This is a genomic window from Paenibacillus sp. FSL H7-0703, from assembly GCF_038003485.1.
Classification (GTDB): domain Bacteria; phylum Bacillota; class Bacilli; order Paenibacillales; family Paenibacillaceae; genus Paenibacillus; species Paenibacillus polymyxa_B.
Genome location: NZ_JBBOPF010000001.1, coordinates 230687 through 288357, shown reverse-complemented (window position 1 = coordinate 288357; position 57671 = coordinate 230687). Strand labels below are relative to the sequence as shown.

Below are 57671 nucleotides of genomic sequence, written 5' to 3'. Positions count from 1 at the left end.
CAAAAGTGAGATCGTATATATCTTCTTTCTCGTGAATAACACCAGCTTGTACGAGTTGTTCGGCTTCTTTTAGTAAAGCCTGCTTATAAACGAAGTAGCGATTAACCATGCCGTATTTGGGATATTCACGATAACCGATGAAATTCCTGATCAGATCGATCATTCGTTTTGTTTCTTTGGCTTTTTGTTCACCATCCGGTAATTGCTTCAATCGATCTAATAACTCTTGTTCTTTTTTCAAAGCCTCCTGTCGCCCCTGCTCAAATTTCCAATTGCCAGCATTAGGCTCAAAGTTTTTGATATTACTGAGAATCATGGGGACAAGTATAATTGGTTTTTCACTCCAACGAGTTCTCGAAATATCGATTTCACCGGCACATCGCATTCCGTATTTGTTGAGATAAGCATAGATAGCGTCTTGAGTTTCCTGTCCACCATCCAACTTAACCAGTTCATCCAAAAAATTATCATCTTTTACATGTTTTAAATAATCAATTACCTCCGGATAAGGACGAATCGCATCTGCGACATCCAATAGCGCCAGACCCATTTCCGAAGTAATGTTGTTTGGTACAGATTGAGAAAGCGTATCTGCTGCGTTTTTTTCACCTAACCACTCGTACATTTTTTCATTGATCCATGACGAAGCATTCATAGCAGTCATAAAAACCTTTGAACTTTGTGGGTCAAATAAGATCTTCTTTAATTCTTGGAGATCTTCCAGTATAAAATCAAATAAATCTGCTCCTGATTTCGTTTGGATGTTTTGTTTTAATTTTTCTATCGATGTTTGACTGTTCTTAATCAAATCAGAAACGATTGCCGGATCGTTTTCGATTTGTGATTGAAAACCTGCAGACGACCTACCTTTACTGCTATTACCGGGACTCCGTTCTGTTCTATCATCTGGTAACGATTTTATAAAATCTCGCTCTATTAGGGTCATAAATGCGTCTTTTATGAGCGGATCAGATTGTCCCAGGGTATTTAAGAAAGTTTCTCTGCTGACAGGTGAAGCCAGCATTTGTGTAACATCAACAAACAACCTTCCACCGGCTATACGCATGGGTGCAGGAGTTATTAACAGGTAAAAAGACAATCCCAATGGTTTTATCGGGTCAGTCATCATTTGTTGATGACCGACAGATACATAAACGTGATTTTCCTGATCATTTGCTTCAGGGATCGGGTATAAAGTCGTGATTGGACGACTCTGGACAATATAAAAAGTATCATTGGCCAAACACCATTCGATATCTTGTGGGCAACCAAAATGAGCCTCGATATGTCTTCCGATACGTGCCAGTTGCAAAATTTGTTGTTCAGTAAGGGTTTGAGTCTTTTGCTGATCAGGCTCGATCTGCTTTGTCTCTGTTCCGCCTTCTTTTCGTCCATAGATAGCCAATTTTTTGGTTCCTATCATCTTATCGACGATTGCCTCTTCCTGTACTTTATAACAATCGGCAGAGACCAAGCCAGAGACCAATGCTTCTCCAAGTCCAAAACTAGCATCGATTGATAGCAGCTTCCGGTTGGATGTAATCGGATCAGCGGTAAATAAAATTCCTGAAGCCTGCGGGAAAACCATCCTTTGAACGATAACGGATAAATAAACTTGACTGTGGTCAAATCCATTTTGCATACGATAGATAACCGCGCGATCCGTAAATAGGGAAGCCCAACATTTGCTGATATGCTGCAAGATTGCTTCTTTGCCGATGATATTTAAATAGGTCTCTTGTTGACCAGCAAAAGAGGCATGTGGCAAATCTTCAGCAGTCGCACTGGAACGCACTGCGTAAGCATGTTCTTCTCCAAACCGGGAGAGATAGTGAGTAACTGCTTCCACAACATCGGCAGGAACTTCTACTTCCATAATGATTTGTCGAATCTGCCTGCTGATTTCACCAATTTGAGCACGATCTTCTGCTTTTAGCCTTGTTAGTCGATCCAACAATGCATAATACGTTTCTTTTTGTTCGATGGCTTTTTGATACCCCACTGTTGTAACACAAAATCCTTCTGGTACATGTATTCCTTCAATTTTTGATAATTCCCCTAAATTCAACCCTTTTCCGCCAACGAGCAAAAACTGCGTTTTTTCCATTTCCTGAAAACCGAGAACCAAAGGACTCATTCAATATCTCTCCTAACTATTAAATTGAGAAAAAAACATTTGACAAGAGTTTAGCGGCATGGTAAAGTTAAATTGTAAGATGTGTTATTTATGACCACTCGAATTAAGAAATCACAATCTAATTATATCATCGTGTCTGTTTTATAGGCAATAAAAAAGAACCTGATAAAACTATCCAGGTTCTTTTTTGATTTTCCACTATCATTAGTCAAATCAAAAACCGTGGCTCGGGCTGAACTCAGTTACTGCATAGTTCCATATCGGTTCTATGCAGCCTAAAGAAATCCTGAAGTGGCGTCAGGTTCTTATTGAGCTAACCTGCCCGTTAGTTCAGCGAACGAAGCACGTATAGTGAACCTCTTATATTTTTTCCGTTACTTCTCAACTTCATCACGTTACCCCTTTGTTGAGTCAAAAGAAAAGAGTATTTTTTAAATTTGTTCGAACTATTTGCCCGTTAATTGAAAAAACGGCAGCCGATCGTTGTGTGCGGCTACCGTAATTTTAAACCAAATCAAGCGACCAAACTGATCAAATTGCCATCAGGGTCTTTTATGATCGCATAACGCTCGCCCCAAGGTGTATCGTTCGGTTCAAAATGCCCCTCATATCCCTGTACTGTCAATCGGCTATACGATTCATCCAGCGCTTCCTTACTGTCAAACTGGAAAGCGATCTCCATCCGATAACCGGCAGGCTTCTGCTGATCGCCTAGAATCATCTGTGCCGATTCCCAAGTATCAAAAGAAAGAATAACATCGTTGTATGCTACTTCTATATGATGTTCTTCATTTGCCCTTTCCGGTATTTCTAAGCCTAATGTCCGATAAAAATCCAAGGACCTCTTCATCTCTTTTACGAAAATCGATAATCTTTTTAACTTAACTGCCATGCTTCACAACTCCTATCCAGTGGTATGATTATTCACCTCCATTGTATCGATCATATAGACTGTTAAATAGGAAAAATCGGACTCTTTCGTCTCTTACTTATCAAGCTTTTAAGAGACAATCCATAATATTGCTTAAATGTATTGGTAAAATGTGACTCATCATAATAGCCGTATTTGAGCGAAAGATCCACTAAACTGGAATAACCGCCCTGAAAAAAATCTTGCAGCGTGCTTTGAAACCGGATTATTCCAAGCATCTCCTTCGGACTTAAGCCCAGCTCCTGATCAAATACCCTTCTAAGATGCCGTTCACTAAAGTGAACTTGATTGGCCAAATTCGTTACGGATAAATTCCCTTTTCGGCCATAAATAATCTGCAAGCTTTGATACACAAGTGGAGGAATTGCCATATCGCTAGTCGCCAGCATTCGGACCAAATGATGTTCAGCAACCGCAAGAATTTCGGAGATCGTAGTGGCTGATAAGATTTCTTCTACCCAATACATTTCTTCTAAACCCAATACATCATCCAAGTAGATACGCTGTCCCTTAAACGCCGAAAGAGGTGTCTTAAGAATAGAACGAGCTGATTCCGAATATATCCGAATACCAAATAGTGAACGAGGTTCAGAGAACTGCAGTAATTCTGATCGAGTTGTAGGACCCACAACGTAGGCAGCCTTTCGGCTGAATGGAGAAAGAAGATTCACGACAATATCGACACAGCCATCCGGTATAACTCGATGCCAAAGCTTGTCTGGAACAGGACGATAATCCATTGTCCAAAAGGAAGCCACATGTGATTCCAATTGAGGACTCGGTGGATACTCCCGACAGTTATACCATGGCTGTTGTAGCTCCGGTTGCACTTTGGGAGAGTGGACGGGATGGAATGAATGAGTCATCTAGATCCCTCCTTAATCGAGTTTAACTAGTAATATCAAGCATTTTCAGGTATCTGGCCTCTTTTTAAGTTACATCATAGTTGGTTCCTAGGAGAGTCTGCAGTCCTATTTACAATAAATTTGATTAAGCTGTCACATTATTCTTTGAGTGTATTCAAGGAGGATTTCACCTGACATGTATACAAGGACGAAAACTCCTGTACATGTTAATTTGAGCTAGCTGCCTTATTTCTTGATATAATCAGCGAACTTCCGAAGAAAATCGAGCGAATGGATATCCTCTCTGAGATGATGATGAACCAGATCATCCATTTTAGTTGTTTCCTTATTCAGCATGGATTCAAGCATAGCTTGGTGCTCATGCCAGATGCCCATTAGCTTCCCTGTTTCCAGCATATGCAGCTTGCGATATCTGATATAGTGAACATTCGACTGCTGAATGAGATGCCAAAGAAACCCCCGCCCCACCAATTGGAACATGGTTTGGTGGAACTGATCATCCAAACTGAGAAATTGATCCGTAGCATGATCTTCTTCAATCACAGCTCTCTGTCTGTCCAGAATATCGCTCAGCTTCTGTACATCGCTTAATGCAATTTGCGATGAAAGCTCCTTCATAATCTCCTTTTCCAATGCGCTTCTTAAGTAAATAATTTGTTCAACGGACTCCAGATCAATATAGGACACAATGTTCCCCTTCTTGGGATAAATATCAATGTAGGACTCAAGCGCAAGCCACTTCAATACATCGCGTAGCGGAGTTCTGGACAGCTGGAAGCGTTCTGACAAAGTCGTCTCGCTGAGAAGAGTACCCGGCTTTAAGGTCAGTGACAAAATATCTTTTTTCAACAGTTGCATGATTTCTTCTTTTGTAAACATATCATTCCTACCTTCACTTTATAAATCTAGTAGACTTATTATAAAGCATTTTGAGGTGACGGACTCCTCTGAGATTATCATTGACAAGAACAAACCCTATAATTTATGATCAACTCAATCTTGTATACAAGACAGATGAAATATAATCAGGGAGGTATCGTTATGAATATGACCTGGAGATGGTATGGGGAAGGCAACGACAATATTACACTGGATCATATCCGGCAAATTCCGGGAGTTATGGGCATTGTCTGGTCTTTACATGATAAGGTAGCCGGTGAAGTATGGGAAATGGAGCGAATTCAGGAGGTTGCTGATCAGATTACGAGCAAGGGCTTTAGTACGGCGGTCGTAGAAAGTGTAAATGTCCACGATGATATCAAAATCGGCCTACCATCCCGCGATCAATATATTGACATTTATATCGACACCATTCGAAAATTAGCCAAAGTGGGAGTTAAGGTGATTTGCTATAACTTTATGCCTGTCTTTGACTGGACCAGAACAGAGCTGTACAAAGAACTGCCTGACGGGTCCAATGCCCTCTTTTATGAAAAGGCTGCCATTACCGATGATCCCCGCCAAATGGTGGATCGGATTCTCAAGGGAGCTGGGAAGTTCACCATGCCTGGCTGGGAACCGGAACGGTTGGCGAGACTGGATGAACTTTTTGCTGCTTATGCGGATGTCACAGAAAACAAGTTGTTTGACAACCTGAAGTATTTTCTTGAGCGCATCATCCCGGTCTGCGAGGAGGTTGACATCAAGATGGCCATTCATCCTGATGATCCGGCATGGCCCATCTTCGGATTGCCGAGAATTGTCCGTAGTCGTGAGACCATCCAGCGCATCCTAGATGCAGTGAACAGCCCATATAATGGTCTGACCTTCTGCACAGGCTCACTGGGGAGCAATCCTGAGAATGATTTGCCAACCATGATTCGAGAGTTTCATGATCGTATTCATTTTGCGCATATTCGTAATGTCAAGGTGTTTGAGAATGGCGACTTTATTGAAGTGTCACACCGCGGGAAGGACGGAAGCGTCGATGTACCGGAAGTAGTTAGAGCTTATCACGAGAACGTCTATCAGGGATATGTACGCCCGGATCACGGCAGACATCTATGGGGGGAAGAAAAGAATTGTCGACCTGGCTACGGTTTGTATGACCGTGCACTGGGGGTTATGTACTTGCTTGGTGTCTGGGATAGTCTCTCTCAAGGCAAAGGAGTGAAATAAATGCTCCAACTTGACTGGAAAGGCCTTTCAGACAAAGCGGCCTGGCGAGCAGCAGGCATTGAACTGCCAAAATATGATCTGGAGCTTGTAGCCAATAACACCCGAGTTAGACCACAATGGGTGCATTTCGGCGCAGGCAATATTTTTCGTGGGTTGATAGCCAATGCGCAGCAACAACTGCTGAATAACTTGAAAGCGGATACAGGTATTATTGCGGCCGAAGCCTTTGACTTTGAAATGATCGACAAAGCTTATAAGCCTTACGACAATCTAACCTTACTGGTGTTGATGAGTGCAGACGGAAGATTTCACAAGAGCGTGGTCGCAAGCATTGTTGAGGGACTCGCAGCAGAGCAAAATCGTCCAGACGACTACCTCCGTCTGATTGAAATATTTGAGAATCCGTCCCTGCAGATGGCCAGCTTTACTGTCACGGAAAAAGGATACGCCCTGACCGGGCCCGACGGCAAGTATCTGGCTGTTGTCCAGAGGGATTTGACGAATGGTCCTGAACAGCCGATGCATGTGATGAGCCTGGCTACTTCGCTTGCCTATCGGCGTTATCTGAGGGGGCGGCATCCAATGACCTTTGTGAGCATGGATAATTGCTCCCATAACGGCGATCTGTTAAAGGATAGTATGATTGCCATCGCCAAGGAGTGGGCTCGCAGAGGCCTGGTAGAGGAAGGATTTGCAGACTATCTGCAGAATGAGGAGAAAATAACCTTCCCCTTGACCATGATTGACAAAATCACCCCCCGCCCTTCCTTGCAAGTACAGTCTGCTCTTCGGAAGCTGGGGTTAGCTGACATGGAGATGATCGTTACCTCCAGGCATACGTATACGGCTCCCTTTGTCAATGCTGAGGTTAGCGAGTATTTGGTCATTGAAGACAAGTTTACGAACGGGAGACCTGCACTGGAGGAAGCTGGCATCATCTTCACGAATCGGGATACGGTGGACAAAGTGGAGAAGATGAAAGTCACTACCTGTCTCAATCCACTGCATACAGCGCTGGCCCTCGCTGGGTGTCTGCTTGGGTACGAGCTCATCGCAGATGAAATGAAGGATCAGACATTACGTCGTCTGGTGGAAACCATCGGCTACAAGGAAGGCTTACCTGTTGTAATTGATCCCGGAATTATCGAACCGAAACCATTTATTGACGAGGTATTGCAGGAACGCTTCGCCAATCCCTATATTCCGGATACGCCACAGCGGATTGCAACAGATACGTCTCAAAAGATGAGCATCCGTTTTGGGGAAACCATAAAGTCTTATGCTAGCACAGCAGGGCTTGATCCTACGAACTTGACTGCTATCCCCTTGACCATTGCGATCTGGTGTCGCTATTTGCTGGGAGTGGATGATCAAGGAGAACCCTTCACACTCAGTCCGGACCCGTTACTGGATACGTTGCAGGGATATTTGCAGAATACGAAGCTGGGCGATCAGACCTCCGAGGTTCGCTGCCTCCTCGAGGATGACAAACTGTTCGGTGTCCGATTATATGAAATTGGTCTGGGCGACAAGATTGAAGCCATGTTTCATGAAATGCTGGCAGGTCCCGGAGCAGTCCGAAGCACGATAGAGAAGTATGTGAACTAGAACTTACATTAATGCAATCCCCCCTGCCAGAAACTTTAGTCAGGGGGATTGCATTAATGAGAACCAATTCTTTAAATAATCAAATTCCACATGACTAATCATCTGTTCTTCTCCCCTTTTTTGGGTTCGCAAAGTAATATCAAATCCCGGGTTGCTTCACCCGCGAATACCGTTTTTTAACTCGCTAGAATGCACGTTTTAGAAACAAATAGTAGAATAAACATTCTAGTATCATGAAAAAATGTAATATTACTTAGAAGGTCACAATCACTTTGCCTTGGGAGTGGCCCGTTGACACTTTAATCAACGCTTTGTTAATGTCATCAAACGTATAAATTGAATCTATAGAGGGCTTGATATTTTCTTTTTCAACAAGTTTAGTGATTTTTTGTAATTGACTTCCATTGGCTTGCACAAATAAAAAGCGATATTCATTTTGATTCTTGCGTGCTAAAGAATCTAAGCGAGCACCCACTAGACCGAACAATGCTTTTTTCCACATTGGAAAATGATTGTCAACCGCAAAGCGATAATTAGGTCCGGCTTTCAATGATACCAATTTCCCTTGTGGTTTTAAAATACCCAGTTCAGCTTTGATCTCTTTGGTACCCAAGGTGTCGATCACATAATCGATATCGGACAGTATGTTAGCATAATTCTCTGCCTTATAATTTATGAATTGATCAGCCCCGATCGACAGTATACGTGATCTGCCTCTTTCACTTCCACTTGTAATAACAAATAGTCCCAGTGATTTGGCAATGGGGATTGCCATAGCGCCAAATCCTCCGGTTCCTCCAGGAATGAATAGCTTTTTATTCGGCTGGACATGGAGTACATCGTGCAATGCTTGATAAGCAGTCAAGGCAGTAAGGGGTACAGCAGCAGCTTCAATAAAAGATAGATTTTCAGGCATGATGGATAAAGCATCTTCATTTACGGCCGCATACTCAGCAAAAGCACCGATTTTATTAAGCGGCAACCTCGTATAAACAGGGTCACCAACCTTAAAATTCAAAACATCATCACCAACAGCTTCAATAACCCCAGATAGTTCATTCCCTAAAGTTAATGGCAACTTATAGTCGGCAATCATCCGAACACTGCCATTCAGATTAAGAATGTCCAGTGGATTTACACCTGCAGCTTTTACTTTGACAAGTACCTCATGGCTATTGATCTGTGGTATGTTTACATCATTTAATTCCACATGGATTATTTTTGAATATTTCTGTACTTGTGCTGCTCTCATATTCATCCTCTTCCTTTGTTAATTTGGAGATAGCATAGCCATGAACGCAATCGAGTTTTTAGGTTGACCCGCTCGCTATACCATTTTTTACTAAATGCGTTTTTTTGAAAACATCAAACATCTTAGACTAAAAACGTGGCGCACAATTTTCAGTTGTACGCCATGTTTCAGCCTTTATGTTATTGTAGACCCTCTTGCGATTCTAATTCTTCCATCGTAGGATAATCCGTGTAACCTTTACTTCCCAAACCAAAGAATGTTGACGGATCTGCTTCATTTAGTTGCGCACCTTTTTGAAGCCGTTCCACTAAATCTGGATTGGCTAATGACCATACACCAACAGGCACCAAATCAGCAAGGCCACTTTCTATATCCAAGCTAAGATCTTCCAGAGCTCGTCCAGCACGATTGACTAACAATGGATTCGTCCAGATTGAGCGAATGTCTTGGAGCAGCTTTTCATTTCCAAGATGCATAACATGAAGGTAAGCTAAATCCAATTGAGCTAATTCCGTTACAAGGTAGCGATAAAGTTCAGGGCCTTGTTCACCATCCTGAATCCCACCAAGAGGTGTCCCTGGCGAAATACGGAAGCCTGTTCTATCAGCTCCAATTTCTTCGACGATGGCTTTGGTTACTTCAATCGCGAAGCGAGCACGATTTTCTATAGATCCCCCATATTCGTCTGTCCGTATATTCGAGTTTTCTCCGATAAATTGATTAATCAGATAACCATTGGCTCCATGAATTTCAACGCCATCCGCGCCTGCTTTGATAGCCGCTGCTGCTGCTTTGCGGAAATCCGCAATGGTAGTTTGTATGTCCTTTTTACTTAACTCACGAGGAACGGGGATGTCCTGCATACCTTTAGCAGTAAACATTTCTACACCGGGCGCGATTGCAGATGGCGCAACAGGTTGGCGATGATGTGGTGTATTATCAGGGTGCGACATGCGACCAGCATGCATTAACTGAATATACATATATCCACCTGCTTCGTGCACTGCATCGGTCACCTTTTTCCATCCCTCAATATGTTTATCCGTATAAATCCCAGGTGTCCATAAGTACCCTTGGCCATCATCAGAAGGTTGTGTACCCTCCGTAATAATGAGTCCCATTGATGCACGCTGAGCATAATAAAGGGAAGTTAGCTCTCCCGGTGTACCATCTTCTTGCGATCTACTACGTGTCATTGGTGCCATGGCTAAACGATGAGGTAATTCCATTGTTCCAATGTTTGTTTTACTCCACAACTTTTTCATTCGGATACTCTCCTCTTCTAATGTATTCAAGGATATATGAATTGAATTTAAAATTCTGAAATGATTGGATAGATTTGGCCTCTCAGGTTGAAATCATAGTTCTGGTCTACAATACCTACCACTTCGTTGTTATCATAAAGATTCACCATGAAGCCCGCCATTTGTTTGGCAGTGTGGTACTTAGGCATGTTTGCTTTGTAATCAAATTCTTCAGTATCTAATGATGTCTTCACGAATTCCGTTTCCGTTATAGCTGGTGCTAAAACCTTTGCTTTTAGTTTTGCACCTTTCATTTCTAGTTCTTTTGCAAGGCCTTCTGTGAAGGCACTAACGTAATATTTAGATGCAGAATAAGCAACACTCCCAACAGCAATGGCATATCCGAGTGCGGATGAGACGTTAATTAACTGAGTTCCTTCTACATCAGCATAATCTCGTACATATAGTGTAGAAAGGATCGTCAAGGTTTCAATGTTAACACGTAGCATAGTTTCAACTTTATCTAAATTCTGTTCTGCTACAAAAGAAGCTTCACCGAGCCCCGCATTGTTAATCCAGGTCTCAATTTGGTATTCCTTTAAATTGTTATATAGTGTGTAGGCCTGGTCTGTAACAGATAGGTCACTTGTACGAACAATAACATTTATAGTAGGATCCATATCCAGAATTGCTGATTTGAGTTCTTCTAATTTATCCAATCTTCTAGCTACCAAGATTAAGTTTTTGCCACGTGCAGCAAACGCCAATGCCGTTTCATATCCAATCCCTGAACTTGCTCCTGTAATAACTGTATACTTCATAATATTCTCTCCTTCATAACATGCAGATTAGTGTAAATGAGTTTTAAAGACGATTTTAGAATGATCATTCTTATTAGAGTAAAAAAAACAGTTAGATCTAACTTGCTATTAGCATATCAATTTTAGAACGAACAGTAAAGAATTTTTTTATGACTAAAATTTTAATTTTGGAGCGGTATTCCTTGACTTGTTTGAGGCATAAGATACAAGTTCTTTCTTTCATTAGAGGGACAAGAAAAAACTTGTATCACGGAAACAAACAGTCCTCCATTTAGGTGACTCCTTTTGCCTGTCATGCTGTAATTCCACTTTTAATCTAAAGCGGTCAGTGTCATATCAATAATATTCTTTAATTTTTGCTGATCCGTTGTTGTCTTAACCAACGTACGTAGCCCTAACCACGCATTCATTAAATAATGAGAAATAACTACAGGATCCAAGTCAGCCTTGAACTCACCCGATTGTTGACCCTTCAGAACAAGGTTAGTCAAGAGTTCCTCAGTTCGCGAATAACTCTCATCAACTAAGGATGCAACTTCAGGATCCAACACGCCGAGTTCCACGCCTGAATTCACGAGAAAACACCCTAGAGGTTCTCCTTCATTTCTTACTGTCGCCTCAAACAACTCCCGAATTAATTCTTTGATCGGTTTTTGTTTTTCAATCAGAAACCTCATTTTGCTGGTCTGCTTCGTTTCATATCTTTCGAGAGCTTTCATAAATAAGGCATGCTTATCTCCAAAGGTATCATAGATACTTCTTCGGTGAATGCCCATAAACTCAACTAAATCTTGCATTGAAGTTTTCTCATATCCTTGTGCCCAAAACAGGTGTATTGCTTTATCTAATACTTCATTAACTTCAAATTCTTTTGATCTTGCCATCGTCATCACCTCGAATAATCATTATACAATGTAGTGAAGGATCGGCAAACTAGATTTAAAAAAAGTGAATACATTACAGGTATGAGGTCTATCTATATATTTAACCCAGGATTCTTCGTTTGTCTGCTTGTAACCAATCAGGCGTCCATCCTTTTTCCAGAGCATCCAGGGTTACTCCTGGCGGAACGATAGCATCTATCGCATCCAGGATATCAGTGCTTAATCGGATGTCGCTGCCTTTTAACGTTTCACGAAGTTGCTCAATTGTTCTTGCCCCCACTATAGCAGAAGTAACTGACGAATGAGCTTGTGTAAATGCCATGGCAAGATGTGGCAAAGTTAATCCTGCTTCATTTGCAAGGGTTTGGAGCTTAGCAACGGCTTCGAACTTGATGCGATTTTCTTCTCGATTCGGATCTACAACAGTTGAAAGTTTCCCTAGAGAACTTGCTGCTCTTGAATCTGGGGCAACAGCTTCTCCCGAGCGGTATTTTCCCGTTAGTAGACCACCCGAAAGTGGGCTCCAAACCATTACGCCCATTCCGTATTTTGCGGTTGCAGCAAGCAAATCGAATTCGATGCTTCGATTCAATATGGAATACGGGGCTTGCTCGGATACAAATCGTGCGGTATTTTTGCGTTCGCTAGTCCATTGTGCTTCGGTCACTTGCCATGCCTGAAAATTGGATGTACCAATATAGCGAATCTTCCCTTCACGAACCAGGTCCGTAAGTGCATCAAGACTCTCTTCAATGTCAGTATGGAGATCTGGCTGATGTAGTTGATACAAATCGATATAGTCCGTTTGCAACCTTCTCAAGCTTCCCTCTACTGCACGCTTAATCCAATATTTTGAGTTACCGGATTGATTAAGCCCACTGCCCATGGGCATTCCGCCTTTCGTGGCCAGAATAACATCCTGTCTGCGTCCTTTTAGGATGTGACCCAGAATTTCTTCGGATTGACCACTTGAATAGACATCCGCTGTATCGATCAGATTAATGCCTCCAGCCAAAGCCTCATCTAACATGACTGCAGCTTCTTTCTCCGTATTGTTGCCCCAAAAACCAAAAGTACCCGTACCTAATACAAAACTGCTTATTTTAAGGCCTGTATTTCCTAATACACGATATTCCATGTTCAATCCATCCCTTCTCCATCTGCTATAATTAGAATGATCGTTCTAATATTCGTAGAAGAGTCCACGGCAAGATCTCACACCACTCCTCATAACTCTTGGCTTCTTATCCGTGTATTCCTCCTACGCTAACAATATAACATATTTAGAATGATCGGTAAAGAATGATTTTATGTCTGAAATTAAGATTCTTCCTGAAAATGAACTAAGAAGACTCCAAAGCCGCGGTCAAAACGGAGCTGAAGTCTTCTTTTCAGTAGTAATGAACGTTCAAAGCGGGATGTAAAATTTACATTAGTTTACGCATCTAACGTATACAAGGGCAGGTTTTCCGGTAAAGCCGCCGGGCGCAGACATGTGCTCTGCATTGGATAGAAGGTTTGCTGATCGGAGGAATCGTGGAACGCCCACATCGCCTCCAGCACATGATAAGCCAATTCACCACTGGCGCGGTGAGGCCGTCCGCTGCGGATAGCGTAGGCCATATCGGCAACACCGATGCCCCGTGTGTTTTCCTGGTAGCCCGACAACAGCGGTACCTCTGTCCATTCTTGCTCGCCCAGCAGTCTGTAGCGAACTGGCCCTCCGAACGTGTTCGGGTCAGGCACTTGTAGCGTGCCCTGAGTGCCGTATACCTCGATCGGTGGCAGAGTGCTTCCACCAAAGATGTCAAAGCTAGTAATTAGGGTGCCGACAGCCCCCTGCTTGAAGCGCAGCAATCCGGCCACATGGGTCGGTATATCGACCGGGATGGTCTGACCTCTCTTTTTCTCGCTCGTAATCGTTCGCTGATCTATCGCCTTGCCTGTCATGCCCGAAATGACAGCAACTGGACCCAGCAATTGCACCAGAGCCGTCAAATAATAAGGGCCCATATCAAACATTGGACCGCCGCCGACTGCATAATAAAATTCAGGATCAGGATGCCAATGTTCATGTCCACGGCTCATCATGAAAGCCGTAGCGGCTACCGGACTCCCGATGACTCCGTCTTCAATCAGCTTCAATGATGTCTGTATACCGGAACCGAAGAAGGTCTCTGGTGCGCAGCCGACAAGCAGTCCCGTTTGATGAGCAAGATCCAAGACAGCCTGCCCCTGCTCGCGGGTGACGGCAAGTGGCTTCTCCACATAGACATGCTTGCCTGCCTCAAGAGCTCTGAGACATACGTCGGCGTGAACGCCCGGAATGGTCAAATTAATGATGAGTTCGATCTCCGGATCAGCCAAAATCTCATCTACCGAATATACATGCGGAACGTTGAACGCTACCGCCTGCTCCTCTGCCCGACCTTGGTCCAGATCCGCTACTGCGTACAGCTCCAGAATGTCGAAACGATGGCAATTTTCCATGTAAATTCCGCTAATTTTACCACACCCGATAATGCCTACTTTCATTTTGTTCATGCCTAGACTCCCTTCTTCTTCAGAAAAAATGGATAATGGCATTCTTTTGTTACATTGGATACCATCCTGTCGCTGAACGGGGCTTATAAACAATCCCATTTGTTCTGATTGTTATATATTTGTAAAATTACAAATCATCAATGTATCAATCAAATGGAGACTGGAAATACGTATTCAATCGGGACATCATTGCATAAGAATACACGCTAATGATGTTGGTTGTCTGTCATGCCTGTATAAGCCTCTGCCAGAGAGCTGCCCCGGCTGGCCACCGCCTGTTTGCCTGCTGCTGCCCACAGAAACCCGCTGCGCATCATCTCGGTCACTTGAGGCATATCTATGATATCTGCGTGATGGCCCAGCGAATTGTAGAAGACGCGGCCGTTCCCCCAGCGCTTCGTCCATACAACGGGCATATCCACTGGCCCATTGGCTGAATGAGGGCCTGGTACGATCGGAAAGCGTGTGGTTGCCAGCACTTCAACTGCCGGGTCTACGTGGAGGTAATACTGCTCGCTTTTGACCTGAAAATCCTCAATATGGTCTAGAAGTGGGCTGGAGCCGCGCTTCATGTTCACCATGTACTCTACGCCGTCATTGCCGGGATGCGCAACCCATTGCCCGCCTGTCATAAACTGCCAGTCCACATTGTTCCGGAAGGCATCACACATGCCGCCATGGCAGCCTGTGAGACCTACGCCGCTTTGAACCGCAGCTGAGACATTATTGACCAGTTCCTGCTCAATCTGTCCCATGGTCCACATTGGAACGATCAGGTCCAGGTCAAGCAGTTTCTCAGCATCCTGGTAGGCTTCCAGGGTATTAGACACTTCCACCTCGAACTGCTCTTCCTTCAAAATGCGTTCAAAAATGGCCGCCACCTGCTCCGGCTCATGTCCGTTCCATCCACCCCATACAATCAGTGCCTTGCGCATCTGTAATCCACTCACCTTTCGGAATGTATTGTTATACTACATTTCTTCAATGGATACCCAGCGGCGTTCCTCTATGGATCGTTCTACCGCTTCAAGCACAGCCTGACAAGCAACACCGTCGTGGAAGTTCGGCGACGGTTGCCGTCCTTCAGAGATGGCACTCAACATCTCAAGCATCTCATGGGTGAAGGTATGTTCGAATCCAATCGTATGTCCTGGAGGCCACCAGGCTTCGGAGTACTTGTGTGCCGGATCGGTGGCGAGTACGCGGCGAAAGCCCTGAACGTCCTCCTCATCCTGTGTGAAATACACTTCCAGTTCGTTCATTCGTTCAAAGTCAAACCGCACACTGCCTAGGCTACCGTTGATCTCGAATGAATTTGTGCTCCGATGTCCGGCAGCAAAACGTGTGGCCTCGAAGCTGCCCAGCGCACCTCCGGCGAAGCGTGCCAGGAACAACGTGGCATCATCGACTGTCACTTCTCCCATCGGAGCATTTGCTTCAGTACTCCTTTTGGAGCTCAACCCGCTCATCTCCAAAGCCAACGGGCGCTGTTTGATGAATGTCTCGCTCATGCCGATCACTTCATGGAACTCGCCGACCAAGAAGCGAGCGAGATCAATCAGATGGGCGCCAAGATCACCATGAGAGCCAGAACCGGCCACTTCTTTTTGCAGCCGCCATACCAGGGGGAAGGACGGGTCCATGATCCAGTCTTGAAGGAAGAAGGCACGGAAATGATAAATTTTGCCTAGGCGTTCGCTCTCGACTAGCTGCTTAGCCAGCTGGACAGCCGGAGAAAAACGATAGTTGAAGCCTACCATATGTCTGACCCCTGCTTCCTCTGCTACCTGCAGCATGTCACGTGAATCCGCCAGCGAGAGCGCAAGTGGCTTCTCACAGAATAGATGCTTGCCATGAAGGGCTGCCTCAACGACAATTTCCTTATGGGCATTACTCGGGGCGTTAATGTCAATGAGGTCAATATCGTTACGTTTCACTAGATCACGCCAATCCGTAACACTTTCGGTCCAGCCGTACTGGCGGGCAGCTGCCTGAACCCCCTGCTCGTTGCGTCCACAGATAACGGACATCTCTGGCTGCAGCGGGGCATCTGGGAAGAACATGGGTAGACTACGGTAAGCGTTGCTGTGAGCCTTGCCCATAAATTTGTAGCCAACCATTCCGATACGAAGACGATTAGACATGTCGTGATCCTCCTTATGGGTCTGAGTTTCAACGAATTTTTGACGAATGATGTTATGGACGAATGGATGACGCCCTGATAATCAGCTCTGTGGACAGGAGTTCTCTTATCGAGTCGCGCCCGGTTAGTTCCAGGGCTGGAATAAGATTCAGAGAATCGGGTATAAGCTTCGAGGCTGCAAGCTCCCCCATCTCATAAAAAGGTACGCGGACACTGCTAAGCGGCGGAACAGCCATCTCAGCCGCATCCGAATCGTCATAGCCTACAAACGCCGGAAACCGGTCTGCTGCCAGTCCGCGCTCACGGAGACCCTGCATTACCCCGAGGGCCATCCGGTCGTTCGCCGCAAATACAGCATCAATATCATTCAATTTGTCTGCGATTGTAGCTGAGGCTTCGAGCCCGCTTCGACGGCTGTAATTACCTTCCAGAAGTAGATCGTGGTCATATTCAATACCGGCCTCCTGAAGCGCGTTACGGTAACCCTTCAATCGCTCAGTACTGTTGGAATAGATGTCCGGGCCGTTGAGAAAGGCAATCCGCTTGTATCCCTGCTCGATGAGGTGACTTACAGCCGCCCGGCTGCCTTCTACATGGTCTGCATCCACTTCACAGAATGATTGCCCTTCAAAATGGTGATTCATGACGCAGAACGGACGTCCTTCTTCCTGAAGTCTCTTTAGAGCTTCCTCCTCATCGTGGTCATCCCTGGCTCCAAGGATGATACAGGTATCGATTCTTTGCTGGCGGAAAAGACTACTGTAATCAATCCGTTCCCCCGGCTTTCGGAACAATAGAAGCAGATCGAGCCCGCTGTCTCTGGCCTTGTTTCCGATACCGCTCAGCATCTCAGAGAAAAAATAGGCTGAGAACAGGTGCGCCTTCGGGACATAAGGCATAACTACACCAAGATGGCCACTCTTACTTCGGGCAAAGTTACGAGCCAGCGCACTGGGTACATATCCAAGCTGATTAGCTGCGTCCAGAACCCTTCTCCGCGTATCCTCTTTGATAGGACCTACTGCATTCAAGACCCGAGATACCGTCGCTTCAGACACGCCGGAAAGTTCTGCTACTTCCTTGCGCGAAACGATATTACCCACCTCCAAATCATTTTGTGTACGCGCGTACATTTTCTCATGCAGCCATATCTCTGTCAATCCCCAAAAAGCGTACCCCGTGGATGGATAAGCTCTTTTCGTTACTCAAAGGAAAGGGTCTCGATTCCTTAAGGCTTGAGCAAGCTAATCATTCCTACTCCAATCATAAGTACTGTAATTCCCGCAAGTATGCCTATCCATTCCTTTGGACTCTTCTTTTCCTTAAATATTAAAATGCTGCCAACACAAGCAATGGCAATGCTCGCTTGAGAGATCGGAAAACTAGCCGCCATGCCGATCAGCCCGTTGGAAATAAATAATGCTAGATTCGCGATGCTCCAAACCAATCCTGTAGGTAAATTGTGAACCACCAGAGAGAATCGTAGCCGCTTTTTCCCCTTCAGGTTCATGACCATGGCTGAGCATAGCATACCGAGCGATTGCGGCAGAATGACGGATAGTCCCGATATATGAAAGAACTGATTAATAACGACATAACTACTTAACGCTAACCCCGAGCAAACCAACATTATGATAATGGGTACCGGCAAAGGCTTGGACAACCCAGCAGACTTGCCCTGATAGCTGGTTAACAGAACCCCTGCCAATATACACAGAAGAGAACCAACGCCTATCCCATATTGGTACCCTGTTATCCATTCACCCAAAATAAGTGCGGCAAATAGCGTCGTCCCTATCAACTGCAGACCACAAATCACAGGAATGGCGATCGATACGCTTACTTTTTGAAAAGCTTGAAACTGAAGCAATTGTCCAGCAGCCCAGAAAATACCAGATATAAAACTTACCACAAAATGAATCGGTGCTAATGAGGTAGGGTGAATGATATACAAGCACAGGGCAAACAGCACAGCACCAATCACGGTACCTGTCAGCTGTTCTCGGGGACTGGCTTTTGTTATATGTGCCAATATCGGCATAACTCCCCAGCCAACGGCTGGAATAAAAGCAATAATGAAATCCACGTGCGGAATTCTCCTCCCGTAAAAAGTACTCTTCCTACAATTGTTAAATATGCCATGCAGGAAAAAATCTACAGTTTTACGATAGCAAAAAAAACCGCTTCTAAATACAAATATTTTTATAGATTAATATAGCAAAATCAAAGAAATTGTTTTCTATACGCACTGGGAGATATACTCATTACATTTCTAAAAGCTCGCGAAAAGGTCAATTGATCGGTATAGCCGACCGAATTGGATATGACCTGAATCGAATAGTCTGTATGTTGCAGCAGTTCGCACGCTTTTTTAATCCTGAGGTCTATCAGATATTGTTTAGGCGTTTCACCAGTCTCAAGTTTGAAAACGGAGGTCAGATAATTCTGATGTAGACCGAGGTACTCCGCTACTTCACTAATCTGGATGCCGCTGATGTAGTTTTTCTCAATAAAGTTTATCGCTTGAACCGAATAAGGAAGCTGCTCCTTTACCGACATCGTTTCTCCCAAGTCGTGCACAAGTTTGGCGAGAATATGGAATAAATACCCCTGTATAGCCAACGATGAAGAAAGTGTGTTATCTCCGATCCGCAACATCTCAAGAATCGTGGAATGAAAGAACGTAATATCTTCAATATCGATTACATAAGGGTTCTGGCTTGGAAGTGATATGTTCTGCAGGTAGATGTCGGATTTAATGCCCATAAAGCCGACCCAACAGTACTCCCAAGGCTCGGCTTCATCCGCCTGGTAATAAGCTACCCTATTGGCCGGAATTAAAAAAGCCTGTCCTTCTCCTATATCGTAATTTTTGTTGTCAATCACCAACTTACCTCGTCCTTTTAGCACAAAATGAACCAGATTAAAATCGCGGGCGATGGGTCCAAAATCCTGATTGGATAAGCAGAGCTCTGTGCCACAGTTATATAAAATCAAATCTGATATATTTTTATGCTCTGAACTGGTATACGTATCAACATATTGAATCATATTCTCGCCCATTGGCATCCTCCCCACTTTCCCAAATAAAGAACCTATGCTTGTTAATTTATCAGTATAGCATAAGTTAAGGATGACAAATATCCAGAAAAGGTTTAGCTCTAAACTATAGTTTTTTGTAAGGTTCTTTGTTTTTCCTATATTCGACTTAAAAAAAGTCATGTATTTTCTATCACTACCTTTGTTATGCTGATTCAATAATAACGCTTTCAAGTGGTTCGACATATTTTGAAAGGGGCTATGTACATGGCTAGTCTACAAGTTAACCAAAAGGAACGGACATTTCACTTAACGAACAAATACTGCAGTTATCTTTTCCGTGTCATGGAGAACGGGCAATTGGAGCATTTATATTACGGCAAAAAAATAGAGTACCTGGGTCAATATAACCGTTTTATCGAGCGAAGTTACCGTCCCGTGTCTGTCGGTGAGTTTGATAGTGACTTGGTGACATCGTTGGAAAGTATTAAGCAGGAATTTCCTTCTGCGGGAAGTGGAGACTTTCGAGAGCCAGCAATTGAGATCATACAGGAGGATGGATCTCATATAATGGAGTTCACTTATGACCGTTACGAGGTAATCACTGAGAAGCCTAAAATCCCCCATCTTCCAGCTACGTTTTGTAAGGAAGCACATGAAGCAGAGACACTCCTCATAACGCTGACCGATTCTCTTACAGGAGCGGTGGCCGTGCTTGCTTACACCATCTTCAGCGAACTGCCCGTGATCACGAGATCCGTATCCATAATGAATTCCGGGAATAATCCCCTAAGAGTCAACCGTCTAATGAGCCTGAGTCTTGATCTCCCTGACTCCGAATATGAAATTATTCATTTATCAGGGGCTTGGGGTAGGGAACGTCATGTGGAGCGTACACCATTGAGACCTGGGCTACAGTCGATTGGGAGCACTCGAGGAATTAGTAGTCATGTTCACAACCCATTTCTGGCGCTTGCCAAACCCGGATCACAGGAACACCAAGGAGAAGTGTATGCGGTTAATCTCGTTTACAGCGGGAACTTTCTTGCTCAGGCGGAAGTGGACAGCTATTCAACTACCCGATTGATGATTGGCATTCATCCTGACAAATTCTGCTGGACCCTGAAGCCAGGAGAATGTTTTTATTCGCCTGAAGCAGTTCTGGTCTATTCTGAAAGCGGTTTAAATGGCATGAGCCAAGCATACCATAGCCTGTACAATAAACACTTAATTCGCAGCAGGTGGACCGAGCGGGAACGACCTGTATTGATCAATAACTGGGAGGGGACCTATTTTGATTTTAGTGAGCAGAAAATAGTTGATATGGCAAAAAAAGCAGGTGAACTGGGGATTGAACTCTTTGTCTTGGATGACGGATGGTTCGGTCGAAGAAACAATGATACCTCTTCCCTCGGCGACTGGTTTGAAAATCCTGAAAAGCTACCGGACGGGATCTCGAATTTGGCAAAGAAGATCAATGCGCTCGGGATGAAATTTGGTCTTTGGTTCGAGCCGGAAATGGTTAACTCCGACTCTCATATTATGAGGGAGCATCCAGACTGGGTTGTGGGAACACCCGGCCGTCAACGCAAGCATGGACGCCATCAATATGTTCTTGATTATTCCCAACCGTCTGTTGTGGATTACCTGTTTAAGTTAATGGATGACGTGCTCTCTTCTGCTCAGATCGAATACGTAAAATGGGATATGAATCGCTGTATTTCAGAAGCCTATTCGTTATCTCTGGGCAAGGAAAGACAGGGCGAATTTTTTCACCGCTATGTCTTGGGTGTATATGCTTTATATGAGAAACTGATTACCGAACACCCTGAGATTTTGTTTGAGTCCTGTGCTTCCGGTGGAGGACGGTTTGATCCAGGGATGCTTTATTATGCTCCGCAAACATGGACAAGCGACGATAGTGAGGCTATAGAACGTCTGAAGATTCAGTATGGCACTTCCATGGCCTATCCGCTTAGCAGCATGGGTGCTCATGTGTCAACCATCCCGAACCACCAGGTAGGCAGAACCGCACCGCTGCAAACCAGATCCAATGTCGCCTACTTTGGTATATTCGGTTATGAACTTGACCCATTGGCTTTGTCCGAAGAAGAATGCGATGTAATTAAAAAACAAATACAAGTGTATAAACGTCACCGACGATTAATTACACAGGGAACCTTTTATCGTCTGCTAAGTCCCTTTGAAAAAAATGAGACTGCCTGGATGGTCATTGATGCAGAATGTGAGCATGCTCTCGTCGGTTGGTACCAGGTGCTCTCGCGTCCGAATCAAGCTTATTTACGACTAAAGCTAGTCGGGCTGGACGAAATGGCAGTATATTTTGTGGAAGAGCTGGGCCAACGTTTTACCGGCAGCGAGTTAATGAACATTGGACTTATACTCACTCCGCCTCATAAGGCGGGACAGGATTTTAATATTGCGGAGAAATACGATTTCTCATCTCAATTATTTACTTTAACAAAAGAGATTTCCTCATGATTGGATTATGACTTGAAGAATTAGATCAAAGACCCGTTCTTTTCTCCAGTGCAGGGACCTTATGGCGTCGAATTGGCTCAGATTGCAGTCGAAGGAAGCAGCACCTATCGAATCCGAGATGCTATTGACTATATCGTCCGGAATTGGGACCAGTCTTTTCGGATCGAAGATCTTGCAGACACCGCCAGCATGAGTGTTTCTTCGTTCCATCGGCATTTTAAAGAGGTAACCGCCATGAGCCCAATTCAGTTCCAAAAACAGCTGAGACTCCAGGAAGCCCGCCGTCTCTTATTAGCTGAATCGGCGGACGCCGCAGACGTCGCTTTCAGGGTCGGATACGAGAGTTCCTCCCAATTCAGCCGCGAATACTCCCGAATGTTTGGGGCTCCTCCAAGAGCGGACATTAAGCGATTGAAAGAAAAATACGACCAGGTCATGAATGACTGAGTATCTGGACCGATCGGTGAAGAAGAAAAAAGGACGGCCTTGGGCCGTCCCTTTTTCGGTATGCTTCGTTTAACTTCGCAGCGAGTTTCCTATTAAACCTGGAACGCCGACGAATTCCCCAACATTATTTAGGCGGTCTTCGGTCTTCAAGCCCAATTCGGCAGCAGCGTCTCACCCCGGTCTGTAGCAGGCGCGGGAGAGGGCTGTACGAAATGGCCCCGATCTACTCGGAAGCAGCAAAAGGCAGGATTTCTACCTCACACCTGACGTTTGACCAGGTTGTGCATCAGCTGGATCAATTCAAAGCGTACCCGCTCCTCCTTGGCAGAGATGGCTGATACAGAATGCTTGCCATTGATATTGATAAATACGCTTGATTTCTTCATTAATAGACATATAAGTTAAAACATTCAATTATCATATAGAAATTTAGGGGTTGAACACAGTGAAAGTGGATCAGGGCCAAATACAAGATTGGCGGACTGCTTGGCCTCCTCGATGACCTTCATGACCTTTTCACTATGTTCAAGCATATCCGAAACTTTTTCCAAATCGTTTTCTCGGATGATACGGTCAAATTCAACGAATTCGTCATACATTCGATGCGAATGATCTTTAAAGTCCACCCGAATTGGCGTTTCCTTATTTGCAGTGTAATCAAAGTAGTCGCATATATTAGCTGAACTTGCCATGTGTATATGGCCCTTATTGCCTTGAATGTTCACGGCATTGGGGGCCGTACTATCTTTTGAACCTATGCAGACACACTTGAAATCACCGTAATCAAGCAGCAGCATACCTGAAGTATCAATTCCACGCTCCATGTTCGCCCAATACTCCACTTTCTTAGGGCTCCCGAAGAATCCAACAACAAAATGAATATTATATAAATTAATATCCATCAAGGCTCCACCAGACATTTCTGGATTAAACGCAGGCTGGATTATCCCCGCTTTGAAGGCTTCATACCGAGATGAGTATTGAGAATAGTTGCATTCAACGATTTTGATCTCACCCAGTTTAGGTAGATACTCCTTCATGGACAAATAATTTTTCAAATATTGATTTGTTATGGCTTCCACCAATATCAGTTTTCTTTGCTGAGCAATTTCTTTTAGCTCTAGGAATTCTTGCAAATTGGAAGTAAACGGCTTCTCACAAATGACATGTTTGCCACTCAATAATGCTTCTTTGGCATATGAATAATGAAGATGATTAGGCAGCCCGATATAAACTGTATCCACTTCACGATTCATCAGCATCTCGCTGTAATCCGAATAAATCTGAGAGATTCCATATCTATGTTGCCAATCCAGTAATTTTTCCTCATGACTAGGTCTAGAACAAATTGCCTTTAATAAAATAGTCGGGATATCCTGAATAAAGCTCAATAGATCCCCTACGATCATCCCTGCTCCGACAATTCCCAACTTCATTTTAGTTGCACTCCTCTATACCTTTTTCAAGTATTTCCATACAAATTATCGTCTCTTCGTCTTTAATCACTTTTTCTTTACCAAGTACGATCGACTGATAGATATCGTCATATACTCGAGCATAGTCTCCCTTTTCAGAAACGACTTTTTCTTCATGATACTCGCCTTTATCATCCAGATATGTTAAGATGCCGTAATGCTCGGGCTGGTCGATGCCGAAATCGGGGTGTCCCTTAGGCAGATAGTATAATTTCAGATGCTCCTCCTGACGATCCTTCGTTTGCTTTAAAAAAACGCCTTTTTTGCCGTATACAACAAAACCCGGCCGCTCTTTTAAGCGAAAAAAGCTGGATTTGATGGATACCTTGAGCGAGGGATAATAAAAATCCAGATCAAAGTAATCATTCATTCTCCCAGTACCCAGCAATTGACGAACATCATAATGGATTGTGTCCGGCTTCCCAAAATAGGAAAGAACCTGGTCAATGGTATGAACGCCATGTCCATATAGGTAACTGTTATATCTGGAAAAATGAGAAGTGGAGTTCGGGATCTCAGGGCGATAATAATCGTAATGCATCTCCACCTCCAGTAAATCTCCAAGCTTTCCTGATTCAATAACCTTCTGGGTAGTGAGGAAATCCGAATCGTAACGTCTATTCTGATAGCATTGTATAACCAGATTTTTCTCTTTAGCATATTGGAAGATCGACACGGCTTCTTCTTTGGTTAACATAAAAGGTTTCTCAACAAGTACATTTTTCCCGTGGTCTAGCGCCATTTTCGCATAAGAGTAGTGGGATTCTACAGGTGTACAGATAACAATCAACTGAATCTCCTTATCGTTCATTAAAGATTCTATATTATCTGTATACAGCACTTCAGGGATTTTTTTCCACTCCCTTTTATCTAGATTACGGGCATATATCGTCTTCACTTTCAATTCAGCTCTGTTCAATGAAAAAGGAAGATGATAACGGTTCGTGCTTTTCCCATTTCCAATATAACCAATGGTAAGCATATTATTTCCCCCTTAGGCTCTTTTTCATTTATTATAAAAGAAGAACGTTGATCGTAAAGGATTCGCCACCAAAATGGTACATTCAACCGATTATTTTTAAAAATGGTTGTTTATTTTTAAACAAAATGTTTATTTCATATTATTTTTCGAACGTTTTATTCAATTGAGCCGGGGTGAACCTGTTGAAAATACTAATACAATTATCAGAAATGCAAAACTTTACACCAAACGAAAAAAGCATTGCATCCTATATTTTGCTTCATAAGGAAAGTATCCTGCACTTAAATATTCAGGAGCTTGCAAAGGCAACGTATACTTCGCATTCCGCAATTAATCGATTAACACATAAACTTGGGCTATCAGGCTTCAAGGAGTTTATAATCAAACTTGCTCGGGAGTTTCAGCAGAACACCCAGAACATTTCCAATGTAGACCCCAACTATCCCTTCGGTTATGATGAATCCCCACTTCAAGTGGCGAAAGAAATTGCAGAATTAATGAAAGAAACGATTGAAAAAAACTTTACATTCATGGATGATGATTCATTGTCGCAAACAGCCCTATTGCTGGATCAAGCGAAAAGGATCTTTATATATGCGTTGGGCGATTCACAAATCCGTGCGAAAAGTTTCCAAAATAAATTAGTAAAAATAAACAAGTATGTGGTTATAGCTACGGAGCTGTCTGAATGGGCTTACCATACGGCTAATCTTACGACACAGGACTGCGCTGTGTTTTTAACTTACCACGGAAAGTCGCCGATTTTTTTAAAAGCAGCACGGCATTTCGCACATGAAAATATCCCTTTTATCACAATTACAGCAACCAATCAAAGTGAATTAGCCAAACTCAGTAATATCTGTATCCAGGTGCCTAATGACGAAGTAAAACATGCCAAGATTGGTACATTTTCGTCGCAAATTGCTTTTGACTATGTATTAAATGTGATCTATTCCTGTATCTATAAAATCGACTACTTGAAAAACATGCAAACCCTAACACAATCGTTGGAGAATTCGCATCTCAATGACATGATGAATGACGTATAAAATGAATATGCACTAAAACAAAAAGTCGCCAATATGGCGACTTTTTCAGTATATATATTGTTCTCCTCAGTCAAGAATCAACTTTCATCTATTGCTTTTCGAATATCATAATCATTGATATCGATATCTAAATTCATTCCAAGTGCCAACTTTGCCAGCTGATTTCCAATAAAGGGGCCCATGGTCAACCCGGATGCTCCAAGCCCATTTGCCGCTATAAGACCATCCCAGCCTGGAACAGCTCCGATCACCGGTAGAAAACCGGGTGTAAAAGGACGGAAACCAACTCTTACCTCCTGAAAAGTGCTGTTTGCTAAATCAGGGGCCAATTCTAAACCTTTATCCAGAATTTCCTGCATCCCCCCTGCTGTTACTCTCGTATCGTAACCTTCGATTTCATTTTCGTGAGTCGCCCCTATTACGATCTTCTGTTTATCAAAAGCCAGCAGATATTGATCAGAAGGCGGTATGACTACAGGCCAAGTGCCTGTGTCTTGCCTATTAGGAACCTGCAAATGCATAATTTGTGCTTTTTGATAACTAACCTTAAAATGAATGCCCAAAGGCAACAGTAGTTGATTTGCCCATGCACCTGCACAAACAATGACCTTGTCAGACGAGAAGCTTCGTGCACCGACCACTACTCCCGTTATATGGTCGGACTCATATTGAAGCGTAGCATTTCCTTGTATAAGGACCGCCCCGTTTTTTTGTGCTGATCGGACCAACGCATCCCGCAGCGCACGCCCATCTATTCGGGCGGCACCGCTAATATGAACAGAATGATAACCTTCTACTAACAATGGAAACCGTTCATGGGTTTCTTTTTCATTTAGCCGGGTAATTTCACCGATTTCCGGTGCATCCGCTTGTCGTAAGTGTGCCCGCTCCTCCATTTTTTTGATTTTCTCCAAATCATCATGAATACTGAGAGCCCCCACTTTAGCATAGCCAGTTTCTGTTTCTCCCTCGCTTTTGAGTTCTTCAATCAACCCAGGGTAAAAACGCGCTCCCGCTTTGGCTAGCTGGTACCAAGCCTGATTGCGTCGCTGTGATAGCCAGGGACAGATAATGCCAGCAGCGGCATCAGTAGCCTGTCCTTTATCTTTACGATCTACAATAATGACATTAGCACCCATTTTTGCTAGATGGTATGCTGTCGATGCCCCCAGAATTCCTGATCCGATTACGATGACCTTCTTCATGATTACATCCCTTTCCTACATCACTGTATCCATTATAGCGAATAGTGCATGATTGCATAAAGTTTGAAATTAATATTTTAAATCCTTATAAAGTTCTTAGAATTGATCTTTAAAGTAGTTGTCAGAACAAATGAAAAGGATGAACTGATATGGATAACATTATTTTACAGACTAAAAATCTCTGCAAAACTTTCGGACGACAACAGGCGGTGAACAACGTCACACTGTCTATTCAGGAGAATTCCGTCTATGGACTACTTGGCCCAAATGGGGCTGGAAAATCAACCACCTTGAAAATGTTAACCGGTATGCTACGCCCGACATCCGGTGAGATTTTATTTCAAGGAAAACCCTGGTCCCGAAAAGATCTTGCTCAGATCGGCGCACTGATCGAATCCCCTCCACTCTATGAGAATTTGACAGCTAGAGAGAACCTCAAAGTTCGTACAACGTTGCTGGGATTGCCTGATTCGCAGATTGATGAAGTGCTGAACATGGTTGATTTGACCCATACCGGGAAAAAGCGCTCGGGCCAGTTCTCGATGGGTATGAAACAGCGGCTGGGCATTGCCATTGCTCTCCTCAATCATCCCAAGCTATTGATCTTAGATGAGCCAACCAACGGACTAGACCCCATTGGTATTCAGGAGCAACGCGAGTTGGTTCGCTCCTTCCCGAAGCAAGGAATTACCGTAATTCTTTCCAGCCATATTTTATCCGAAGTCGAACAAATCGTTGACCATGTCGGTATCATTGCCGGCGGCGTATTAGCTTATCAAGAGGCGGTCACTCCAGGGCAAAACCTGGAATCGTTGTTCATGCAGATTGCACAGGAATACCGAAAAGGGGATGAGTAGGATGCAGCAATATATAGCCGCCGAACATCTAAAATTAAAGCGTACCTTCACAAAAAAGTTGGTCTGGCTTGCCCCCATCGCTACTCTTCTTCTGTGTACCGTACTCATGGGGGGACGTATGCTCCAAAGCGCCAGCTACAATTGGTGGTATTTCATGCTGCTGCCAGGTACTCTCACCTTAATGTGCTCAGGAGTGATCCAAAAGGATGGCAAGAAGCTGAAATACCGTGCTGTCCTCGGCATGGCTGTAGATTTGGCTCAGGTATGGTACGGTAAAATCGGGGTTTGCGTAAGACTCTTAATGGTTTCCTTTATTGTCCTATTTATAGGGATAACTCTTGGCGGATTCGTATTCTCAACTTCCGTGACACTAGCAGGAAGCGTTGCTGCAACTCTAATCCTCTTCATCACCTTTTTGTGGCAAGTTCCACTTTGCCTGTTCCTGACGGACCGAATAGGCATGTTTGCCACTCTAATTATTAACATGCTGGGCAACGTATCTTGCACCATTTTGTTCGCTACGTCCTCTGTGTGGTGGGCGGTCCCTTATGCTATTCCAGCCCGATTAATGTGCGCCGTCATTAAAGTGCTACCTAATGGGCTTACCGTTCCTTCAGGAGATCCGCTTTTGGATAAAGGCGTGATTGTGCCCGGCCTAGTGATCACAATCTGCCTGTTTATAATTCTGTCGATACTGACGGCGATGTCCTTCCGCAAGCGGGAGGCTAAATAAGATGATTTCTTTTTTCCGCTATCTGAAATCCGATGTGCTTAAACTTAGAAGGCAGCCCTTACTGCTTGTGCAGCTGTTTGTGCCGCTTTTAGGCATAGCAATCTTTCTAGCCTACTATTCCTTTACTCCATATTCACCGATTTCAAAGGTGGACGGCTATTTGCAGGTCTTGGCCGTAGTTCTTCCTACCATGATTGGTATTGTCTGCTCCATTGCTGTTGAGCAGGAGGCAGTCGCTGGCAATTTCCAGCAGCTATTGATCTCGCCAGTGAAGCTGCTACCTTTCCTGAGCAAGCTCAGCCTGCTCCTGATCTTGGGATTTGGCAGTGTGCTGCTTGCCTCCGGTGGCTTTGGGGCTGGCTATATATATCTTATGAGAGAGTCACCGTATGGCTTGAAGTTTTATGTGTTGGCTGCCTGCATTCTGTTTATGTCCAGTGTATTCCTCTATTTTCTGCATTTTTTCATTAGTTTGCGGTTCGGCAAGGGAGCTTCCATCGGTCTAGGCATTATGGAGAGTCTATTGTCCGCTTTGCTTCTTACAGGGCTGGGGGATCATAATTGGATATTCATCCCTTCTGCTTGGGCTGCCCGGTTCATCACGATCTGGGTGCAATACGGTATAAACTCAGCAGTATCTATTCCTGAAGCTATACGGCTTAATTCGGGAGTCAGATATTGCGTAGTAGGGACCGTAGTCATCATGGTATTATTAGGATTATGGATTTGTCGTTGGGAAGGACACAATTCGTCGGAATAAAGACTAGAGTAAAGAAAGCAAGGGAAGTGAATTAAGCATGGCAAACTTGTTGGCCGTTGATGATGAACCCGCCGTTTTGGCACTCCTTCAAAATATTTTGCAGAAAGATGGCCATGTTGTCACGGTGGTCTCCGACTCCCCACAGGTTCTCACCATGCAGCTTGGAGCCTTTGACCTCATCCTGCTTGACGTGATGATGCCTACCATGGACGGGTTCACACTCTGTCGGGAAATTCGCAGCAAAATAGACTGCCCGATCCTGTTCCTCACCGCAAAATCCATGGAGAACGATGTGATGTTAGGGCTTGGGGAAGGGGCGGACGATTATATTGTCAAGCCGTTTGGTGCTGGAGAGTTGCGTGCAAGAATCAACGCCCATCTCAGACGGGAGAATCGTGAACGGCGTAATGTATTCTGCATCGGGGAAGTTCATTTCAATCTGTCCGGCAAGGAAATCACCGTTCAGAATGTTGTAGTCCCGTTTACCAAAAGCGAATATGAGATATGTAAGTTTCTAGCCCTGAACTGGGGACAGGTGTTCCCTAAAGAGCAGATTTACGAAGCTGTCTTCGGCTTGGATGGGGACAGCGATTCCGCCACCATCGTGGAGCATATTAAAAATATCCGAGCTAAGCTTGGCAAAGTAGAGGTTTCGCCAGTGGAGACGGTTTGGGGGATCGGGTACCGATGGAAGTAACCAAAGTACAGCAAACATGCAAGACAACCAAACTACGAACCATTTTTCTGGGTTATTTAGTTATGTTCTGTATCGGGACGATTGCGCTCGCTCTGTTCCTGGTTCTCATCTTCTATGTCCTGATGTCTTGTGGGACCATTCTCCCCGCGAACTATGCTGAGAATCAGGTGCGGGAGGACAAGACAATCATTGAAGCTGGCAAGACCCTACAGCCGGATTCTCGGCAGAAACTGTATAAATACGCATCATTCACTTCGGAAGGCCGCCTCAATGAGGGAAACCTTTCTGAAAAGCAGGCTCAAACTGCTTGGAGTGTTACGCAGCAGAACGATACTGCTTATCAATTTCCCTATAACTATGTAAAAGTCTCACATAATGATAAAGTTACTGTGATGCGCTATTCTGTCTCGGCTCAGTTTGAACTTCCTATCCTGCGTCAATACCTGCCGAACGCGGAATTGTCCTTTTTTGCCGTGTTCTGTATCGCCTTTCTGGGGGGAGGTGCCTTGCTGGCTTCCTCCTTCGGACGAAAGCTGGCACGTAAGATGAGTGGGTTGCAGCAGGCCACCAAGCAAATTCAAGCACAGGATCTGGACTTCTCAATCGAATTCAGTGGCGTGATGGAGATCGATCAGGTGCTGCATTCCATGGATAAAATGAAAGAAACGTTAAAGACTTCGCTTCACAAACAGTGGAATCTGGAAAGATCACGTCGCGAGCAAATATCCGCCCTGGCACACGATGTCAAAACACCACTCACTATCGTTCGTGGAAACGTAGAGCTGCTGTCCGAGACCGATCAGTCCGAAGAACAAAAGAACTATACGGATTATATATCGGAAAGCACCAGGCAGATGGAGCAGTATATTAAGACTCTTATTGAAATTTCAAAAGCGGAAACGCTTGTCACCCTGCGGGCGGAAACGATGGATGCTGACTTCTATTTAACGAAAGTGAAAGATCAGATAATAGCCTTGGCTGCTGTCAAAAAAATATCTGTAGCATTCGCTGCATATAACCTCCCTAAGACGCTGTATGCAGACCCAGTTCTACTTGAGCGAGCCATTATGAATGTTGCTTCTAATGCTGTAGATCAGGCGCCTGAATATAGCGAGATCCAGCTGACCGTAGAGTCTGTGGAAGACTGCATTCGGTTCAGCATCTTAGACGAAGGCCCAGGCTTCTCTCCAGAAGGCCTCAAACAGGCCGCCGAGCAGTTCTATATGGGTGACTCGTCCAGAAGAATAAATGGACATTACGGTATGGGTCTGTATATAACAAAATCCATTGTCAATCTACATGGCGGAAAGCTGATCATCACCAACTCCACCCAGACAGGCGGCGGACAGGTAAGTATTAAAATTCCACTCAGGTCATTACCGATATGATCGTCAAATTTTAAAAAAAAGATCATCTACTATCTAGGTTAGTTCGATTTCATCAGGCATACGCCTCTTCCTTGTTCTATGCTTAAACGATATAAAACGCTACTGACATTTATATATCAGTAGCGTTTTATCATTTTGCATCGGAATGAAGACACTCCTGACACAACCAATGTCGGTGAAGGAGTTAAAACCTATTATCCAGCTTCAATTAGATGAGAGCAACATATCAAATAATGAATGGTATGATAGGCTTTACGATTACCAAAAAAAAAGATAGATCAGTAGCTGCAAGAACTTCAGGAAATTAAGGATATGATTGAATTGAAACTACAAACCGGGCAAAAATTTGGTCATAACTTTTTGCCACTTAAGACCCAAACTTAATCTATTTTAAAATTGGATTGTTCTGCTTGACCTAGTGTTTACACCAGGTTGTAAGATGTGCATTAGAGTCCCTCCAAGGATTCCACATCATACAAAAGGGAGCTTATAAACATGAACAATACAATAGCAATAGGAAAAACAGGATTAAAAGCATTTAAACTTGGTTTTGGAGCAGGTGTGGTAGGTAATTCAATGATGTATCCAAAAGTCGATGATACTCTAAGCCGACAATTAATTAGAACTGCCCTTGCAAAAGGCGCTAGCTTGGCTATTAACGCGTCCAGCCGTTGATCTAATTATTCCAGGTGCAACCAAGCCTGATCAAATCGAGTCCAATCTTCAAACTCTGGGTGTTCGACTAACAAGTGACGAGCTTAAGCAACTCGATATTCTTTTCAATCAAGATAACTTGTTTACAGAGTAACAGATTGTCATTGTTCTACATGCACTTCCTAATACACAAAAAGGATTCTAAAGTGAAAACTCTAGAACCCTTTTTGTGTAGAAGTATTTATTTTGTAATCGTAATTTGTTTGGATGCAGTATTATAGTTCACCTGATACCCCGAAAGCTCGCTAATCACTCGTAATGGAACCAGCGTGTAGCCGTTAACAATAACCGGAGCTGTGATATTCGTCGAATAACTCCGGGAGTTGTTTAACTCATACACAGCAAGGGTAGAATTCTTGACTTGAAGCACTACTTGTTTGCCGTCTGTAGGTCGAGTCAGAATGATCTTTTTGGTCGCCTTTTCATAATTCACCTCGTAACCTATCCGTTCACTGATAAAGCGCAGCGGAACCATCGTCGCCCCATTTATGATTCGCGGAGCCTGAGCCATCGTCGTAGCACGACCATCGACATAAGCTGATTTAGCTCCTGGTGTCAGGGTGAACGAAGTTGAATATGAGGAAACCGCATTGTTAGGGTATGAGGACGTTGTACCAGAAGTTGTTGTTGTAGTAGAACTCGTCCCGGATGATGAACTACTAGTACCAATCGCTCTATTGCGAATAGCTTCTAACCGATCCAGCAAATCGCTTTTACGGGTTCCGCTCGGCAGATCACTGATTGCATCTCTGGCAGAACGCCAGTCCGAGGCATTCAGACTGTTTTCTGCAATTCGCATCAAATCTCTCGCTTTCTCATAATTCGATGAACTAGATGAAGAAGAAGAATAATAATAGTAACCATCCGAATCCGTGCGTTCTGATATCTTTACACCGCTAGATTCTCTTCCATTACTATTGACTGTCACGACCTTAATCTCATACCAGCGTCCTTCTCGCAAATCCGTGATTTTATAGGACTCAGAGCTTGTAGTTCCCTCATAATCACCATCAACATATATCTTTACCTTGTCGGCTTTACTCGGCATATCGTAGGTGATTTTGATCCAGGTGTCGCTCTTACTATCTACTTCAAGATTGGACACTTCTGACGAATTGGAGGACGTACTGTCCGTTGTGGCAGTCAGTCTCACACCAGAGGACAATGCACCTGTGCTTCGCTTGGACCTAATCGTGAACGTGTAGGTCTGGCTTGCCGAAAGATTGTTGAATGTATAGGATGATCCTGTTGAATCAGTTACCAGTTGCCCATCCTTATACAGACTGACCGTATTAATTCCGCTAGGTCTTGTCCAGGAAACAGTAACGCTATAGTTATTAACTGATGTTACTGAAGCTCCTGTCACTTCGGGCACTGTATCAACGGTGAGCGCTGAGGTCGTAACCGGAATACTGATTCCTCCAGATATGTTGCCGGATTTGTCAATAGTCTTGACCAGTACTGTATAGTTTGTGGAAGCAATCAATCCACTGAATGAATAGGACGTCCCTGTAGTTCGCTGCACTTCCTTACCATTTAAATAGATGATCGCTTGGCTCAGGTCAGCATCCTTAGGCAATATGTAATTTACGGTAAAAGCGTTATATCCTACATTCGTAGCTGTCAGCCCGCTTACCTCTCCTGGAGGTGTCTTATCCACAGGACCATCAACGGAAGCCGTTTTAGCCTGTATTGTCGTACCTAGAGATTCATCTCCACTCTTATTCACCGTTTTCACGCGAAAGGTATATGTCGTGTTCGGCTGTAAACCGCTCATCATATAAGAGTTACTTCGAATGTTATCTACATATACATCGTTAGTGACATTTACCACTTTTATGTGGTCAAAATTAATGTCCGACGGATTGGTCCAGAACAAATTTACTTTTGTTGTTTCTGTAGGAATCGCTGTCAGATTGCTTATCTCTGCCGGCGCGATATTCGCAGTAACCATTTGGCTCGACATTACTTTTAGCATTTGGTTAAGATAGGTGTTCTGACCGTAGCCTTTTGTTAACGTAGTCACTTTCGTGCCTGAAGTAACAGGTACATGACGGCCTTGAGCGGTTGCTAATTTGGTATGTAACTGTGCTGTATTCAGGCCTGTCAGATTTGAGTTATGCCTTTCAATCGACAACGCGCTAGCCACTGCATCGGGTGCCAAAATGCCATATCCCGTATTCAAAATCAGTGTAGCCGTTGCGAACGGAGCCATCCATTGACGCAAACGTTTTTTATTCATGATCTAAGCTCTCCTTGATACCAGTATGGAAATTTTATTTGTCAAAACTAATAAGTCAAGCTTACAAACCCTTCTGCTGCAATCCAGCTTTTAAAATTAACACTATAATGAACAGACATTCATTTAACTGTTATCGGAATTTCCATACAAAATGTTTAGGCTTCACACTAGCTTTTTTACAGATAGGGGTCGCGCAAACAATATATTCTAAGCCTTCGAACTACACCAGCTTAGTGTTTTTTCTTACTCCAAGCCATCTTTCTAAGCCCCATTGTTTGTTTCAACAATTTAAACGAAATTACGATTATCGTTTCCGGGGACGCTAAGCTGTGGGACGTTGGAATCAGCGAAATGAAGCATTGGCGGGAGATACTTCAATCATGTGAAAGCTCTGACATAACCTTTGGATTCAGCTATAAATATTCGATATATCGTAACTTTCTACCGTTTAATAACATTGCATTATAGGATATATTAAATTTTAAGCAATAGGAGAAGGAGGTGTATTATGTTCAAAAATGCCTTTAAGATGTTTGGTGTTATTGGTAATATTGAAGCGATTTCATATCTGCTGCTTGTGTGTATCGCTATGCCACTTAAATACGCAGCTGGAATGCCACAAATGGTAAGCTGGGTGGGTATGATCCATGGGGTACTGTTCGTGGCCTATGTTCTAGCGACTGTGGTCATGCTGATTCTGCGAAAAATAACGCTACTACAAGGTCTTGCAGCCTTGATTGCCTCGCTGTTGCCGTTTGGTCCCTTCATTTTTGATCGTAAGGTGCTTAAGAAAGCCGAAGCACGTGCCAGTCATACCAGCCCGATAAAAGCTACATAAGCATGTGCAAGGGAAAGTGCCAACACAATAACGTTGCTTTCTCTTCCCACTCATGCAGCAGTATACAAAAACAACCGATGGCGCTAAACCACTCGGTTGTTTTTGTATACGCGAATTGTAAATTGTTACTTTCCCACGCAGTAAGGGAGACTCTAACTTTGTCATTCTTTTCTTCCCTATCTGCTATATTTATGTAATCACAACAACTAATCTCTCGGGTAATTTACACTCATAATATCCATAAAAGGAACTTTATCCGTTTCTCCATTACTCTCTACATGAACCTTTCCTGTTCTCGGGTCCATTTTAACAATTTGTCCACGGGTTGTTTCTTCGCGTCCCCATACGGTCAATACAACTTCGGATTGCTCTCGTTGTGCTTCTACAAGCTGATTCCCGATTTCCTCCAGTACAAATTCATCCCGAGTAGGCCGTTTGGGTACCTTCGCTTTTGCCACTTGCTATCACCCTTCCTTCGTGCAAAATCAAAATCAAATTCATTCTATTTTACCATACTTTTCATCATTTGGTGCTGGTAATGTGAGTAAAATTACGTCTCAAAACCACAAAAAAGCCGAGTTCTCAAAAACGAGAACATCGGCTCTCTAAAGTTGCTTGTTGGAGCTCATTAGGAGAGATTGAAAATCGAAGAGACAGGATTATTTGACCAACTGTGGAATGTAATCCACGATATTATAAATAGGAGCACTGCTCTGTTGCGTAACGGCCAAAATCAATGCACCTTCGAGCATCGAAATGATAAGTACCGCCAGACTGTGTGCCTTTTCCTCTTCCCAGCCCGAATCCTGAAGGCGCTCCATATAGATGTGCTGCCAATCTGTAAACGTATTCACACAGGCATGACGTAGCGATTCACTAATACAGGAAGTTTCCGCAGCAGCCCAGAAACCAATCGGCATGAAGTCGTTAAAGCCGGTACGGTCTGCCTCCTCAGCTGTATTACGAATAAAATCCTGAATGGCTAATACTGGATTATCATTCCCGTCCAGTGTCTGTTTTAATTTTTGCTTTATAAACTCATTCCCTCTTTTTATGCACTCCAAAGCCAATTCTTCTTTACCACGCGGAAAATAATAATAAAGTGAGCCCTTCGGTGATCCACTCTCCGCAAGAATCTGATTCAGTCCGGTCGCGTGATATCCCTGATGAAAAAAGAGCTTCGATGCGGTTTGTACGATATTCTCGTATGATTCGGGTTTAGCAGCCATATACAGCATCCTTCATTATATAGTAGTTATAACTTATACTTTGACAAAAAAATAACAACATGTTTATTATATATAGACCGATCGTTATAATTCAATACCCATTAATTTATTGGAGGAACAAAAACAACATGAGTACAAAGAGTCAAACAAGTTCACCCTCTGAACCCAAAACGTTCAAGGTGCTACCTATTATGATTGCCCTGCTCCTTAGTGGCTTTATTGGAATGTTCAGTGAAACGGCACTTAACATTGCACTGAATGATTTGATGCAGATTTTGCATATTACAACTGCAACAGCCCAATGGCTGACTACCGCTTATCTGCTGACACTCGGTATTTTAGTACCTGTATCGGGATTGCTGATTCAAACCTTTACGACAAGACAGCTGTTTGTTACGTCGTTGCTGTTCTCAATAGCTGGTTGCCTCGTTGCTGCACTTTCACCTACTTTTTCAGTGCTATTGATCGCTCGTATTCTTCAGGCCATTGGTACAGCGCTGTTATTGCCGTTGATGTTTAACACCATCTTGATCATTTTCCCGGCTGAAAAGAGAGGCGCGGCTATGGGGATCATCGGATTGGTCATTATGTTTGCACCTGCGGTGGGACCTACCATTGCAGGACTGGTACTGCAAAATCTGTCTTGGCACTGGATCTTCTGGATTTCTCTTCCGTTCTTGGTTCTCTCGCTGATTTGCGGTATTTTATTTATGCAAAACGTTTCAAAAACGACCAAGCCTAAAATTGATCTTTTATCTATCCTCCTGTCTTCCATTGGCTTCGGCGGTGTTGTGTTTGGTTTCAGTAAATCTGGAGAAGGTGGCGAAGGTTGGGCTAGCCTGATGGTTCTGCTTCCTGTGATTGTCGGTCTGGTATCGTTGATACTGTTCTCTGTACGTCAGTTGAAGATGAAGCAGCCTATGTTGAACTTGCGTGTGTTTAAATATCCTATGTTCGTGATCGGCGTTATTATGGTGTTCCTATGTATGATGACGATCCTTTCTACGATGCTGATTCTTCCACTCTTTTTGCAAAAGGGGCTGGCTCTGTCTGCTCTAACAGCAGGTTTGGTACTTCTGCCCGGTGGGATTATCAACGGCCTCTTGTCTCCTATTATGGGTTCATTGTTCGATAAATTCGGTCCTAAATGGCTTGTCATTCCAGGACTTGTGATTGTAGCCGCTGTTTTGTTTTTCCTGTCTGGCATTACAACAACATCAACTCTTGTACTCATTATTGTGCTTCATAGCTGCCTAATGATCGGCATTTCCATGATTATGATGCCCGCTCAAACAAACGGCCTAAACCAGCTCCCTATGGATCTATATCCAGATGGAACAGCCATTATGAGTACGCTCCAACAAGTCGCTGGTGCTATCGGTACAGCCGTAGCAGTAAGTATTCTCTCTAAAGGTATGGATGGCTATTTGAGCCAATCCAGTATGCCTGAATCCGTAAATGAAATGGCTAATGCCATGGCTATCGGATCTCAGAATTCATTTTTCTTTGCGATGATCATCAGTGTGATCGGGTTGATCCTTGCGTTTTTCATCCGCAGAGTTCATGTTGAACATGGCACTGCCAAAGCACCCATGCATTAATTCATAAAATTTTTGCCATTCCAAATTAAACATATCTAAATATACTTAAAGGCTGCTAACCATCTCACTATTGGTTATGCAGCCTTTTTTATATGGATTTACATACACATTCATCAATTACATATTTACAAAGCTCCTTCATTTGGTTACGATATGATTTATGAATTAAAGCGTAAAAATTACGATTACTATTAAGGAGGACTCCCTGTTGTTTAAGCGTTCGTATTTTAAACTATTTATACCTGCGGTAATGGCGGTGATGATGGCAGCCTGTGCTTCATCTCCGTCAGCTTCACCCTCTCCATCTGCTGCACCACAAGATAAAAGTGTCACCTTATTGTTTAACGTGCAAAGCCCTTCTATAGATCCTCATTCAGATGTAAATTACACAGCTGTTCGTGCTGGAGTAAGTGAAACACTGATCAAAGTGAACAAGGATCTCAAGCTGGAAGCTTGGCTTACAGAGAAATGGGACAGCAAGGACGGACAGCACTGGACCTTCAACATCCGACCAGGTGTGAACTTCCACAGCGGTAAAGCCGTCAATGCCGCTGCTGTCAAAGCCTCTTTGGAAAGAGCGCTAAAGCTCAATCCATCGGTCAAAAATGCGCTACATATCCGTGATATTCATGCGGATGGACAGATTTTGACCATTACGACAGACAAGCCTTTCCCAGAATTTGTGTCTGAGCTGGTTCATCCGAATACCGCTATTATAGACACCACAGCTACAGATGGCTTCCCATCAGGGACGGGACCGTTCAAGGTTGCCAGCTTCCGTGCTGGAAGTGAACTGAATTTAGATCGCAATGAACAATATTGGAACGGTGAAGTAAAGTTGAAACATGCCAAATTCATGTTTAACGAAGACGCCAATGCACGTCAGCTTGCTTTTCAAGCCAAAACTGCTGATATTGTGTATCGCCCGCCAATTGAAAGCCTGGAGCTATTGAAAGCTGATTCTACCGTTAAGGTTGACTCGCTTCCTAGTTTGCGAACACATCAGCTTATTTACAATATGAACAATAACGATCTGAAAAAGACGGCTGTACGTAAAGCATTTGATAACCTGATTAACCGGGATGAGATCGCCAGTGGTATCATGTCTGGTCAGGGAACCCCTGCTCAAGGCCCGTTCTTGCCCAACTTTCCTTTTTCACCGGAATATATTACGAAACAGTTTGATTTGAATGCTGCCCGAGAAGGCTTCAAGCAAGCTGGATATACAGTACAGAACGGAAAAGTTGCGAACCCCGACGGCAAGCCGCTTCAACTTACATTGCTAACTTACCAGTCGAGAGCGGAGCTTCCACTCATCTCTCAGCTTATTCAGGCTAACGCTAAAGAACTTGGCATTACGATTGATATCCGTCAGGTTGATAATATTGACGAATATCTTGCCGCTCATCAAGATTGGGATTTAGCGACTTATAGTAGCATTACAGCCCCGCGCGGCGATGCAAGCTATTTTCTGAATGCGGCTTACATGCCTGAAGGAGCACTGAATTATGGGCGTGTGCATGTACCGGAACTCACGGGTATGATTTCACAGCTGAACACAACCGTGAATGAGGAACAACGCAACAAGCTGGCGCTGAAGGCTGTCACGCTGATTGACCAAGAAAATCTGCAATCCTTTCTGGTTCATCCAAACAACGTAGTGGCCTATCGCGATTACGTACATAACTGGGAAACTAGCCAAAGTGAATACTACTTGCTGACCCAGAACCTGGATGTAAACTAGCATGTTCAAATCTATCGTCAAAAAGTTTCTTGAACTGGTTTTGTTCTTTCTTATTCTTTCCTTTGTGAGCTTCTGTCTGCTTAAGCTTGTTCCGGGCGATCCCGTCCGGAGCATTCTCCGAGTCGATGATGTAGCTGTGTCCAATCAGCAAATTATGGATATGCGCAGTCAACTGGGGCTGGATCAACCATTGCCTGTGCAATATGGTAAGTGGCTGCTTCAGTTGCTTCAGTTTGATTTTGGACAATCTTATTTAACCCATCGTCCGGTATTCACAGAGTTTATGGAAAAACTGCCCTATACGCTACTGCTGACCGGAGGCTCCCTATTCATTATGTTGCTGATAGCTCTCCCATTGGGAACGATGGCAGCGCTATACCGTAACCGCTGGATTGACAGAGCCAGTCGTGTGTTTGCCTTAATCGGCTCCTCAATTCCCAGCTTTTGGCTGGGGCTTTTGTTTATCGAATGGTTTGCAGTTAAATTGCGCATTTTGCCGTCTATGGGTGAAGGAACCGCTTTTCATTTGGTACTCCCTTCTCTTACCTTGGGATTGGCAATGGCGGCCGTTTATGTACGAATGATCCGGGCAAGTCTGATTGAAAGCTCGGGGCAAGATTTTATCAAAGCGGCGCAAGCGCGTGGAATCAGCCCCATCCGCATTTTTTTCAGGCACATGCTTCGTCACAGTCTAGTTCCGCTCATTACGGTATTCAGTGAGAGTATAGGCAGCCTACTGGGAGGCACAGTCGTAATTGAAGTACTATTCGCCTATCCGGGGCTGGGCAAATGGATTGTGGATGCCATTGCTGCAAGGGATTACCCCATTATTCAGGGCTATACCGTATTTATGGCTGCATTCATTGTATGTATCAACATCTTGGTAGAGTTGTCCTACCGTTGGGTCAATCCTGAAATCGCTTTGAAGGAGAAACGTTTATCATGATAAAATCCGTACATGCGGAAAACGGGCAGCTCACTAGAACACGATTGTCCAAAACTTGGATCGTGTCGCTCTCCATCCTGCTCATTCTTGCAGCAATTACAGTCGTTCCGTTTCTTGCACCGCAAGATCCGTATCGTATCCAGATGGGGAATCGACTACAATCGATCAGCGCTACGCACTGGCTGGGAACGGATCATTTGGGCAGAGATGTACTATCGAGAGTGATAGCTGGGCTTCGGACGACTGTCGGAACCAGTTTGTTGATTTTGGCCGTTTCGCTGGTTGTCGGGGTCCCTCTTGGTCTGCTTTCAGGATTTATTGGAGGCTGGATGGATCGTGTATTCAAACGGGTGGTCGATGCCTTCATGACATTACCTGATTATATTTTTGCCATTGTACTAAGCGGTTTGCTCGGACCAGGCTTAGTAAATCTTATTTTCGCGGTGACTGCGGTAAAATGGGTAGGTTATGCACGGCTGGTGCGTAGTACCGTTCTGGCAGAAAAGCAAAAGGATTACATTTCGTTATCCATACTGGCGGGTACCTCCTCCCTGCGGATTGTCATGCGGCATATTCTCCCCCATGCAATTGGGAATGTTCTTGTGCTGGCTACGCTGGATATCGGCAAAATCATTTTAATGATTGCCTCCCTATCTTTTTTGGGCTTAGGTCCACAGCCGCCAATTCCCGAATGGGGTAGTATGTTGAATGAAGGACGAGCGTATTTTCAAATGGCTCCCCACCTGATGCTGGTTCCAGGGATAGCTGTCGTGCTAACAGTGCTACTGGCGAACGTATTGGGAGACAAACTGCGCGACCGTTATGATGTTAAAACCCGGACAGAGGAGTGAACTGGCACATGCTGACTATTGAAGGCTTAGCGATTCGGACAAATGTAAAAACGATTGTAGAGCAACTGGAGCTTGCCATTCGTCCGGGGGAATGGTGTGCTCTAGCCGGCGAAAGCGGTAGCGGCAAAAGCATGACGGCGTTCGCTATCGGCGGCCTTCTCCCCTCTTCTGTTACAGCGGAAGGAATCATTGCGTGGAAGGACAATAATTTGCTAGCCCTATCCGCTAAACAACGACGTTCTTTGCTTGGTAGTGAAATATCTTACATTTTTCAAGACTACCACGGGGCTTTCACCCCCTTTCTGCGTGTGGGCAGCCAACTGGACGAGCTTATGCGCGCCCATGGCAAACAAGATCGCAAGGCGCGCAAACAACGCTGTATCGAGGTGCTGGAGCGCGTACAGCTTCCCGCCGAGCGCGTGTACCGCAGCTATCCGTTTCAGCTCAGCGGCGGTCAATTGCAACGGGCAGCTATTGCGGCTGCACTGCTACTGGAGCCGAAGTTGCTTATTGCCGACGAGCCTACAACCGCGCTGGATACGCTCACAGCTCATCGGGTGCTCCAGCTCATTGACCAAATCCGGACGGAAACGGGTATTTCCGTCCTGTGGATCACTCACGATCTGCGTCATGTACGCAAGTATGCAGATCGAATCGCAGTGATGCGCAAAGGTTCACTGGTTGAAACTGGTGAAACGCAAGCGGTGCTGAATCATCCGGCCCACCCGTATACTCGTCGTCTATTGGCGGCTATTCCGCCGCTGTCTCCGGGCGCTCCAGCACGTTTACCTTACAACAGCACTGAAGAACAGAACGCAATGGAAAGGAGCGCTTTACATGAATAATCAAGCCGCCTGCGCTCAGCGGCAAGACACGTCTAATCCTGTCGTGACCGTCTCCGGTTTGACGAAGGCTTACGCTGGAGGCAAAACGGTGCTGCAAGATGTTGCTCTGACGATCTCCCCCCGAGAATGTCTGGGCATCGTCGGGGAAAGCGGCAGTGGGAAAAGTACACTCGCTCGCTGTATTTTGACACTGGACCCATTTGATCAAGGTGAGCTTAGACTGGATGGACAGTCTATCCGAGGGCTAAAGCGGAGCGAATTAAAACGGATTCGAAGCAGGCTGGGTGCAGTATTTCAACATCCATCTGCGGCTTTGAACCCCAGACTAACCATCCTGCAATCCCTGCTGGAGCCACTGGACCAGCTTAAGTACTATGTTCCTTCCTTTATGGCGGGTATGTCCTCAGAACGTCGGGATATAGCAGAACATTTGCTTGATATGGTAAAGCTTCCAGCCAGCTATCTGGACAAGTTTCCACATCAGCTCAGCGGTGGGGAAAAGCAGCGTGTAACCATCGCACGTGCCATCAGCACAGAGCCGGATTTTATCGTATTGGACGAGCCAACGGCTAGTTTGGATGTGACTACACAAGCCACCGTTTTAAATCTGCTCAAGGATTTGCAGGATGAACTAGGACTGGCTTATCTGTTTATCTCACATGATCTGGCGGCTGTGCACTTTATGAGTGATCGAATCATGGTCATGAAAGAAGGCAGTGTGCTTGAGCACTTTCCCAAGGAATCATTATTTCACTCGGATCGCCATCCCTATACACAATCATTACTGGAGGTTTTTTCAACATGTTGCCTTCCCACCGAGCCTATCTTGCTTTAGCTATCCCTTTAATTATTTCGACGATTACAACCCCGCTGCTCGGTGCGGTGGATACAGCTGTAATCGGTCATTTGAGCCATTCCGCGTATTTAGGCGGTGTAGCGGTGGGCACTCTTATTTTCAATACTTTATATTGGCTGTTTGGCTTCCTGCGAGTCAGCACATCAGCTTTCACGGCACAAGCCGCGGGGGCACAAAATAACGACCAGAGCATAGCTGCTCTCATGCGCCCACTGGCCATTGCTTTACTCATTGGTGCGGTATTCATTGTATTACAAAAGCCAATTCTGCTAGCTTCTCTTCAGCTAATCCATCCGGCTCAGGATGTGGCGGCGCAGGCAGAAATTTATTTTAACATTCGTATTTGGGGAGCCCCTCTTACATTGGTGAACTATGTGCTGCTAGGCTGGCTGATGGGTTTGTCCCGCGTGAAGGCTACATTGTTTTTGCAAATTTCGATGAATGTGATCAATATGGTATTAGCTATTGTATTTACACAGATCATGCATTGGAATGTCACTGGTGTGGCAAGCGCTACTCTGATTGCAGAAATTCTTGCATGTGTATTGGGTCTGGTCCTGGTGTTCCGCTCATCGATTTGGAAAGAATGGAAGCAAAGCGGACAGATGAATTGGCGAGGTTGGTTTGGAGCTTCAGAGTTGAAAAGTGTCATGGCAACAAACCTTGATCTTATGATCCGTACAGCCTGTCTGCTGACGATGTTTAATCTGTTTACGGCGCGCAGTGCGAGCTTTGGAACCGATCAGTTGGCGGCGAACGCTATTTTGTTGCAGATCCATTATATTATGGCTTACTTTTTTGATGGGTTCGCCAACGCCAGTAGCATCATGACGGGTCAGGCTCGGGGTGCCGGGGATCGAAAAATGCTGCAAAGGGTTATTCACTTGTCCTGGTTCTGGACACTGGTGACCAGCGTAGTGACGGGAGGATTATATTTCGCACTGAAAGAGCCGCTTATCTCGCTATTTACGGATAATGCCACAGTGATTAGTCTTACAGGTCCTTATAATGGATGGCTTGTGGTCTTTCCGCTGGCAGCCGGGCTGGGACTGGTATTCTACGGTGTGTTTACGGGGATGACGGTAACGTATCCGATCCGTAATTCGATGCTGATCTCATTGCTCTGCTTTTTGATCGCTCTCTTCTGGTGCGTTCCCCATTATGGGAATCACGGACTTTGGCTGTCCTTTATCGTGTTTGCACTAGGACGGTCACTGTTTCTTGTAATCTATTTACCTCGCTTGCAGAGGATATAATAGCACCTGATTTATATCGCTCTCAAAAACAAAGGATGTCCCATCCACCATGTACGTGGTGTTGGGACATCCTTTTATTATTTATTCATACGGGTTTATCAGATTAGAAGTTTGCAAAATCCTTTTACTCGCCTTGTGGAACGGTCAAGCCCAGACCATCCGCTACACGACGTCCATATTCAGGATCAGCTTTATAAAAATGACCGATCTGACGCAGTTTGATTTCATCACTTTCTACGGGCTTCATCGCATTTACGATGTTTCGGACCAAACGTGCGCGCTCTTCTTCACTGAGCAAGCGGTACAGGTCGCCCGGCTGTGTGTAGTGATCATGATGATCGTAGGCTACACTTTGCGCTTCGCCAGACACTTCAAAAGGAGCAATTTTGTGCGCAGGTGATTCTTTGGGTCCACCGAGACTATTAGGCTCGTAATAAACAGATCCTCCGCCATTGTTGTCACTGCGTAATGCACCATCACGTTGGTAGTTGTGTACTTCCGCATGCGGACGGTTAATCGGCAACGAGTTATGATTTGCACCTACACGGTAGCGATGTGCGTCGCCGTAGGCAAACAGGCGTCCTTGCAGCATTTTATCCGGGGATGCCTCAATACCAGGAACAAATGAACCCGGAGAGAATGTCGCCTGCTCTACCTCAGCAAAGTAGTTCTCAGGATTGCGATTCAACACCATGCGCCCAACCTCAATCAGCGGATAATCCTTTTGAGACCATACTTTTGTCACATCAAATGGATCAAAGCGATACGTATCTGCATCTTCTACTGGCATAATCTGCACATGAAGTTTCCATGCCGGAAAATCACCTTTTTTGATGGCATTAAACAAATCTTCTGTATGATAATCCGGATTTTCACCGGCAATTTTCGCAGCCAAATCCACATCAAGATTTTGCACACCTTGCTCTGTTTTAAAATGATATTTCACCCATACTGCCTGTCCTTCGGCGTTGACCCACTTGAACGTGTGACTACCGAAACCATGCATATGTCTAAGTGTAGCTGGAATACCGCGGTCAGACATAAGGATACTTACCTGATGCAGCGATTCAGGAGATAAGGACCAGAAATCCCAAACTGCATTCGGGTTTTTCAGATGGGTTTGGGGATGACGTTTTTGCGTATGAATAAAGTCGGGAAATTTAATGGCATCCCGAATAAAAAACACAGGTGTATTATTGCCCACGAGATCATAGTTGCCTTCTTCTGTATAAAACTTCACCGCAAAACCACGTGGGTCGCGTACAGTATCGGACGAGCCCAGCTCACCCGCCACAGTAGAAAAACGGATAAACATCGGTGTACGCTTGCCCACTTCAGACAAGAAGCTTGCTTTTGTATATGCAGACAAATCATTAGTGACTTCAAAATATCCGTGCGCCCCTGCACCTTTTGCATGAACGACACGTTCCGGCACACGCTCCCGGTTAAAATGCGCCAGCTTCTCCAGCAGATGCACATCCTGAATTAGTGTGGGACCCCGTGAGCCTGCTGTGATCGAATTTTGATTATCTCCAACAGGAGCGCCCCAGCTTGTAGTCAGGTTCGTTGGTTGGTTACTCATGATTGAAATCACCTCTTGAATGAATTGGTTAACTATGTGCCTTTCACTATAAATTGCACACAAACAAAAATCAATACTTTTTTATAATTATTATAATCTAGGATTTAGAATTAGTTTAAAATCACAAATAAAAAAGCAAGCCCCATAAGGCTTGCCGTAAATGCAGTACTGTATTTATTCACCAATATATATGTTTCATTTTTACTTTCTATAATGATTACTTTGATCACTTCTCGAAGTTTTACCATTGAGGCTTTCAGATAATATTCATGTAGAATTCATCATAAAATCATAATAGCAGCTGCTTCCTATCAAGAAAATCCAAGATATCCTGAACCGACTGGATTACCTCTCGACCTTCAGTAGATACGATTAGATCAGGTTCCAGCGGTGCTTCATAGGGAGCATCAACCCCCGTAAAATGATGAATTTCTCCGGCACGCGCTTTCTTGTACATTCCTTTTGGATCGCGTCGCTCACATTCCTCCAGGCTGCACTGTATATAAATCTCATAGCAACCTTCCTGCTGTAAAATCTCCTTTACCATTTCACGATCTTCACGATAAGGGGAAATGGTGGCGCAAATCGTTAGAACACCCGCATGTGCCATTAGCTTTGCAACTTCAGCAATACGGCGGATATTTTCTTTACGGTCAGCGGGCAGGAAACCTAGATTCTGATTTAAACCGTGCCGAACATTATCCCCATCCAAAATAAACGTGTGTATGCCTCGTGCGTATAACGCTTTTTCAAGTGTGGAGGATACCGTTGATTTTCCCGAACCAGACAGCCCTGTAAACCAAAGCACCGGACTATTATGGCCATTCAAAAGCTGACGCGCTTGCTTATCAATATCGGACACATGCCAGGTTATATTCGAAGATGGATTCATTCAGCACCTTCCTTTTTCATGAAATATTATAGTAAAACAGTTTTTATGCACTGCCTTCACTTCAAGAAAGAACATTTTTAAAGCTATTTAAAGTATGTTGGTCTGCTTTGCGATCCAACACTGCAAAAACAATCCGGTCAAACAGCAAACCATATCCTTCATCTACAAGCACTTGCTTGAACCAGAGGGCAACCTCTTCTGGCTTATTGCGAAATACTCCGCAACCATAGGCTCCCAGCACAAGATGTTCTACGCCGTTTTGCTTAGCCATTCCAAAAACGTAACGGATCCGCTCCAGCATCACTTCCCCAATCCGATTCACCTGCTCTGGCTCCCGTTCTCGCACAACTCCAGCATTTACAGCAGGTGCGGTCAGGAAGTCGACTTGATATGGCTTCTCCAACAATGTTCCCTGATCATCCCGAAATACCGGAACTTCAGGCGAATAAATCATATAATCTGAATAAAAACAGCTCCGCAGCTTCCGATTATGTCCATACATCTCTTCCATTTGTGAAATGCAAGGATATAATGCTGACGAACGAGCCAAGCTTTCTTCTTGAGCCTGGCTGCCTCCGAGAAATCCACCTCCCGGGTTTTTAGCTGATGCAAAATTCAAACACGCCACGTGGGTCAGCTTCTCCTCTACCTGGAGTCTGTATGCCGCCTGTAACGTGCTTTCTCCCGTAATTTCCAATTTTGCAATAATCGTCTGTTCTTCTATGCGGGAAGAAGACCCCAATATACTTTTTATTCTTTGCTCTGTTTCTTGCTTTACAGCTACCAGTTGAGAAGGTGTATATAACTTCGAGCCTGTGACCGCATTTCCTATCTCTTTTGTCATATTTACTTGAACCTGTTTGATATTCGTGTAATATCCATTCTCCAAAATGGATAGTGTCTCCTGCGCCATATGTGATCGTGCATCCCGGCTACTCCGGGAATTCATTGTATTTATCATGGTGACTATTCCTCCTTTTGCAATACATCCTCACGTAAATTCGTCAATATTTCCCCAAGCCAGTTCGTGCCACGCCATAGCTTGCGGTTCCGTATACGAGCATCGCTCTCAGCTAAGCCTACACCCCAAATGGTGTCGGTTGGACTAGCCTCAACCAGAGTGGTTCCTTTCGTTTTAAGCAGGTGCTTGAGCAAATTCGGATTTTGTGTAAACTTAGCGTAATTACCGTCATATACAAATTGCCGGCAATTGGCCTCCCACAAGGATTGGTCAAATCCGCGCACACTGCGGCCCCGGGCTTTTTGCTCCCTTGGGGTGGGGGCTTGCATAATTTTCAAGGCCGCCTCTTCATCCCCAAAAAGCTGTGCTTTTTTCAACATCATATATTGCTCGGCACAGTTAAACTCCAATCCATCCACGACAAAATCAGAAGGATACCATTGCGAAAATGGCGAATGACTGCGATAAAAAAATGTAAACTTTTCCATGAAGATTCCTCATTTCATATTCCTTATGCTACATAAAACGCGACCGAGGCTTAAATCGGTATAACTTGGACGGACGATGTCCAGCCGCCTTTCTATACTCATTGGTTTCTTCCACGAGATCAGCTATTTTGCGACGAAAAGCTGCGGCCAACAGCTCCTTACCTAGAATAATTTCATACACCTGCTGAAGCTCACTCAGTGTAAATAGAGCTGGCATCAGGTGAAACGCGATATCTGTGTATTCTATTTTGCTGCGCAGACGCTCTATACCGTACGCAATAATTTTGGCATGATCAAAAGCAATTCCTTGTGACTCCAGCACCTCTCGCTTGATTTCAATGGTTCTTCCCTTAAGAATTTCAGTTATTTTTACTTTGGCTGATAGATGGATGTCCCCATGCTTCAATGTGATATCAATGTCTTGTTCCCATGTGTAACCTTCCGGCTGCTTCGTCCGCGTCTCCTGAGCTACGCTGTAATCCAGCTCAAACCATTGGGCATCAGCGGCATCATCCCCCGCCTGTACCTCCAAGGAATCGTGGTCCACCAATGCCATGTAAGCGCAGCTAATTACCCGCATACGAGGATCACGTGCCACATCTCCCCAAGTATATAGCTGCTCCATATAAATCTGATCCACATTCGTTTCCGTTTTAAGCTCGCGTCGTGCAGCCTCTTCCAGACTTTCATCTATACCTACAAAACCACCCGGCAACGCCCATTGCCCTATATACGGATGCTCCCCTCTTTGGATCAAAAGAAGCTGAAGGGTCTTCTCCGGCAGCTTCCGGTAATTTTGTTGGAGCTGATCCATTACCGTAAATAGCAGCATATCTACCGTTACGGATGGGCGCTCATATTCATTCGCATCATACAGGGCCAAGAACTCCTCTTCCGTCAAGCCACTGTGATTATGTTTCGATCCATCTGTCACTTGCCTCACCTACCTGTTCATATATGGGTCATTTGTCGCTTTTAATTCAAAAGTGACGAATGCTCTATGTAACTTTTAATTTGAATCAATTGATAAAAACAAAATGTTAATATCAATACAGTAATATATAAAAACTGCTTCGTCAATAGGGTGTATAGTCCTATTTTTAATCATTTGATAGTACTATTAGACTGTTTACTGAATTTCACTTGTTGCTTATTGTCATATCATGTATGATGTTTTGGTCAATATAGGAAACACAACATACTAATCACGTAGGGAGAAGATCTAATTGTCTAACCAGTTTAATCCGCAATTCAATCAGCAAGGAGCACCATCCAGACCAGCCCCTGTTTACCCGCCTCCTGTATCATTCAAGGAGTGGATGATCAGTTTACTTCTGATGGCTATACCGGTAGTTGGACTTATTATGCTATTTGTGTGGGCATTTAGCGGCTCGACTAATCCGAGCAAAGCTAACTATGCTAAAGCAGGCCTTCTTTGGGCAGCTATTGTAATTGTGATCTATATCATTATGGCTGTTGCTCTGTTGCCTGCCATCATAAGTTCATTGAATTCAAGCAGCTACTATTGATTCTAATTACATAGCAAAATAACCTTCCGATGAATAGCCTGATCATCAGAAGATCTTTAAACTAAACTGCCGATCTCGTCGGCAGTTTTATTTGATTTCTTTTCGCTTTACTCTTTTATTTTCACAGCATAACGATTCATCATTCCCGGCATCCCCTGAAAATCAAGTTTGCCATAAGCGATCAACTGTTGAATCCGGTATTCCAAAAAAGTATCGCTTCTTGGCTGCGACCACTGCGTTAAAGCTTGACCTATTATTTTTCCGGTGTTCACAAATTCCAGATTATCAGCTAACTGTATCTGGCTAATCATATCAAGCATGGCCTTATCCAAATAATCCTCCGGCACATGAACAATACGGTCATTGTCCCATAATCTCAGGACACTATCTTGCTCGCTAAGCTCCAACCACTCCCGTTCGTATCGACGTCGGTCTTCCATACACACCACATAAAGTTCATCTTTACTTCGCTTAATGAACCGTTCGATTTCTTTCGAATGCACCACGCCCATGGATAAAGGGAATGGACTCTCATTATATAAATAATCATCCGGTTCCCGCTCCAAGGTATCCGTGACATTAATGACTCGAATAGGTGTAGCTCTGTTGCGCAAGAGATATAATGCAAAGCGTAATCCAACCTGCTCGTCAGCATTAGAGCCACACCAGATCGTGATCGACTTATCATCCGGAATTTCACTAAGGGTAACCATCATCTGTTCAATACGCTGCTCCCAATTGGCGTAATGGAAAAACTCATAATGCATCATCCGTTCAGCCAACCAGCTGTGACGGTTTTCTTGTCCTTCTGATGTTTCCAACCTCCACAATGGTCCTATGGAAAACTGATCATTAAAAGACAGAACGATACTCTCAAGCCGCAATCCTGCACCGGAAAGTCCTACCTTCATCGAGCCTGCGGCAGACTGAGAAAACAATAGATGCACATGCCTCTCCCGGGTGCGTTCATGCTCCAGACGCTCATTTCGGCTCGTTTCCACATCATTTGCCCACTGTTTCAATATGGGGTTAGCCCATTCAGGATTTTTGTCTGATAAGGCTGCAGCCTGCTCCAGTACACTACGTACAAAACCTCTAAGTCTTCGACCCTTAAAAACCTCATCATAGTCTTCATCAAAATTCGGTTCATTATGAGATAACAACAAATCACTACCTCCTCTTATCAAATTCAATTCAAACTTGTCTTTCGACCAGAAATATCTTTAGAATAGGCGTATAGCTATCACTTCTTACTCTACAATAAAATACCACAGATTGGTTACTCGACTGGAGGAAAATAAATGACATCGGAGTGGCAGAGATTACAGACCAAACTGCCGGAATGGGTAGAACAAAGCCGTCATGAGTATATTCATGGCAAGGTAGCAGCATATATTCCCGAGCTGTCCAAAGCACCAGCCGACGCGCTGGGTATTGTTGTAATGAACGGTGCGGGCGAGACCGTGGTAGCCGGGGATACGGAAATCCAATTTACGATGCAAAGTATCTCAAAGGTATTTACGCTCATTCTGGCCTTGATGGATAATGGAGAGGACGTTGTCTTCTCTAAGGTGGGTATGGAGCCTACCGGAGACCGTTTTAATTCCATGCTAAAGCTAGAACTAGTTGAGCCGGGCATTCCGTTTAACCCACTGATTAACGCCGGAGCAATCGCAGTCTCCTCTCTGATTCGCGGGAACAGTCCAGAAGAGAGATTTGCCCGTGTTCTCCAATTTTTCCGCCTGCTTACCCACAATGACACATTGGAATATGATCAGGATGTCTACGATTCAGAATCAGCTACAGGCCATTTGAACCGTTCCCTTGCTTATTTTCTAATGGAAAAAGGAATTTTAAGAGGTCATGTGGAGGATGTGCTTGAAGTTTATTTCAGACATTGTGCTGTCAAATTGAACTGTACTGATTTAGCTCGTATGGGACTTGTATTAGCTTACAATGGTCGAGATCCAGTGACAGGTATACCGCTGATTCCCCGCCGCTATGTACAGATCGCCAAAACATTTATGACGACATGCGGCATGTATGACGCCTCAGGGGAATTCGCCATTCAAGTCGGACTACCTGCCAAAAGCGGCGTATCAGGCAGTATTATGACGATGGTACCCGGACGATATGGCATTGGACTGGTTGGACCTTCTCTGAACCGTATGGGCAACAGTACAGCTGGTGTACACTTGCTGGAGAAGATGTCTCGGGATTTGGACTGGAGCTTATTCTAAGTATACGAAAAAAGGGTATTCCCAGCCTTTACGGCTTAATAGGAATACCCTTTTTTGTTACGTGCCTTCTTTGTTACGAGATTTGACCGTTAATCAGTTTAATTTGAATGCGGAACGGATCAGCTACATACTTGGCGCCCTCGCGTTCTTGCACTCCATAGCCTGCAGCCTCTAAACGAGCGACAATGGCATCCAATTCCTTCTGATCTGGTACGATCAATTCAAAATAATCCAATCCGGCAGCGTGCTCAGGAGCTGGTGGTGCTCCTTCACCTGCCCATATGTTCAAGCCCATATGGTGGTGGTAACCACCTGCGGAAACGAACAAGGCTGAAGAGCCATACCGGCACGTAATGTCAAAGCCAAGCACATCGCAATAAAATTGCTGTGCTTTGAGCAAATTAGACACATGGAAGTGGACGTGCCCAATTACCGTTCCCTGAGGTAGTCCCTGCCAAGGTAGATTTTCGGAAATCGCAACCAAGTTTTCTGCATCCACGGGATCTGTTCCCATCATGTAAAATCCATTTGCATCCTTTTTCCACTGATCACGGGGACGATCTGCATAGATTTCAATTCCGTTATTATCGGGATCATGGATATATAGGGCTTCACTTACATCATGGTCTCCCTGTCCGATTTCAATCTCATGAGCCAGCAGATTACGCAAAGACAGGCCCAGAGCTACACGGTTTGGGACAAGAATAGCAAAATGATATAACCCGGCAGCAGATTGACGCGGCAGAATAACTGCATTTTCAATATAGTTAAGGATCAGTAGCGCATGCTTCCCATCGACAGTCAATTCGGCGGTATTCGCCGTTTGACGCAGTAGCTGAAAACCAACCACCTCTGTATAAAATTGAATAGAACGCTCCAAGTTACTAACTTTTAATGAAACCTGCCCAATTTTGGTGTTGTCATGTATATGTGCTGTCATGAGATTTCCCTCTTTCTACATGGATTGGAGGACTAAACAATCAAAAATTACTTTTCTGTTGACTCACGACGCCCGAACAAAGAGTCCAGAGACAAGCGAGTCGTTGGTGCAAATACCAGATGAAGAGCTACCAGAATAAAAGCAATATCCAGCTCATAGCCAGCGCCTTGACCATTCCCCATCAATCCGCCGGACAATTTTGCTGTGAAAATAGCGCCGATCAAAACAATAACCAAAAGCCCAGATACATAACGAGTAAGCAATCCAAGAATCAATGCAATCCCGCCGACCAACTCAATCACCGCAACGACATAACCTAGAAATCCTGGAACGCCAATGCTGGAAAACCAGCCTGCCACATTACCCAACCCCATTTGGAATTTAGCAATTCCGTGTGCCAAAAACAAAATTCCCAGCGCCACCCGCATAATTGTAGAAATGTTTTTGCTTGCTGAACTCATGTTTATCTCTCTCCATTCTGTTTGTTTATTACACTCATACAAGTGCATATGAATAATTAATTTATATTACTAATAATTTGGTTAAAAAAATAATACCGTCCCGATCTAAGCTGCAACACATTTGGATGAATCAAACTCAAATTATTAGTAATAGGAATAATTATTTTGTAATGTGAATTTATCATAAGAAACTGTAGTCTGTCAACAAATTATTTGGTATGATAAATATTAAATTAGTATACATTATATTCCCTTAAAGGAGGAACGCTCTATGGGTATAGGATGCAACATACGCGCCGCTCGTAAACGTAAAAATTTATCCATCCAGCAAATATGTGAACGAACCGGACTATCGCAAGGGTTTATGAGTCAAGTAGAAAATAATAAAACCTCCCCTTCCATCGCAACATTGGACAGTATCGCAAATGCGCTTAAGGTTCCCCTTGCTTTTCTGCTTCTTAAAGAAGAGGAACGGATGCAAGTGATTCGCAAGGACGAGCGTCGTAAAACGTTATATGGTAAAAACAACCTCCAGGTTGATCATTTGGGGGGGCAAGGAAACGTTAAAATGATGCTGGTGGACATGCCGCCAGGCTCATCTACAGAAGAGGAGCATGCTCATGCGGGGGATGAAATCCATTTTATCTTGGAGGGCACGGTATACGTGGAGCAAGGCGAGGATTCGGCTACTCTGGAAGCAGGGGATTCCTTTAGCTGGAGAGCAGCTATCCCCCACTATGCCAAAAACGTAGGAGAAAACAACGCACGAATTCTGATCTCCGTGTTTCTCGAAGCAGATAATGACGCTTAATCGATATTTACGCAAGCACGAAGCAACAAAAATACAAATCCTATCGAAAAAAGCGCGTACCGGAAGTATCTTTACTTCAACGATCCGCGCTTCTTATATTTTCATTTGCTATTGCTGCTCTTAACTTATTCCATCGCCTGCTGGACATCTGTACGCGATTCCCACGGTAGCTTGAAGGTTTTCATAATTTGTTTGGTATCGGCCGGGAGTCCAGTTATCGGATCACCAGTAGTACCCAGCAGTTCTTCTTTTTTATCCGTAGTAATACGCCCATAGAAAGTGGTACTGCTGTCTCCCCATCCTGTAGTGAACTCGTAGATCAGCGGCTTATTTATTTTCGGATAAGTTCCCCACTGATTTTTGGCTTTATTCTCCAAAAAACGCCCCAGCGGGTCGTATTCCATTGTAAATTCTTTATCAAAGGGAGCTCCCACATACCCTTGATAGGTGACAATCGGAAAACCGTCCTTCACTTCAACCAGACTCAGCACATCCCCGTTCACTGTAAAATACCGTAATGCTTCACCTTGGGGGAACATGTAAACACTGGACAGAAGCTCAGTGTTAGGACGGTGTGCTTCTATATAAGGATGGACAGAACTTCTGTTTATGCGGATTAACGCTTCGCGTGCTGCCACGAGATCTCCCTCATATATTTGTTCTTTTAGTTTACCGTGAATCGGAGGCTGAATCTGAATCTGTGTATTTGTCTTCTCCAACGTATAACCTAAATCAAGCGAAACATCTCTCAGAGGTATATATACTTCTTTACTTACAACTTCAAAGGTAAGTTGCTGCTGGTTCTTACGTGATCGCTCCTTAAGAACCAAGGGTTCTGCCCACTTTTGTAGCGTGACCTGCTTCTTTTTGACATCCCAATGGTAGGTTGCACCCACAGCTTCGGCGAAAGGTTTAAGCGGAACCATGAGCTTTCCGTCGATCAGTAGAAGCTTAGCCTTGCTGTCTATAGGTTGACCGTTTATAACAATATCTATGAACTGCGTTGATTGAGACGCTATGGCACCCTGTTCAGCAGCTTCGGCAACCGCTTGATGCATTGTGGTCGAGAGTAAGGATAGCATTAACAAGGCGACAAACAATCGCTGAAATTCTGCTCGTTTTAGCTTCATCATCAGTCTCCGTTCACTTAATGAACTTGTTCATTCCTGATCTATCTCTTTTTGGCTGCGTCAATGTCTCCAGGATTCAAACCTTCCCATATGTTCGGGATACTAACGGTCTCTGGATGCTCAAATACGAGAAACGCAGTCGGCAAATACCGCTCTCCGTATTCAGAAGAAGGCTTGTTTACAATGGCATTATCCTTGACGAGCACCGTTGAAGAACCTCCATCCAGATTAGCACCGATAACCGCTCCATGTTTAAGCAAAATATTTTGCATATCATACAAGTTGGCACCAATGCTGTACCCAGGCTGACGACCGTCGATGGTCACGAATATAATGGCCCCGTCTGCTCTTTGCCCCATTGCGGTACGGGGAGCGATTCCCCACCCCTCGCTTGCATTGCGAATCAAACCTTTCCCATTCACGATTAGGCGTGGTTGAAAAGTAACCGCTTCTTGCACATTCATTTTGGACAACTCGGACAACGAATAGTGACCGGCTATCATTTTTCCCTGTTTATCAATACCTACGATTTGAACAGAGGCATTTTTGCCCATATCATTGTAGTATATCTCTCCCTGGGAAATGACAACGCCAATCGGTTTAAAACCATTCCCATTCCAGTTGGGATCGGCAAAGCCACCGCCATTTACGCCAGCAACAGCCCCTAAACGCTCGACCATACTAGATACCCTTTCTCCCCGGCCGACCTTGGCAGGAACCCCGAGCCGAATTTTAGTGGGGTCATGAACCGTCATAACATAGCCATGATAGTTACGGCCCGATACCTCTTCCACTTCAACCAGCGGCGTTTGTTGTACTTTGGTCGGTATCAGATCAGGCAAATTGATTGTGTGTCTGTCCTTCTCCTCACCCATCGCTTCAAAACGGGCCGAATATTCAGCCACACGTTTTTTCGCCTCTGCTTCACCGATAAAGTACTTCGCCCAGTGACGATGTTGGGTGGTGATCAGCGTATCCGCAGCCAAATAGCGCATGTCCTTGCCAGATGACGTTAAGAACAACCACGCACCACCCCCTATTCCTGCTAACAGGAATACAATAAAAAGTCGCAGTATAAAGCGACCGAATTTTCCTTTTCGTTTCTTTTTTCTATTTTTCTGCCTGCGAGCTGCTGCACGCTGTGGCAAGACTTCCGGTTTCATTTATCATCTCTCCTGTTATTGGTGACTTCTATCTTATTCATCACTATTGCCCATCAAATGATCCGTAACGATAGGCAGCGACATCTAACGACAATATCATAAACTAATTTTGTAGAATGATAGTGTCAATTTTTTAACAGATTCATCCACTCTGAAAAAAACACAGGAAAAAGTCCTCCACATGAATGTGAAGGACTGTAATTAAGGGTACTCTACGCTTTTTACGGAGCAGCCTCTGGTTCGAGTAGCATGAACAGTTCTTTCATCTGCTGTCGCTTGAGTTTGGGACTAAGCACATACAATGTATCGCCTGGTTCAATTACAGTAGTGCCTCTAGGGGCAATAATTTGCTCGTTCCGAATTATGGCTGTGAATAAAATATCTTCAGGCAACTGTATATCCTGAATCGCTTTGCCCGCTATCGACATCCCCTTTTGTACCTGAATGTGGTTGATTTCCGAAGTGGTTTTCCCCAGAGAAACTAATTCCAGCAATGAAGGAGACGATGTTTCGTTAGGGTCCATCAAGCCAAGCTTCACCGCTAGCCACGAAATAGTGGTACCTTGAATGATCGCAGAGGTGAGCACGACGAAAAATACAACATTAAAAAACAAGGGTCCTACATCCATCTCATCCAGTAAAGGATAGGTTGCTAGTACAATAGGTACCG

At 44.3% G+C, this 57671-nt stretch carries 55 protein-coding genes and 1 pseudogene (2 of these 56 running past the window's edge); 23 read left to right on the top strand and 33 right to left on the bottom strand.

Features of this window, described 5'->3' with window-relative positions; all coding sequences use genetic code 11:
• The 4 genes from ppsA to MHB46_RS01305 all read right to left on the bottom strand — a co-directional run.
• Positions 1–2137, bottom strand: the 5' portion of a protein-coding gene (ppsA, locus tag MHB46_RS01320; protein WP_341161353.1) for a phosphoenolpyruvate synthase. The gene continues 476 nt to the left of window position 1, outside the view; 2137 of the gene's 2613 nt are visible here — the first part of the coding sequence; the start codon lies at positions 2135–2137; its stop codon lies off the left edge, out of view.
• 514 nt (positions 2138–2651) lie between these two features.
• Positions 2652–3029: a VOC family protein gene (locus tag MHB46_RS01315; protein WP_025722804.1), complete on the bottom strand. Its 378-nt coding sequence runs from the start codon at positions 3027–3029 to the stop codon at positions 2652–2654.
• A 62-nt stretch (positions 3030–3091) separates the two neighbouring features.
• The gene (locus MHB46_RS01310; RefSeq protein ID WP_341161352.1) at positions 3092–3934 is read right to left on the bottom strand and encodes a helix-turn-helix transcriptional regulator; all 843 of its coding nucleotides are present in this window, start codon (positions 3932–3934) and stop codon (positions 3092–3094) included.
• Between the two features lie 225 nt (positions 3935–4159).
• Positions 4160–4813 carry a GntR family transcriptional regulator gene (locus tag MHB46_RS01305; protein WP_341161351.1) on the bottom strand — a complete coding sequence of 218 codons (654 nt, stop codon included), beginning with the start codon at positions 4811–4813 and terminating at the stop codon, positions 4160–4162.
• Between the two features lie 162 nt (positions 4814–4975).
• Here MHB46_RS01305 and uxuA point away from each other — a divergent pair, with 162 nt between their 5' ends.
• Complete coding sequence (gene uxuA, locus MHB46_RS01300; RefSeq protein ID WP_341161350.1) at positions 4976–6052, top strand: mannonate dehydratase; 1077 nt, start codon at positions 4976–4978, stop codon at positions 6050–6052.
• On the top strand, positions 6053–7660 hold the full coding sequence (locus MHB46_RS01295; protein WP_341161349.1) for a mannitol dehydrogenase family protein: 1608 nt from the start codon (positions 6053–6055) through the stop codon (positions 7658–7660).
• A 253-nt stretch (positions 7661–7913) separates the two neighbouring features.
• On the opposite strand, the gene MHB46_RS01290 is transcribed toward MHB46_RS01295, so the two are convergent.
• The 11 genes from MHB46_RS01290 to MHB46_RS01240 form a co-directional block, all read right to left on the bottom strand.
• Positions 7914–8912 (bottom strand): NADP-dependent oxidoreductase, encoded by a 999-nt coding sequence (locus MHB46_RS01290; protein WP_341161348.1) that lies wholly within the window; start codon positions 8910–8912, stop codon positions 7914–7916.
• 179 nt (positions 8913–9091) lie between these two features.
• On the bottom strand, positions 9092–10177 hold the full coding sequence (locus MHB46_RS01285) for an alkene reductase (RefSeq protein ID WP_341161347.1): 1086 nt from the start codon (positions 10175–10177) through the stop codon (positions 9092–9094).
• A 47-nt stretch (positions 10178–10224) separates the two neighbouring features.
• Positions 10225–10977 carry an SDR family NAD(P)-dependent oxidoreductase gene (locus MHB46_RS01280; RefSeq protein ID WP_341161346.1) on the bottom strand — a complete coding sequence of 251 codons (753 nt, stop codon included), beginning with the start codon at positions 10975–10977 and terminating at the stop codon, positions 10225–10227.
• A gap of 311 nt (positions 10978–11288) precedes the next feature.
• Positions 11289–11861, bottom strand: a complete 573-nt coding sequence (locus MHB46_RS01275; RefSeq protein WP_165176836.1) for a TetR/AcrR family transcriptional regulator — start codon at positions 11859–11861, stop codon at positions 11289–11291.
• Between the two features lie 100 nt (positions 11862–11961).
• Entirely contained in the window at positions 11962–12999 is a 1038-nt protein-coding gene (locus tag MHB46_RS01270; RefSeq protein WP_061828332.1) for an aldo/keto reductase, read from the bottom strand.
• 299 nt (positions 13000–13298) lie between these two features.
• On the bottom strand, positions 13299–14405 hold the full coding sequence (locus MHB46_RS01265; protein ID WP_341161345.1) for a Gfo/Idh/MocA family protein: 1107 nt from the start codon (positions 14403–14405) through the stop codon (positions 13299–13301).
• Positions 14406–14611: 206 nt separating this feature from the next.
• Entirely contained in the window at positions 14612–15340 is a 729-nt protein-coding gene (locus MHB46_RS01260; protein ID WP_341161344.1) for a ThuA domain-containing protein, read from the bottom strand.
• A 36-nt stretch (positions 15341–15376) separates the two neighbouring features.
• Entirely contained in the window at positions 15377–16549 is a 1173-nt protein-coding gene (locus tag MHB46_RS01255) for a Gfo/Idh/MocA family protein (protein WP_341161343.1), read from the bottom strand.
• A 52-nt stretch (positions 16550–16601) separates the two neighbouring features.
• Positions 16602–17681 (bottom strand): LacI family DNA-binding transcriptional regulator, encoded by a 1080-nt coding sequence (locus MHB46_RS01250; RefSeq protein ID WP_341163673.1) that lies wholly within the window; start codon positions 17679–17681, stop codon positions 16602–16604.
• A gap of 95 nt (positions 17682–17776) precedes the next feature.
• Positions 17777–18634 carry a GRP family sugar transporter gene (locus MHB46_RS01245; RefSeq protein WP_254328558.1) on the bottom strand — a complete coding sequence of 286 codons (858 nt, stop codon included), beginning with the start codon at positions 18632–18634 and terminating at the stop codon, positions 17777–17779.
• Positions 18635–18771: 137 nt separating this feature from the next.
• On the bottom strand, positions 18772–19611 hold the full coding sequence (locus tag MHB46_RS01240; RefSeq protein WP_061828327.1) for an AraC family transcriptional regulator: 840 nt from the start codon (positions 19609–19611) through the stop codon (positions 18772–18774).
• Positions 19612–19854: 243 nt separating this feature from the next.
• On the opposite strand from MHB46_RS01240, the gene MHB46_RS01235 reads away from it, so the two are divergent.
• Both MHB46_RS01235 and MHB46_RS01230 read left to right on the top strand, forming a co-directional pair.
• Positions 19855–22089, top strand: coding sequence for an alpha-galactosidase (locus MHB46_RS01235; RefSeq protein ID WP_341161342.1), 2235 nt, complete (start codon positions 19855–19857; stop codon positions 22087–22089).
• Positions 22090–22137: 48 nt separating this feature from the next.
• Positions 22138–22536 (top strand): annotated as a pseudogene (locus tag MHB46_RS01230) (helix-turn-helix domain-containing protein); the annotation flags it as partial.
• Between the two features lie 257 nt (positions 22537–22793).
• Here MHB46_RS01230 and MHB46_RS01225 read toward each other — a convergent pair.
• From MHB46_RS01225 to MHB46_RS01215, 3 genes are read right to left on the bottom strand one after another with little or no spacing between them, the layout of a single operon-like run.
• Entirely contained in the window at positions 22794–22922 is a 129-nt protein-coding gene (locus MHB46_RS01225) for a hypothetical protein (RefSeq protein WP_341161341.1), read from the bottom strand.
• 24 nt (positions 22923–22946) lie between these two features.
• Positions 22947–23972, bottom strand: coding sequence for a Gfo/Idh/MocA family protein (locus tag MHB46_RS01220; protein ID WP_341161340.1), 1026 nt, complete (start codon positions 23970–23972; stop codon positions 22947–22949).
• Position 23973: 1 nt separating this feature from the next.
• A complete protein-coding gene (locus MHB46_RS01215) occupies positions 23974–24993 on the bottom strand; it encodes a Gfo/Idh/MocA family oxidoreductase (protein ID WP_341161339.1) in 1020 nt (339 codons plus the stop codon).
• A 182-nt stretch (positions 24994–25175) separates the two neighbouring features.
• Here MHB46_RS01215 and MHB46_RS01210 point away from each other — a divergent pair, with 182 nt between their 5' ends.
• Entirely contained in the window at positions 25176–26042 is an 867-nt protein-coding gene (locus MHB46_RS01210; protein ID WP_341161338.1) for a MurR/RpiR family transcriptional regulator, read from the top strand.
• A gap of 77 nt (positions 26043–26119) precedes the next feature.
• Here the strand turns inward: MHB46_RS01210 and MHB46_RS01205 are convergent, their stop codons facing one another.
• Positions 26120–27247: an NAD(P)/FAD-dependent oxidoreductase gene (locus tag MHB46_RS01205; protein WP_341161337.1), complete on the bottom strand. Its 1128-nt coding sequence runs from the start codon at positions 27245–27247 to the stop codon at positions 26120–26122.
• A 149-nt stretch (positions 27248–27396) separates the two neighbouring features.
• Between MHB46_RS01205 and MHB46_RS01200 the strand changes: the two genes are divergently transcribed.
• The 7 genes from MHB46_RS01200 to MHB46_RS01170 all read left to right on the top strand — a co-directional run bounded on the left by MHB46_RS01200 (position 27397) and on the right by MHB46_RS01170 (position 32490).
• Positions 27397–28104, top strand: a complete 708-nt coding sequence (locus MHB46_RS01200) for a lantibiotic protection ABC transporter ATP-binding protein (protein WP_341161336.1) — start codon at positions 27397–27399, stop codon at positions 28102–28104.
• A gap of 1 nt (position 28105) precedes the next feature.
• Entirely contained in the window at positions 28106–28837 is a 732-nt protein-coding gene (locus MHB46_RS01195) for a lantibiotic immunity ABC transporter MutE/EpiE family permease subunit (protein ID WP_341161335.1), read from the top strand.
• 1 nt (position 28838) lies between these two features.
• The gene (locus tag MHB46_RS01190; protein WP_341161334.1) at positions 28839–29597 is read left to right on the top strand and encodes a lantibiotic immunity ABC transporter MutG family permease subunit; all 759 of its coding nucleotides are present in this window, start codon (positions 28839–28841) and stop codon (positions 29595–29597) included.
• 37 nt (positions 29598–29634) lie between these two features.
• Positions 29635–30294, top strand: a complete 660-nt coding sequence (locus MHB46_RS01185) for a response regulator transcription factor (RefSeq protein ID WP_068938789.1) — start codon at positions 29635–29637, stop codon at positions 30292–30294.
• Positions 30285–31682: a HAMP domain-containing sensor histidine kinase gene (locus MHB46_RS01180; protein WP_341161333.1), complete on the top strand. Its 1398-nt coding sequence runs from the start codon at positions 30285–30287 to the stop codon at positions 31680–31682. The genes MHB46_RS01185 and MHB46_RS01180 overlap by 10 nt, the downstream gene beginning before the upstream one ends.
• A 495-nt stretch (positions 31683–32177) precedes the next feature.
• Complete coding sequence (locus MHB46_RS01175; protein ID WP_254325710.1) at positions 32178–32357, top strand: hypothetical protein; 180 nt, start codon at positions 32178–32180, stop codon at positions 32355–32357.
• On the top strand, positions 32314–32490 hold the full coding sequence (locus tag MHB46_RS01170) for an aldo/keto reductase (RefSeq protein WP_445667580.1): 177 nt from the start codon (positions 32314–32316) through the stop codon (positions 32488–32490). The genes MHB46_RS01175 and MHB46_RS01170 overlap by 44 nt, the downstream gene beginning before the upstream one ends.
• A gap of 87 nt (positions 32491–32577) precedes the next feature.
• On the opposite strand, the gene MHB46_RS01165 is transcribed toward MHB46_RS01170, so the two are convergent.
• Entirely contained in the window at positions 32578–34638 is a 2061-nt protein-coding gene (locus MHB46_RS01165) for a stalk domain-containing protein (RefSeq protein ID WP_341161332.1), read from the bottom strand.
• Positions 34639–35146: 508 nt separating this feature from the next.
• Here MHB46_RS01165 and MHB46_RS01160 point away from each other — a divergent pair.
• Complete coding sequence (locus MHB46_RS01160; RefSeq protein WP_341161331.1) at positions 35147–35476, top strand: DUF3817 domain-containing protein; 330 nt, start codon at positions 35147–35149, stop codon at positions 35474–35476.
• Between the two features lie 206 nt (positions 35477–35682).
• On the opposite strand, the gene MHB46_RS01155 is transcribed toward MHB46_RS01160, so the two are convergent.
• Positions 35683–35934 carry a YolD-like family protein gene (locus MHB46_RS01155; protein WP_061828313.1) on the bottom strand — a complete coding sequence of 84 codons (252 nt, stop codon included), beginning with the start codon at positions 35932–35934 and terminating at the stop codon, positions 35683–35685.
• Between the two features lie 201 nt (positions 35935–36135).
• Positions 36136–36705: a TetR/AcrR family transcriptional regulator gene (locus tag MHB46_RS01150; RefSeq protein WP_165176873.1), complete on the bottom strand. Its 570-nt coding sequence runs from the start codon at positions 36703–36705 to the stop codon at positions 36136–36138.
• Between the two features lie 128 nt (positions 36706–36833).
• Here MHB46_RS01150 and MHB46_RS01145 point away from each other — a divergent pair, with 128 nt between their 5' ends.
• The 7 genes from MHB46_RS01145 to MHB46_RS01115 all read left to right on the top strand — a co-directional run bounded on the left by MHB46_RS01145 (position 36834) and on the right by MHB46_RS01115 (position 44804).
• A complete protein-coding gene (locus MHB46_RS01145; protein ID WP_341161330.1) occupies positions 36834–38306 on the top strand; it encodes a DHA2 family efflux MFS transporter permease subunit in 1473 nt (490 codons plus the stop codon).
• A gap of 208 nt (positions 38307–38514) precedes the next feature.
• Positions 38515–40050: a nickel ABC transporter substrate-binding protein gene (gene nikA, locus MHB46_RS01140; RefSeq protein WP_341161329.1), complete on the top strand. Its 1536-nt coding sequence runs from the start codon at positions 38515–38517 to the stop codon at positions 40048–40050.
• A gap of 1 nt (position 40051) precedes the next feature.
• Entirely contained in the window at positions 40052–40996 is a 945-nt protein-coding gene (gene nikB / locus MHB46_RS01135; protein WP_165176879.1) for a nickel ABC transporter permease, read from the top strand.
• Positions 40993–41847 (top strand): nickel transporter permease, encoded by an 855-nt coding sequence (gene nikC / locus MHB46_RS01130; protein WP_165176881.1) that lies wholly within the window; start codon positions 40993–40995, stop codon positions 41845–41847. Before nikB ends, nikC begins: the two co-directional genes overlap by 4 nt.
• Before the next feature lie 8 nt (positions 41848–41855).
• Positions 41856–42692 (top strand): ABC transporter ATP-binding protein, encoded by an 837-nt coding sequence (locus tag MHB46_RS01125; RefSeq protein WP_165176883.1) that lies wholly within the window; start codon positions 41856–41858, stop codon positions 42690–42692.
• The gene (locus MHB46_RS01120; protein WP_341161328.1) at positions 42685–43527 is read left to right on the top strand and encodes an ABC transporter ATP-binding protein; all 843 of its coding nucleotides are present in this window, start codon (positions 42685–42687) and stop codon (positions 43525–43527) included. Before MHB46_RS01125 ends, MHB46_RS01120 begins: the two co-directional genes overlap by 8 nt.
• A complete protein-coding gene (locus MHB46_RS01115) occupies positions 43494–44804 on the top strand; it encodes an MATE family efflux transporter (protein ID WP_341161327.1) in 1311 nt (436 codons plus the stop codon). The genes MHB46_RS01120 and MHB46_RS01115 overlap by 34 nt, the downstream gene beginning before the upstream one ends.
• Positions 44805–44928: 124 nt before the next feature.
• Here the strand turns inward: MHB46_RS01115 and katA are convergent, their stop codons facing one another.
• The 5 genes from katA to MHB46_RS01090 all read right to left on the bottom strand — a co-directional run bounded on the left by katA (position 44929) and on the right by MHB46_RS01090 (position 49661).
• The gene (katA, locus tag MHB46_RS01110) at positions 44929–46386 is read right to left on the bottom strand and encodes a catalase KatA (RefSeq protein ID WP_341161326.1); all 1458 of its coding nucleotides are present in this window, start codon (positions 46384–46386) and stop codon (positions 44929–44931) included.
• Positions 46387–46675: 289 nt separating this feature from the next.
• Positions 46676–47278: an adenylyl-sulfate kinase gene (gene cysC / locus MHB46_RS01105; RefSeq protein ID WP_254325560.1), complete on the bottom strand. Its 603-nt coding sequence runs from the start codon at positions 47276–47278 to the stop codon at positions 46676–46678.
• Positions 47279–47339: 61 nt separating this feature from the next.
• Complete coding sequence (locus tag MHB46_RS01100) at positions 47340–48239, bottom strand: TIGR02452 family protein (RefSeq protein ID WP_341161325.1); 900 nt, start codon at positions 48237–48239, stop codon at positions 47340–47342.
• 5 nt (positions 48240–48244) lie between these two features.
• Complete coding sequence (locus MHB46_RS01095; RefSeq protein ID WP_023988856.1) at positions 48245–48727, bottom strand: NADAR family protein; 483 nt, start codon at positions 48725–48727, stop codon at positions 48245–48247.
• A 28-nt stretch (positions 48728–48755) separates the two neighbouring features.
• Positions 48756–49661 (bottom strand): NUDIX hydrolase, encoded by a 906-nt coding sequence (locus tag MHB46_RS01090; protein WP_053325541.1) that lies wholly within the window; start codon positions 49659–49661, stop codon positions 48756–48758.
• A 292-nt stretch (positions 49662–49953) separates the two neighbouring features.
• Between MHB46_RS01090 and MHB46_RS01085 the strand changes: the two genes are divergently transcribed.
• Entirely contained in the window at positions 49954–50256 is a 303-nt protein-coding gene (locus MHB46_RS01085; RefSeq protein WP_254347401.1) for a hypothetical protein, read from the top strand.
• Positions 50257–50363: 107 nt separating this feature from the next.
• On the opposite strand, the gene MHB46_RS01080 is transcribed toward MHB46_RS01085, so the two are convergent.
• Complete coding sequence (locus MHB46_RS01080) at positions 50364–51422, bottom strand: DUF1835 domain-containing protein (RefSeq protein WP_341161324.1); 1059 nt, start codon at positions 51420–51422, stop codon at positions 50364–50366.
• Positions 51423–51557: 135 nt separating this feature from the next.
• On the opposite strand from MHB46_RS01080, the gene glsA reads away from it, so the two are divergent.
• A complete protein-coding gene (gene glsA / locus MHB46_RS01075) occupies positions 51558–52496 on the top strand; it encodes a glutaminase A (protein WP_069289638.1) in 939 nt (312 codons plus the stop codon).
• Positions 52497–52569: 73 nt separating this feature from the next.
• Here the strand turns inward: glsA and MHB46_RS01070 are convergent, their stop codons facing one another.
• Together MHB46_RS01070 and MHB46_RS01065 are read right to left on the bottom strand one after the other, a co-directional pair.
• Positions 52570–53436 carry a VOC family protein gene (locus MHB46_RS01070; protein ID WP_341161323.1) on the bottom strand — a complete coding sequence of 289 codons (867 nt, stop codon included), beginning with the start codon at positions 53434–53436 and terminating at the stop codon, positions 52570–52572.
• A gap of 47 nt (positions 53437–53483) precedes the next feature.
• The gene (locus tag MHB46_RS01065) at positions 53484–53897 is read right to left on the bottom strand and encodes a DoxX family protein (RefSeq protein ID WP_341161322.1); all 414 of its coding nucleotides are present in this window, start codon (positions 53895–53897) and stop codon (positions 53484–53486) included.
• A gap of 271 nt (positions 53898–54168) precedes the next feature.
• Here MHB46_RS01065 and MHB46_RS01060 point away from each other — a divergent pair, with 271 nt between their 5' ends.
• Positions 54169–54708, top strand: a complete 540-nt coding sequence (locus MHB46_RS01060; RefSeq protein ID WP_013310428.1) for a helix-turn-helix domain-containing protein — start codon at positions 54169–54171, stop codon at positions 54706–54708.
• A gap of 125 nt (positions 54709–54833) precedes the next feature.
• Here MHB46_RS01060 and MHB46_RS01055 read toward each other — a convergent pair whose 3' ends face one another.
• From MHB46_RS01055 to MHB46_RS01045, 3 genes are all read right to left on the bottom strand, one after another.
• On the bottom strand, positions 54834–55841 hold the full coding sequence (locus MHB46_RS01055; protein ID WP_341161321.1) for a copper amine oxidase N-terminal domain-containing protein: 1008 nt from the start codon (positions 55839–55841) through the stop codon (positions 54834–54836).
• A gap of 38 nt (positions 55842–55879) precedes the next feature.
• Positions 55880–57001 carry a phosphodiester glycosidase family protein gene (locus tag MHB46_RS01050; RefSeq protein WP_250271482.1) on the bottom strand — a complete coding sequence of 374 codons (1122 nt, stop codon included), beginning with the start codon at positions 56999–57001 and terminating at the stop codon, positions 55880–55882.
• A 221-nt stretch (positions 57002–57222) separates the two neighbouring features.
• Positions 57223–57671, bottom strand: the final stretch of a protein-coding gene (locus MHB46_RS01045; protein WP_023988873.1) for a potassium/proton antiporter. It continues 1018 nt past the right edge of the window; 449 of the gene's 1467 nt are visible here — the last part of the coding sequence; its start codon lies beyond the right edge, outside the window; the stop codon is at positions 57223–57225.

Excerpts from the sequence above, each read along its gene's own strand:
- MHB46_RS01055 (WP_341161321.1), bottom strand. The coding sequence starts at position 55,841 with ATGATGAAGCTAAAACGAGCAGAATTTCAGCGATTGTTTGTCGCCTTG.
- MHB46_RS01290 (WP_341161348.1), bottom strand. The coding sequence starts at position 8,912 with ATGAGAGCAGCACAAGTACAGAAATATTCAAAAATAATCCATGTGGAA.
- nikC (WP_165176881.1), top strand. The coding sequence starts at position 40,993 with ATGATAAAATCCGTACATGCGGAAAACGGGCAGCTCACTAGAACACGA.
- MHB46_RS01315 (WP_025722804.1), bottom strand. The coding sequence starts at position 3,029 with ATGGCAGTTAAGTTAAAAAGATTATCGATTTTCGTAAAAGAGATGAAG.
- MHB46_RS01100 (WP_341161325.1), bottom strand. The coding sequence starts at position 48,239 with ATGATAAATACAATGAATTCCCGGAGTAGCCGGGATGCACGATCACAT.
- MHB46_RS01065 (WP_341161322.1), bottom strand. The coding sequence starts at position 53,897 with ATGAGTTCAGCAAGCAAAAACATTTCTACAATTATGCGGGTGGCGCTG.
- MHB46_RS01145 (WP_341161330.1), top strand. The coding sequence starts at position 36,834 with ATGAGTACAAAGAGTCAAACAAGTTCACCCTCTGAACCCAAAACGTTC.
- MHB46_RS01255 (WP_341161343.1), bottom strand. The coding sequence starts at position 16,549 with ATGTCTAATCGTCTTCGTATCGGAATGGTTGGCTACAAATTTATGGGC.
- nikB (WP_165176879.1), top strand. The coding sequence starts at position 40,052 with ATGTTCAAATCTATCGTCAAAAAGTTTCTTGAACTGGTTTTGTTCTTT.
- MHB46_RS01270 (WP_061828332.1), bottom strand. The coding sequence starts at position 12,999 with ATGGAATATCGTGTATTAGGAAATACAGGCCTTAAAATAAGCAGTTTT.
- MHB46_RS01095 (WP_023988856.1), bottom strand. The coding sequence starts at position 48,727 with ATGGAAAAGTTTACATTTTTTTATCGCAGTCATTCGCCATTTTCGCAA.
- MHB46_RS01250 (WP_341163673.1), bottom strand. The coding sequence starts at position 17,681 with ATGTACGCGCGTACACAAAATGATTTGGAGGTGGGTAATATCGTTTCG.
- MHB46_RS01260 (WP_341161344.1), bottom strand. The coding sequence starts at position 15,340 with ATGCGCAAGGCACTGATTGTATGGGGTGGATGGAACGGACATGAGCCG.
- MHB46_RS01275 (WP_165176836.1), bottom strand. The coding sequence starts at position 11,861 with ATGGCAAGATCAAAAGAATTTGAAGTTAATGAAGTATTAGATAAAGCA.
- MHB46_RS01195 (WP_341161335.1), top strand. The coding sequence starts at position 28,106 with ATGCAGCAATATATAGCCGCCGAACATCTAAAATTAAAGCGTACCTTC.
- MHB46_RS01160 (WP_341161331.1), top strand. The coding sequence starts at position 35,147 with ATGTTCAAAAATGCCTTTAAGATGTTTGGTGTTATTGGTAATATTGAA.
- MHB46_RS01220 (WP_341161340.1), bottom strand. The coding sequence starts at position 23,972 with ATGAAGTTGGGAATTGTCGGAGCAGGGATGATCGTAGGGGATCTATTG.
- MHB46_RS01285 (WP_341161347.1), bottom strand. The coding sequence starts at position 10,177 with ATGAAAAAGTTGTGGAGTAAAACAAACATTGGAACAATGGAATTACCT.
- MHB46_RS01310 (WP_341161352.1), bottom strand. The coding sequence starts at position 3,934 with ATGACTCATTCATTCCATCCCGTCCACTCTCCCAAAGTGCAACCGGAG.
- MHB46_RS01295 (WP_341161349.1), top strand. The coding sequence starts at position 6,053 with ATGCTCCAACTTGACTGGAAAGGCCTTTCAGACAAAGCGGCCTGGCGA.
- MHB46_RS01280 (WP_341161346.1), bottom strand. The coding sequence starts at position 10,977 with ATGAAGTATACAGTTATTACAGGAGCAAGTTCAGGGATTGGATATGAA.
- MHB46_RS01200 (WP_341161336.1), top strand. The coding sequence starts at position 27,397 with ATGGATAACATTATTTTACAGACTAAAAATCTCTGCAAAACTTTCGGA.
- MHB46_RS01205 (WP_341161337.1), bottom strand. The coding sequence starts at position 27,247 with ATGAAGAAGGTCATCGTAATCGGATCAGGAATTCTGGGGGCATCGACA.
- cysC (WP_254325560.1), bottom strand. The coding sequence starts at position 47,278 with ATGAATCCATCTTCGAATATAACCTGGCATGTGTCCGATATTGATAAG.
- katA (WP_341161326.1), bottom strand. The coding sequence starts at position 46,386 with ATGAGTAACCAACCAACGAACCTGACTACAAGCTGGGGCGCTCCTGTT.
- MHB46_RS01185 (WP_068938789.1), top strand. The coding sequence starts at position 29,635 with ATGGCAAACTTGTTGGCCGTTGATGATGAACCCGCCGTTTTGGCACTC.
- MHB46_RS01225 (WP_341161341.1), bottom strand. The coding sequence starts at position 22,922 with ATGAAGAAATCAAGCGTATTTATCAATATCAATGGCAAGCATTCTGTA.
- MHB46_RS01175 (WP_254325710.1), top strand. The coding sequence starts at position 32,178 with ATGAACAATACAATAGCAATAGGAAAAACAGGATTAAAAGCATTTAAA.
- MHB46_RS01180 (WP_341161333.1), top strand. The coding sequence starts at position 30,285 with ATGGAAGTAACCAAAGTACAGCAAACATGCAAGACAACCAAACTACGA.
- MHB46_RS01305 (WP_341161351.1), bottom strand. The coding sequence starts at position 4,813 with ATGTTTACAAAAGAAGAAATCATGCAACTGTTGAAAAAAGATATTTTG.
- MHB46_RS01050 (WP_250271482.1), bottom strand. The coding sequence starts at position 57,001 with ATGAAACCGGAAGTCTTGCCACAGCGTGCAGCAGCTCGCAGGCAGAAA.
- MHB46_RS01265 (WP_341161345.1), bottom strand. The coding sequence starts at position 14,405 with ATGAACAAAATGAAAGTAGGCATTATCGGGTGTGGTAAAATTAGCGGA.
- MHB46_RS01240 (WP_061828327.1), bottom strand. The coding sequence starts at position 19,611 with ATGGGCGAGAATATGATTCAATATGTTGATACGTATACCAGTTCAGAG.
- MHB46_RS01125 (WP_165176883.1), top strand. The coding sequence starts at position 41,856 with ATGCTGACTATTGAAGGCTTAGCGATTCGGACAAATGTAAAAACGATT.
- MHB46_RS01060 (WP_013310428.1), top strand. The coding sequence starts at position 54,169 with ATGGGTATAGGATGCAACATACGCGCCGCTCGTAAACGTAAAAATTTA.
- MHB46_RS01165 (WP_341161332.1), bottom strand. The coding sequence starts at position 34,638 with ATGAATAAAAAACGTTTGCGTCAATGGATGGCTCCGTTCGCAACGGCT.
- MHB46_RS01115 (WP_341161327.1), top strand. The coding sequence starts at position 43,494 with ATGTTGCCTTCCCACCGAGCCTATCTTGCTTTAGCTATCCCTTTAATT.
- MHB46_RS01150 (WP_165176873.1), bottom strand. The coding sequence starts at position 36,705 with ATGGCTGCTAAACCCGAATCATACGAGAATATCGTACAAACCGCATCG.
- MHB46_RS01235 (WP_341161342.1), top strand. The coding sequence starts at position 19,855 with ATGGCTAGTCTACAAGTTAACCAAAAGGAACGGACATTTCACTTAACG.
- glsA (WP_069289638.1), top strand. The coding sequence starts at position 51,558 with ATGACATCGGAGTGGCAGAGATTACAGACCAAACTGCCGGAATGGGTA.
- MHB46_RS01120 (WP_341161328.1), top strand. The coding sequence starts at position 42,685 with ATGAATAATCAAGCCGCCTGCGCTCAGCGGCAAGACACGTCTAATCCT.
- uxuA (WP_341161350.1), top strand. The coding sequence starts at position 4,976 with ATGAATATGACCTGGAGATGGTATGGGGAAGGCAACGACAATATTACA.
- MHB46_RS01190 (WP_341161334.1), top strand. The coding sequence starts at position 28,839 with ATGATTTCTTTTTTCCGCTATCTGAAATCCGATGTGCTTAAACTTAGA.
- MHB46_RS01070 (WP_341161323.1), bottom strand. The coding sequence starts at position 53,436 with ATGACAGCACATATACATGACAACACCAAAATTGGGCAGGTTTCATTA.
- MHB46_RS01215 (WP_341161339.1), bottom strand. The coding sequence starts at position 24,993 with ATGCTTACCATTGGTTATATTGGAAATGGGAAAAGCACGAACCGTTAT.